Source organism: Desulfosporosinus metallidurans (assembly GCF_001936615.1).
Classification (GTDB): domain Bacteria; phylum Bacillota; class Desulfitobacteriia; order Desulfitobacteriales; family Desulfitobacteriaceae; genus Desulfosporosinus; species Desulfosporosinus metallidurans.
In genome coordinates, this window is the sequence record NZ_MLBF01000031.1 from 1 (window position 1) to 54,813 (window position 54,813).

Annotated in this window: 43 protein-coding genes; 41 read left to right on the forward strand and 2 right to left on the reverse strand. The window is 42.8% G+C overall.

Features of this window, described 5'->3' with window-relative positions; genetic code table 11:
* The 3 genes from DSOL_RS16490 to DSOL_RS16500 all read left to right on the forward strand — a co-directional run.
* Positions 1-1,048, forward strand: a 1,048-nt coding sequence (locus tag DSOL_RS16490) for a methyltransferase MtaB domain-containing protein (RefSeq protein ID WP_075365925.1), incomplete at its 5' end; no start/stop codon positions are given.
* 304 nt (positions 1,049-1,352) lie between these two features.
* Positions 1,353-2,672 (forward strand): PocR ligand-binding domain-containing protein, encoded by a 1,320-nt coding sequence (locus tag DSOL_RS16495; RefSeq protein WP_075365926.1) that lies wholly within the window; start codon positions 1,353-1,355, stop codon positions 2,670-2,672.
* Positions 2,673-2,701: 29 nt separating this feature from the next.
* Complete coding sequence (locus DSOL_RS16500) at positions 2,702-3,346, forward strand: cobalamin B12-binding domain-containing protein (protein WP_075365927.1); 645 nt, start codon at positions 2,702-2,704, stop codon at positions 3,344-3,346.
* A gap of 345 nt (positions 3,347-3,691) precedes the next feature.
* On the opposite strand, the gene DSOL_RS16505 is transcribed toward DSOL_RS16500, so the two are convergent.
* Positions 3,692-5,785 carry a glutamine synthetase III family protein gene (locus DSOL_RS16505; protein WP_075365928.1) on the reverse strand — a complete coding sequence of 698 codons (2,094 nt, stop codon included), beginning with the start codon at positions 5,783-5,785 and terminating at the stop codon, positions 3,692-3,694.
* 314 nt (positions 5,786-6,099) lie between these two features.
* Here DSOL_RS16505 and DSOL_RS16510 point away from each other — a divergent pair, with 314 nt between their 5' ends.
* The 30 genes from DSOL_RS16510 (at position 6,100) to cls (ending at position 43,117) form a co-directional block, all read left to right on the forward strand.
* On the forward strand, positions 6,100-7,797 hold the full coding sequence (locus tag DSOL_RS16510) for a sigma 54-interacting transcriptional regulator (protein ID WP_075365929.1): 1,698 nt from the start codon (positions 6,100-6,102) through the stop codon (positions 7,795-7,797).
* A 296-nt stretch (positions 7,798-8,093) separates the two neighbouring features.
* Positions 8,094-8,702 carry a succinate dehydrogenase/fumarate reductase transmembrane subunit gene (locus DSOL_RS16515; RefSeq protein WP_075365930.1) on the forward strand — a complete coding sequence of 203 codons (609 nt, stop codon included), beginning with the start codon at positions 8,094-8,096 and terminating at the stop codon, positions 8,700-8,702.
* A 21-nt stretch (positions 8,703-8,723) separates the two neighbouring features.
* Positions 8,724-10,460 (forward strand): succinate dehydrogenase flavoprotein subunit, encoded by a 1,737-nt coding sequence (sdhA, locus tag DSOL_RS16520; protein ID WP_075365931.1) that lies wholly within the window; start codon positions 8,724-8,726, stop codon positions 10,458-10,460.
* Between the two features lie 14 nt (positions 10,461-10,474).
* Positions 10,475-11,227, forward strand: coding sequence for a succinate dehydrogenase iron-sulfur subunit (sdhB, locus tag DSOL_RS16525; protein ID WP_075365932.1), 753 nt, complete (start codon positions 10,475-10,477; stop codon positions 11,225-11,227).
* A gap of 135 nt (positions 11,228-11,362) precedes the next feature.
* Positions 11,363-12,592 (forward strand): NADP-dependent malic enzyme, encoded by a 1,230-nt coding sequence (gene ystJ, locus DSOL_RS16530; RefSeq protein ID WP_075365933.1) that lies wholly within the window; start codon positions 11,363-11,365, stop codon positions 12,590-12,592.
* A 218-nt stretch (positions 12,593-12,810) separates the two neighbouring features.
* The gene (locus DSOL_RS16535) at positions 12,811-15,381 is read left to right on the forward strand and encodes a molybdopterin-dependent oxidoreductase (protein WP_075365934.1); all 2,571 of its coding nucleotides are present in this window, start codon (positions 12,811-12,813) and stop codon (positions 15,379-15,381) included.
* Positions 15,378-16,064, forward strand: coding sequence for a 4Fe-4S dicluster domain-containing protein (locus tag DSOL_RS16540; protein ID WP_075365935.1), 687 nt, complete (start codon positions 15,378-15,380; stop codon positions 16,062-16,064). Before DSOL_RS16535 ends, DSOL_RS16540 begins: the two co-directional genes overlap by 4 nt.
* Positions 16,065-16,077: 13 nt before the next feature.
* Positions 16,078-17,409 (forward strand): NrfD/PsrC family molybdoenzyme membrane anchor subunit, encoded by a 1,332-nt coding sequence (gene nrfD / locus DSOL_RS16545; protein WP_083642667.1) that lies wholly within the window; start codon positions 16,078-16,080, stop codon positions 17,407-17,409.
* 186 nt (positions 17,410-17,595) lie between these two features.
* Positions 17,596-18,459: a response regulator gene (locus DSOL_RS16550; RefSeq protein WP_170871540.1), complete on the forward strand. Its 864-nt coding sequence runs from the start codon at positions 17,596-17,598 to the stop codon at positions 18,457-18,459.
* Positions 18,460-18,620: 161 nt separating this feature from the next.
* Complete coding sequence (locus tag DSOL_RS16555; RefSeq protein WP_075365937.1) at positions 18,621-19,943, forward strand: dicarboxylate/amino acid:cation symporter; 1,323 nt, start codon at positions 18,621-18,623, stop codon at positions 19,941-19,943.
* 123 nt (positions 19,944-20,066) lie between these two features.
* Positions 20,067-21,377: a sensor histidine kinase gene (locus DSOL_RS16560; protein ID WP_075365938.1), complete on the forward strand. Its 1,311-nt coding sequence runs from the start codon at positions 20,067-20,069 to the stop codon at positions 21,375-21,377.
* 105 nt (positions 21,378-21,482) lie between these two features.
* Positions 21,483-22,337, forward strand: a complete 855-nt coding sequence (locus DSOL_RS16565; protein WP_075365939.1) for a CvfB family protein — start codon at positions 21,483-21,485, stop codon at positions 22,335-22,337.
* Positions 22,337-22,771, forward strand: a complete 435-nt coding sequence (locus DSOL_RS16570; protein ID WP_075365940.1) for a YaiI/YqxD family protein — start codon at positions 22,337-22,339, stop codon at positions 22,769-22,771. The genes DSOL_RS16565 and DSOL_RS16570 overlap by 1 nt, the downstream gene beginning before the upstream one ends.
* Positions 22,772-23,060: 289 nt before the next feature.
* Positions 23,061-24,908 carry a molecular chaperone HtpG gene (htpG, locus tag DSOL_RS16575; protein WP_075365941.1) on the forward strand — a complete coding sequence of 616 codons (1,848 nt, stop codon included), beginning with the start codon at positions 23,061-23,063 and terminating at the stop codon, positions 24,906-24,908.
* Between the two features lie 331 nt (positions 24,909-25,239).
* Complete coding sequence (locus DSOL_RS16580) at positions 25,240-25,794, forward strand: RsbRD N-terminal domain-containing protein (RefSeq protein ID WP_075365942.1); 555 nt, start codon at positions 25,240-25,242, stop codon at positions 25,792-25,794.
* A gap of 16 nt (positions 25,795-25,810) precedes the next feature.
* Positions 25,811-26,812, forward strand: a complete 1,002-nt coding sequence (gene dsrM / locus DSOL_RS16585; protein WP_075365943.1) for a sulfate reduction electron transfer complex DsrMKJOP subunit DsrM — start codon at positions 25,811-25,813, stop codon at positions 26,810-26,812.
* A gap of 6 nt (positions 26,813-26,818) precedes the next feature.
* Positions 26,819-28,444 carry a sulfate reduction electron transfer complex DsrMKJOP subunit DsrK gene (dsrK, locus tag DSOL_RS16590; RefSeq protein ID WP_075365944.1) on the forward strand — a complete coding sequence of 542 codons (1,626 nt, stop codon included), beginning with the start codon at positions 26,819-26,821 and terminating at the stop codon, positions 28,442-28,444.
* A complete protein-coding gene (dsrJ, locus tag DSOL_RS16595; RefSeq protein ID WP_075365945.1) occupies positions 28,444-28,905 on the forward strand; it encodes a sulfate reduction electron transfer complex DsrMKJOP subunit DsrJ in 462 nt (153 codons plus the stop codon). Before dsrK ends, dsrJ begins: the two co-directional genes overlap by 1 nt.
* Positions 28,902-29,702, forward strand: coding sequence for a sulfate reduction electron transfer complex DsrMKJOP subunit DsrO (gene dsrO, locus DSOL_RS16600; RefSeq protein ID WP_075365946.1), 801 nt, complete (start codon positions 28,902-28,904; stop codon positions 29,700-29,702). Before dsrJ ends, dsrO begins: the two co-directional genes overlap by 4 nt.
* Positions 29,695-30,855 (forward strand): sulfate reduction electron transfer complex DsrMKJOP subunit DsrP, encoded by a 1,161-nt coding sequence (dsrP, locus tag DSOL_RS16605; RefSeq protein WP_075365947.1) that lies wholly within the window; start codon positions 29,695-29,697, stop codon positions 30,853-30,855. Before dsrO ends, dsrP begins: the two co-directional genes overlap by 8 nt.
* A 91-nt stretch (positions 30,856-30,946) precedes the next feature.
* The gene (locus DSOL_RS16610; RefSeq protein WP_075365948.1) at positions 30,947-31,264 is read left to right on the forward strand and encodes a TusE/DsrC/DsvC family sulfur relay protein; all 318 of its coding nucleotides are present in this window, start codon (positions 30,947-30,949) and stop codon (positions 31,262-31,264) included.
* A gap of 518 nt (positions 31,265-31,782) precedes the next feature.
* Positions 31,783-32,376, forward strand: coding sequence for an HD domain-containing protein (locus DSOL_RS16615; RefSeq protein WP_075365949.1), 594 nt, complete (start codon positions 31,783-31,785; stop codon positions 32,374-32,376).
* A 79-nt stretch (positions 32,377-32,455) separates the two neighbouring features.
* The gene (locus DSOL_RS16620) at positions 32,456-33,109 is read left to right on the forward strand and encodes a class II aldolase/adducin family protein (protein WP_075365950.1); all 654 of its coding nucleotides are present in this window, start codon (positions 32,456-32,458) and stop codon (positions 33,107-33,109) included.
* A 181-nt stretch (positions 33,110-33,290) separates the two neighbouring features.
* Positions 33,291-34,550: an adenosylhomocysteinase gene (locus tag DSOL_RS16625; RefSeq protein WP_075365951.1), complete on the forward strand. Its 1,260-nt coding sequence runs from the start codon at positions 33,291-33,293 to the stop codon at positions 34,548-34,550.
* A gap of 221 nt (positions 34,551-34,771) precedes the next feature.
* Positions 34,772-37,120, forward strand: a complete 2,349-nt coding sequence (locus DSOL_RS16630) for a type IA DNA topoisomerase (protein ID WP_075365952.1) — start codon at positions 34,772-34,774, stop codon at positions 37,118-37,120.
* Positions 37,121-37,255: 135 nt separating this feature from the next.
* Positions 37,256-38,404: a DEAD/DEAH box helicase gene (locus tag DSOL_RS16635; RefSeq protein WP_075365953.1), complete on the forward strand. Its 1,149-nt coding sequence runs from the start codon at positions 37,256-37,258 to the stop codon at positions 38,402-38,404.
* A 102-nt stretch (positions 38,405-38,506) separates the two neighbouring features.
* Positions 38,507-39,331, forward strand: a complete 825-nt coding sequence (locus DSOL_RS16640) for an MBL fold metallo-hydrolase (protein ID WP_075365966.1) — start codon at positions 38,507-38,509, stop codon at positions 39,329-39,331.
* Between the two features lie 20 nt (positions 39,332-39,351).
* Positions 39,352-40,227 carry an AAA family ATPase gene (locus tag DSOL_RS16645; RefSeq protein WP_075365954.1) on the forward strand — a complete coding sequence of 292 codons (876 nt, stop codon included), beginning with the start codon at positions 39,352-39,354 and terminating at the stop codon, positions 40,225-40,227.
* A 79-nt stretch (positions 40,228-40,306) separates the two neighbouring features.
* Complete coding sequence (locus DSOL_RS16650) at positions 40,307-41,665, forward strand: VWA domain-containing protein (RefSeq protein ID WP_075365955.1); 1,359 nt, start codon at positions 40,307-40,309, stop codon at positions 41,663-41,665.
* Positions 41,666-41,692: 27 nt separating this feature from the next.
* Positions 41,693-43,117 carry a cardiolipin synthase gene (cls, locus tag DSOL_RS16655; RefSeq protein WP_139314502.1) on the forward strand — a complete coding sequence of 475 codons (1,425 nt, stop codon included), beginning with the start codon at positions 41,693-41,695 and terminating at the stop codon, positions 43,115-43,117.
* Positions 43,118-43,152: 35 nt separating this feature from the next.
* Here the strand turns inward: cls and DSOL_RS16660 are convergent, their stop codons facing one another.
* Entirely contained in the window at positions 43,153-43,530 is a 378-nt protein-coding gene (locus tag DSOL_RS16660; RefSeq protein WP_075365957.1) for a hypothetical protein, read from the reverse strand.
* A gap of 370 nt (positions 43,531-43,900) precedes the next feature.
* On the opposite strand from DSOL_RS16660, the gene DSOL_RS16665 reads away from it, so the two are divergent.
* The 8 genes from DSOL_RS16665 (at position 43,901) to DSOL_RS16700 (ending at position 54,485) form a co-directional block, all read left to right on the forward strand.
* Positions 43,901-44,284, forward strand: coding sequence for a desulfoferrodoxin (locus DSOL_RS16665; protein WP_075365958.1), 384 nt, complete (start codon positions 43,901-43,903; stop codon positions 44,282-44,284).
* A 158-nt stretch (positions 44,285-44,442) separates the two neighbouring features.
* On the forward strand, positions 44,443-45,321 hold the full coding sequence (locus tag DSOL_RS16670) for an NAD(P)-dependent oxidoreductase (RefSeq protein WP_075365959.1): 879 nt from the start codon (positions 44,443-44,445) through the stop codon (positions 45,319-45,321).
* 469 nt (positions 45,322-45,790) lie between these two features.
* Positions 45,791-47,038 (forward strand): CoB--CoM heterodisulfide reductase iron-sulfur subunit A family protein, encoded by a 1,248-nt coding sequence (locus DSOL_RS16675; protein ID WP_075365960.1) that lies wholly within the window; start codon positions 45,791-45,793, stop codon positions 47,036-47,038.
* 4 nt (positions 47,039-47,042) lie between these two features.
* Positions 47,043-49,265: an FAD-dependent oxidoreductase gene (locus DSOL_RS16680; RefSeq protein WP_075365961.1), complete on the forward strand. Its 2,223-nt coding sequence runs from the start codon at positions 47,043-47,045 to the stop codon at positions 49,263-49,265.
* Between the two features lie 27 nt (positions 49,266-49,292).
* Positions 49,293-50,456 carry a (Fe-S)-binding protein gene (locus DSOL_RS16685; protein ID WP_075365962.1) on the forward strand — a complete coding sequence of 388 codons (1,164 nt, stop codon included), beginning with the start codon at positions 49,293-49,295 and terminating at the stop codon, positions 50,454-50,456.
* Between the two features lie 158 nt (positions 50,457-50,614).
* Positions 50,615-51,388, forward strand: coding sequence for an electron transfer flavoprotein subunit beta/FixA family protein (locus DSOL_RS16690; RefSeq protein WP_075365963.1), 774 nt, complete (start codon positions 50,615-50,617; stop codon positions 51,386-51,388).
* Between the two features lie 13 nt (positions 51,389-51,401).
* Positions 51,402-52,388 (forward strand): electron transfer flavoprotein subunit alpha/FixB family protein, encoded by a 987-nt coding sequence (locus DSOL_RS16695; RefSeq protein WP_075365964.1) that lies wholly within the window; start codon positions 51,402-51,404, stop codon positions 52,386-52,388.
* Between the two features lie 63 nt (positions 52,389-52,451).
* The gene (locus tag DSOL_RS16700) at positions 52,452-54,485 is read left to right on the forward strand and encodes a heterodisulfide reductase-related iron-sulfur binding cluster (protein ID WP_075365965.1); all 2,034 of its coding nucleotides are present in this window, start codon (positions 52,452-52,454) and stop codon (positions 54,483-54,485) included.
* The last annotated feature ends 328 nt before the right edge of the window (positions 54,486-54,813 follow it).

The window sequence follows — 54,813 nt, forward strand, 5'->3', positions numbered from 1 at the left end:
GTATGAAACTAAGTTCGGTCTAAAAAGCCTCCTTAGAATGACAGTTGTCGATATCCGGGAAGGTAAAACCCTTACACATATGTATCATGGTGAACATTGGGATAATGTAGTAAAAACATTCAGAGGGTGCGCACAATCAGGGGCAGACTTTTTAGCCATTGAATCGATAGGTGGAAAACATTTGCACGATGAGGCTGTTATGAACTGCGATCTGCCAAAAGCTTTATTTTCTTTAGGAGTAGTTGGCTGTCGTGATATGAGCAAACTTTGGGATGAAATTGTAAAAATTGCTGACGAAAATAACTGCATTCCTTCAGGTGACACTGCCTGTGGCTTTGCAAATACTTCTATGGTAATGGCACACAAGAACTTTATACCAAAGGTTTTTGCTGCCATTGACAGGGTCATGTGTGCTGTCCGGACGTTAGTTGCCGTCGAACGGGGTGCTATTGGACCTGATAAAGATTGCGGATATGAGGGAGTTTATCTTAAAGCCATTACGGGAACCCCGATTTCTATGGAAGGAAGAACAGCAGTCTGTGCCCATTCCAGCTCAGTTGGAAACATTGCCGGCTGCGTAGCTGATTGTTGGAGTAATGAATCTGTGGAAAATGTAAGATTGCTGGGTGGGATGGCACCTACTGTCTTCACGGAGGAACTTATTTATGATTGTCGGCTCATGAATGTAGCCGCTTCTCGCGGATCTGCGATTGAGATGAGAGATATTCTTGCGGAATCAGATCGCATGTATGATCCTCAAGCCTATGTTTTAGACCCAAGAGTAGTTCTGAAATTGAGCAAAGAAATTGTCAAGGGGAAAACACATTTTGAGCGGACGAAAATCGCCGCAGCCGCTACAATTGAAGAATTACGAACAGGTTTCAAAGATGGTTTGTTACAACTAGATGCTAAAGAATTAAAATATCTAGACATTTTTGAGAAGCAACTTAAAACGATTCCAAATGACGAAGCAAAGTTTACGCAAGATATGATTAACAGTACGACTAAGGATAAATTCGATCCTGAAAAATACGATTTAAATATCTGATCATCCAAACATCTAAACATCTAAAAATTCATGTAACAGGAAATCTCTATGCTATATTCTCATTTCTCTCATTTCTCTCATTTGCGCTTTTGTCTATCTGGGCTTAATCTATTGAGCAGAGCCTAGACAGCAAGAGCGCTTTTCCTATAGTTTGAAATGACAAATAAATAAATAACGAAAAACGTTGTTTGATTTGTTATAATAGATTTAATATTGAATAAAACTCATTTGCATCAGTCGTGTTCCAGAGGCTTAACATTATTGCGTATTGGTTTAGTGTGTAGGTTGTTTCGGAGGTGGCAATGTGAATCAAGAAAATATTAGTCAAGAAAAGGAATCACAATGGCTTGAGAAACTTGTCGGACGGGATTTCCTAAATAAAATGCTATGTTCTTTTTCGAAGTCTACGGGATTAAAGGCAATACTCGTTGACAAGATGGGAAAAACACTTATTGCCACTGATCATGCTATAAAGGACTGCCGCTTTTGTGAAATGATAAAGGCGGATGACACCGGTAAAAAAAAATGTCAGCGCTCATACGCACGAGCATGTACGGATGCGGCTAAATATGGTGAACCTTATATTTTTAGATGTCATGCTGGCTTAATTATGTGGGCAGCACCAATTGCAATAGATAAACATGTAGGATCCATTATTTGCGGACAGGTACTTATGTGGGAGCCGGAAGATTACTTTCTGGAAGAAATTGAAGAAATGGTGAAAGGACTTAATGTTGATGTTGCGGCGGTTAAGTGGTCAGCTGCGCAATTAGAAGTTATGTCAGGTGATAAAGTTCAGGCTGCTGCCGATCTGTTATTTGTGGTTGCTAATCAAATTGTGCAAAGCGGCATGACCGTTTTAGAACAAAGAAGGCAAATAGATTCCCAACAGGCTCGACTTGCCGAAGAGATACAGGCTCGTAAACGTGCGGAAATAGCCATTAATACCATTGAGTCTCGAGCGAATAGTATAAATTCCTTGGATAAGGAACATGAACTACGGACGATGGTGCGCAACGGTGACAAGCTCGTAGCTCAACAATTTCTCAAAAATTTGTTAGTAGATATTATTGGAGAGAATTTGGAAGATATCGATACAGTCAAATCAAGAATAGTGGAGCTTGTGGTCATAATTTCGAGGGCCGCTGTGGATGGTGGCGCGGCATTAAACGTTATTCTTCAAGAGAACGCTCAATTTTATCAGGATTTGCATGCAATAACCTCCACAGACGAACTTTGTAGTTGGTCTGAGAATATGTTAGATACATTTATGAACCATGTTGCAGATAACAAAAATCAGAAAAATCTTCAAGCCATTCAGAAAGCGGCTGAGTATATTCGTAAGAATTACCGCAATAAGCTCACAATAGACGATATCGCTCAGGAAGTTTACCTCAGTTCATGTTATGTTAGCAGAATCTTTAAACAAGGACTAGGCTGTACTTTAATGGAATATCTCACTCAAATAAGGGTGGAAGAGGCCAAAACATTATTGAAAAATCCAAAATATAATGTCATGCAAGTTGCTGAAGATAGCGGGTTTGAAGATCCAGGCTACTTTACTAGGGTGTTTAAGAAGCTTGAAGGAATTACTCCTAGTCGATATAAACAAAATGCTTTGTAAACTTTGCAGTTGCCAAGGAGTGAACTCATTTGATAACTTCAGAATTAGAATTAATAACTAAAGCGTTATTAAAGGGGCAGGCTAACCGGGTGAAGAGTCTTACAACACTTGCAATTGAGAACGGTATTGATCCGCGGGTGATCTTTGAAAGGGCATTATTACCCGGTATGCAAGTCATTGGTGGACAATTTCGCGATAATATTATTTTTATTTCTGATGTCTTAATTGCATCGAGGGCTATGCATGCCGGATTGCATGTCTTGAAACCCCTCTTGTCGAATCCACAGCAAACTTCGGTCGGTAAAGTAGTGATTGGTACAGTTGCAGGGGATTTACATGACATTGGAAAGAACTTAATCGTGATGATGTTTCGCGGCGCCGGGTTAGAGGTCATCGATCTTGGGATTGATGTCCAACCTGAGGACTTTGCGGAAGCAATTATAGAACAAAAGCCAGATCTCCTTGCCATGTCTGCTATGCTTACGACCACTATGGGTATGATCTCTGAGACAATACGCGAACTCGAACGACGAAAGCTTCGTCATGAAGTAAAAATAATTATTGGTGGAAATCCGACGACTCAAGTTTTTGCGCAAGCTATTAACGCAGATGGGTACGCTGATGACGTATTTAAAGCGGTTGACTTGGCACTTAAACTTATAAATAAAGCTTAAGACTAATATATAATTGCTCTCCTTTTCTGTAAATATTTTACCAAAAACATAGTCTTCATATTACCATACTTTTTGAAGTATGGTATTTTTGAATTCTACCCAATCTCTAAGATGGCAGAGAATAGAGGAAAGTCGCGGTTATTTAAGTTAAGATAAACCCACATAAAACAAGAAAAACAGCAATGATAACTCTATCTCTCTTAAAAAGAGCGTTATGATACGTTAAAAGAGACCCATTGACGTTCCTCGGATCGCCAATGGGTCTTATTGTTTACTTTTTGCAAAAGAGAATTTCCATTTAGATTATGCTTCAAAGAAAATTAGTCGGAAAAGGTTGCAAGAGAGTTAAAGCATAAATAACATTTGAGCATAGGTCGGAAGCGGCCATAGTTCGGCATCAATAATTGTTTCCAGTTGATCTCCATCGAGACGAAGGGCTTGCATATCCTTGAAGACGACATCACGATAAAATACGCCTAGAGCATAAGCATTATCGGTCACGGTAATCGCTTTTTGAGTGTCTTTTTCAAGAGTGCTTAATTTTGCTTTAAAGGAAACTAGGAGTGTGCATAGTTCTTGGAGCAGGCCTTCTTGAACGGAGACATCGACTGCGCTAGAGGCAGTTTTGATGGCATTGATGGACTGGGCTAACTGGGTGGAATACTTGACAGCTGAGGGTATGATCTGATGTTTGGCCATGTCGATCATCGTTAAGGCCTCAATGTTAATCTGCTTGCTATACTGTTCTAAGTTAATTTCGTAGCGAGATTCCAGTTCGGTACGGTTCAACACTTTATGCTTTTCATACAATTCGACAGTGGATTCCCGAGTGAGAACAAGAGCGGCATCAACCGTTGAGGTTACATTTGGAAGTCCGCGTTTCGTTGCTTCTTCAACCCATTCCCCCGAGTATCCGTTGCCATCGAAGAGGATCCGCTTATGGTTTGTGGCGGTCTCCTTGAGTAGCTCTTTAAGGGCTTGATCAAAGTCTGTTGCTTGTTCCAGACGGTCGGCAAATTGCGAGAGGACTTCAGCAATAATTAAATTGAGCACTACGTTGGGACCTGAGATGGATTGGGAGGAAGCAACCATTCGAAATTCAAATTTATTTCCAGTAAAGGCGAAGGGAGATGTGCGATTGCGATCGGTTGAGTCTTTGCGGAAGGCGGGTAAAGTCTCTACTCCGCTGGCCATTTTTTCTCCTTGGAGAGAACGTTTGAGCCCTCCATTTTGAAGTTGGCCAAAAATATCCGTGAGTTGGTCGCCTAAGAAAATGGAAATAATGGCCGGAGGTGCTTCGTTCGCACCGAGACGGTGGTCATTGCCAGGGGTTGCTGCTGAAACTCGGAGTAACTCAGCATAATCATCGACAGCTTTTACTATAGAACATATTATTGTGAGAAACTGAAAGTTTTCGTGAGGGGTTGGGCCTGGGTCTAGTAGATTCTGCCCATCGTCTGTAGACATCGACCAATTGTTATGTTTGCCTGAACCGTTGACTCCTGCAAAAGGTTTTTCATGAAGCAAGCAAACCATGTCATGACGAAGGGCTACTTTTTTCATGCTGTCCATAACCAGTTGGTTGTGGTCAGTTGCGATGTTTGTAGTTCCGAATATGGGCGCAAGCTCAAACTGACCAGGAGCTACCTCATTATGCTGGGTCTTGGCCAGAACGCCCAATTTCCATAATTCCACATTCAAGTCATGCATAAAAGCAGCCACACGCGTTTTGAGACTTCCGAAATAATGATCTTCCATTTCCTGGCCTTTAGGGGCCATGGATCCAAATAAGGTTCGACCAGTGAGCATGAGGTCCATCCGTTGATCGAAAAATTTCTTGTCTACTAGGAAATACTCTTGTTCCGCACCAACAGTGCTCGTGACATGAGTGGCTGAGGTGTTGCCAAAGAGTCGTAACACGCGCAAGGCTTGTTTGGAGAGCGCCTGCATGGAGCGTAAAAGTGGGGTCTTTTTATCGAGGGCTTCTCCAGTATAAGAGCAGAAGGCTGTTGGAATGCAGAGAGTTAAGGAGCCAGCATCCTCTTTAAGAAAAGCAGGGGAGGTGCAGTCCCATGCAGTGTAGCCTCTTGCTTCAAATGTGGCACGAATTCCACCACTGGGGAAGGAGGATGCATCTGGTTCTCCTTGAATCAGCTCTTTACCGGAGAATTCCATAACCACACGCCCATCCGCAGTAGGGGAGATGAAGGAATCGTGTTTTTCAGCAGTGATTCCTGTCAACGGCTGGAACCAGTGTGTAAAATGTGTCGCGCCTTTTTCAATTGCCCAGTCTTTCATGGCATTGGCCACGATCTCTGCGACACCGGGGTCGAGAGAAAGTCCTTGCTCGATTGTTTTACGTAGGGATTTGTAGGTTGCTTTCGGTAAACGTTCTTTCATTATAGCGTCATTAAAGACATTTTCACCAAAGATATCCATTTTTTATAACCCCTTCCATGCCTGATTATTAATAGTTCATAAAAAAAACAAAAAGACTCCCCTTAAAGATTGTTTAAAAATCTTTAAGAAGCGCCATTGCTTCATTTAATATAGTCTTAAGTTATCACGTTATTAGTCACCTGACAAGAGGTATTTTATAGGTATACAGTATTAATCATAGAGAAGTAAGGAGAGATTACTCTCAATTATAATTTTAATATAAATATCAAAAAAAGGGTAGGAGATCAGGGGGCAAGGCGCGAATATTCTAATAATTAAAATAGGATGAATCATTCTGCTAGGGGGTTGAACATATGACTCGAAAAATAAGATTGGGTATTGTCGGCATGGGACAAGGGGGTTCGACAGTCTATAAAACTCTGCGCAGCGTTGAATATATTGAGATTAGCATGGTTTGCGATCGTTTAGAATGGACACCAGGGATGGAATTGGCGCGGTTGGATGGTGTGCCAACCTGCAAATCGTTAGAGGAATTTCTACAGGTACCCAATCTCGATGTGATTCTCGAAGCGACAGGTGTACCAGAAGTACAACAACAAATTGAACAGAACAAAGAAAAAACCAGTGCTGTGATTGAAGCCCAAGGGGCTAATCTAATGATGCATATTATTGAAGAAAAAGAAAAGCTGGCAGATATTAAACGCTTAAAAGGAGAACTCGACGCCATCCTGAACTCAGTCCAAGAAGCTATTGAAGTAGCGGGGATTGACGGATGTATTAAGTACGTTAACCCTTCGTTTAGTCGTGTTACCTCAATTCCTGAGGGTCAGCGAATTGGACAAAATATTTTCGAGGTTTCTCCGAATAGTGCGCTGGCACGGTCGTTAAGGACGCATGAAGCAGTGTTCGCCCACCGATCTGTAGTTGGAGGATCGAGTGCGGATGTCATCTCTAATGCATCTCCCATTGTGGTTGAAGGAAAAATGGAAGGTGCTGTAGTGGTTTTTCAACCACTGACGGACATCTACAGGCTGATGGAACAATTGAAAGCTTCAAATAAAGTGATTGATGATTTGCAAACCCGAATCAATCAAATCTCTACTAGTCACTACTCATTTGATGATCTGATTGGGAGCCATCCTGAATTTGAACGTGCCTTGGATTTGGCCCGCAAAGCGGCAAAGAGTGACTCGACCATTCTAATTACCGGAGAATCAGGTACCGGAAAGGAACTATTTGCCCATGCGATTCATGGCTCTAGTTTGCGTTGGGATAAGCCATTCATCAAGGTGAACTGTGCAGCAATTCCTGAGACGTTACTAGAAAGCGAATTTTTTGGACATGAAAAAGGGGCCTTCACGGGTGCTTTGAAAACGAAGCTTGGCAAGATGGAGTTGGCTAACGGTGGAACAATTTTCTTAGATGAGATTGGAGATATGAATCCATATTTACAAGCTAAACTTCTACGAGTTATTCAGGAAATGGAGTTCGAACGAGTTGGAGGGGCGCAAACTATCAAAGTGGATGTGCGCGTAATTTCAGCGACCAATCGAAACTTAATGGAGATGACAAGACGGGGGGATTTTAGAGAAGATTTATATTACCGACTTAATGTTTTGGAATTGCGCTTACCGTCACTGCGTAAACATAAAGAAGATATTCCTGCTTATCTGCATTCTCTCATTGTCAAGTTTAACCGAAAGTTCGGTAAACATGTCGTTGGATTAACAGCCCAAGCGGAAGAACTATTAATGCAATACGATTGGCCGGGTAATATCCGGGAACTTCAAAATGTCGTTGAACGCGCTATGGTGACGGTGGAGGAAGATATTATTACCCATAAACATATTCTAAATCTCGTGGATTCCCAGGCATCAATGCAGGAGAAACAGGTAATCGAAGTTATTATGCCCATTGAAGAAATGGAAAAGAAAATGATTCAATTTGCTTTAAAACGTTATGGAAATTCAATGGAGGGAAAGAAGCAAGCGGCAAATGCCTTAAAGATATCGCTGGCTACGCTCTATAATAAACTTAAGACTATGCCCTAGACGGATCGGAAGTTAGTTATAACAGTTGTATTCTAATTATTAGAATACAATCACGACTAAATTCTAGAATATATTATAGAAGGCGTGATCATATGGGTCAACTAGCTAGGGAAGTTACCTAAACTATTCCCATATTCTAAATAAATGATTTGTCTAAACAAGGAGTTCATGGGACGAACAGGCTTACTGATCTCTATTATCTGAAGATTCTTCTAATTGAAGGTCTTTTTGGCATGTAGATTGCTTATTATTTTTATATACGCCAATAAGAGGTTGAGAGGAGAGGATTGAGATTTATGAGTACAGCAACACAAACACCTTATCATTTTTTGATCCGAAGGGTTCATTCCTTGCTAGGATTATTGCCCATCGGAATTTTTTTAGCCTTTCACATGACTCTTAATTTAAGCGCACGTCTAGGTGCAGCACAGTATGACCAAATCATTAATACTATGCGCAGTTTCCCCGGGATTTTTATCGTTGAACTTGTTATCATTTTTATACCCATTGCCATTCATGCTATTTACGGAACATGGGTGGTTTATACAGGGCAGGGCAATGGTTGGCGCTATAAGTACGCTAGGAATTGGTTCTATATTATCCAACGGATTTCCGGCCTTTATACCGTGGTCTTCGTTATTATTCACGTCTATCTTCTGCGTCTAGGCGAAGCTAATTTCGCGGCACTCCAGCATTTTGTGAGTCAACCGTTGGGCTTGATTTTCTACTCGTTAGGGGTGTTGTTTGCGATTTTCCATTTTACAAACGGCTTATGGGCTTTTGCCATCACTTGGGGTTTCACGGTTGGACCGCATTCTCAGAAAATATGGATTTATATTCTCTCTGTTGTTTTCGTTATCATGTCTGCGATGGGATTATTTGCTTTAACAGCTTTTTTAAAGTAAGAAGGAATGGGGGGTCTGGGGATGAGTAATGTCATCGTAGTGGGAGGCGGCCTAGCCGGGTTGATGGCAACGATCAAGATGGCTGAGGCCGGAACACACGTCGATTTGTTTTCTTTAGTACCGGTCAAACGTTCACACTCCGTTTGTGCTCAGGGAGGGATTAACGGAGCTGTTAATACCAAAGGGGAAGGGGATTCCACTTGGCTGCACTTTGATGATTCCGTTTATGGGGGGGACTTTTTGGCCAATCAACCACCGGTAAAGGCAATGTGTGACGAAGCACCGGGAATTATTCACCTGATGGACAGGATGGGTGTGATGTTTAGTCGTACGTCGGAAGGTCTCCTTGATTTCCGCCGTTTTGGAGGGACAAAATTTCACCGGACGGCCTTTGCAGGGGCGACAACGGGTCAGCAACTACTCTATGCGCTCGATGAGCAGGTTCGGCGCTATGAGGTTGAAGGCCTAGTGCAAAAATACGAACAATGGGAACTGCTCTCGGCAGTGCTTGATGAGGGAGTTTGCCAGGGGATTGTCGCTCAAAATCTGCGAGATATGAGCATTAAGTCATTTGCCGCGGACGCCGTGATTATCGCTACCGGAGGACCCGGTGCGGTTTTTGGCAAAAGTACAAACTCCACGATATGTACGGGAAGTGCGGCCTCCGCATTATATCAACAAGGTGTAAAATACGCCAATGGTGAGTTTATTCAGATTCATCCCACCGCAATACCGGGTGATGACAAGCTCAGACTAATGTCGGAATCAGCCCGTGGAGAAGGTGGGCGTGTTTGGACATATAAAGATGGGAAACCTTGGTATTTCCTCGAGGAAATGTTTCCGGCTTACGGAAACCTAGTTCCACGGGATATCGCGACACGTGCTATCTATCAAGTTGTCTTTGACATGGGTCTTGGCCTTAACGGGGAAAACATGGTTTACCTCGATCTGTCGCACATTGATCCGCATGTACTGCAACTTAAGCTCGGGGGAATCTTGGAAATTTACGAAAAGTTCGTCGGCGATGACCCAAAGAAAGTTCCGATGCGTATTTTCCCAGCTGTTCACTATTCTATGGGTGGACTCTGGGTCGATTACGACCAGATGACAAATATTCCAGGGCTTTTTGCGGCTGGAGAATGTGAATACCAATATCATGGGGCAAATCGTCTCGGGGCGAATTCTTTACTTTCTGCAATCTACGGAGGAATGGTCGCTGGGCCGAAAGCGATGGATTACATTAAACGTAATAAAAGGCAAACCCCAAGTGGTAATGAGGCGGTCTTTATGAAAGAAAAGAAACGGCAAGAGGACCTTTGGGCGAAGATGCTGACTATGAACGGATCAGAAAACCCTTACCTTATTCACAAAGAACTTGGAGAAATCATGACCTTGAATGTGACCGTTGTACGCTACAATGATAAACTGGCAGAAACTGATAAGATGCTTCAGGAACTCATGAAACGCTGGCATAATATCGGAAGAAGAGACAACGTGGAATGGGGGACCCAAGAAGGAACGTTTATCCGTCATCTCTGGAACATGCTTGAGCTAGCAAGAGTGATTACCCAGGGAGCCTTAAGTCGTAATGAGAGCAGAGGAGCCCACTATAAACCGGAGTACCCAGAGCGTGATGATGAAAACTGGCTAAAAACAACGATTGCTACTTGGACACCCAGCGGACCTGAACTTAGTTATGAACCGGTTGACGTGTCGCTCATTCCACTACGGGCCCGTCGTTATGATATAGAGAAGTAGGAGGGGGTTTAAAGATGACTGAGCAAAACGTAATACGCCTAAAAATCCGTCGTCAAGAAGGTCCCAATAAACCCTTTCGTTGGGAAGAGTTTGAAATTCCTTATCGTGAGAAATCCAACGTCATTTCTTGTTTGATGGAGATTCAAAAGAATCCAGTAACAGTTGAAGGGAAGAAGACAACGCCGGTGGTTTGGGAATGCAACTGTCTGGAGGAGGTTTGTGGGGCCTGTACCATGAATATTAATGGACAGGGGAAGCAAGCTTGTTCTGCTCTCGTAGACCAACTATCCCAGCCAATTGTGCTCGAACCGCTGACGAAATTTCCGTTGGTTCGCGATCTGATGGTTGATCGACAAGTTATGTTCTACAATTTAAAAAAAGTTCATGCCTGGATTCCGATCGACGGGACCTATAATTTGGGACCCGGGCCGCGCATGGCGGAAGTTAAACGCCAGTGGGCCTATGAACTGTCTAAATGTATGACCTGTGGATGCTGCATGGAAGCTTGCCCGCAAGTGAATTCACGCTCAAAATTTATTGGACCGCCGGCCATATCTCAGGTCCGTCTCTTTAATGCTCATCCGACCGGGGAAATGAATAAACACGAACGATTGGCGGCTTTGCTTGACGAGGGTGGGATTGCCGACTGCGGGAACGCCCAAAACTGCGTTCGAGCTTGTCCAAAGGATATACCATTGACGTCGAGTTTAGCAGATTTAAACCGGGAAACCAACAAATTTGCTCTTGATCGTTGGCTCCGGAAATAAGAGAAAGTGAAAATATACAATATACAAATGATATTTGTATATTGTATACAGGATACTGTTGTAGATTTGTTAACTCCTATGTATACTTAATGAAAAGAAGTTAAAAGAATAATCTAAAAAGGAGAATTGAAATTTATGGGAACACTACGAGAAGATTCTTTAGCACTTCATCGCGACAATGTCGGAAAACTGGAAGTTCACGGCAAAGTTCAGGTGCGTAATAGCCGAGACTTGTCCTTGGCTTACTCTCCAGGAGTAGCAGAACCCTGTTTGGACATCCAGAAGGATCATGACTTAGCGTACGAGTATACTAATAAAGGTAACTTTGTGGCCATTGTTTCTAACGGGACCGCTGTTCTTGGTCTGGGAAACATCGGAGCGCTCGCTTCCATGCCCGTTATGGAAGGGAAGTCCGTGCTCTTCAAAACGTTTGCTGGAGTGGATGCTTTTCCGATCTGCCTGGATACGACCGATGTTGAACAAGTCATTCAGACGGTCAAGTTTCTCGAACCCACTTTTGGCGGAATCAACTTAGAAGATATTAGTGCACCTGCGTGCTTCGAGATTGAAGAACGCTTGAAAAAAGAAATGAACATTCCAGTGTTTCATGACGATCAACATGGAACAGCCATTGTCGTCATGGCTGGGATGATTAATGCTCTTAAGATTGTAGGAAAATCTATAGAGAGCATTCGTGTCATCACCAACGGCGCTGGGGCAGCTGGTGTGGCGATTATTAAATTACTTATGAGCATGGGTGTTAAAGACGTCATTATGTGTGATACTAAAGGAACGATCTACGCTGGGCGTCCAGTCGGTATGAACAAAACAAAAGATGAAATCGCCAAGGTCACCAATCCTCAGATGCTGGTGGGATCTCTTGCCGATGCTATGGCTGGAGCGGATGTCTTCATTGGTGTTTCTGTAGCCAATACTGTAACACCAGAGATGGTTAAGTCCATGGCCCAAGACCCGATTATCTTTGCTATGGCGAATCCTACTCCAGAGATCATGCCCGAACTCGCCAAAGAAGCCGGAGCAAAGGTTGTGGGAACCGGACGTTCGGATATGCCTAACCAAATCAATAACGTCTCTGCTTTTCCTGGGATTTTCAGAGGTTCTCTAGACGTTCGAGCCTCCCAAATTAATGAAGAAATGAAAGTCGCCGCAGCTTATGCAATTGCAAGTTTGGTTCGTGACGATGAGCGTACAGCGGACTATGTCATTCCGAAAGCGTTTGACCCTCGCGTGGCTCCGGCTGTTGCTGCTGCTGTTGCTCAAGCTGCTATGGACAGTGGGGTAGCTAGGATAAAGGCTGATCCAGAAGAGATCGCTAAGAAAGTATGGGCGATTCGTCCAGAATAGATTATCAGAAATTAGGCCTAATATAGGCGTCAGGGATTAGCCGAACATGCGCTAATCCCTTTTTGCTGTCTTTATTTCATTTTCCCTGTCTAGATGTATCTTCAAAGGCAGATTTCGCTTAAAAAATGTGACACAGTTCACAACTCTACCTGTCAGATTCAGTTATGATTAAATATATTATTAGCTGAGAATGGAACAATCAAGTGGAGGTGTCCGAAGTGGAAAGAAAGAACGTGAAGCTTTCACGTCGACAATTTCTTAAAGTGTCTGCAGCTGCCGGAGTTTTAGTGGGGACAACGGGTACGGCTTCTTTTATTAGTCAAGCGATGGCCGAGCCCAAACAGGTTGATCCGAAGATAAACTATGTGCGTACGACGTGTTCGCCGAACTGCACCGGGGCATGCGGGATGAAAGCTCTCGTAGAGGACGGCCAGATCAAGTCAATTATCCAAGCCGCAGATTATCCGGAACCGGAGTACAATCCCCGCGGTTGCCTGAAAGGGCTTTCCATGACAAACCTGATCTATGGCCCGGATCGCGTGAAGAAACCCCTCATCTTAAAAGGAAAGCCAGGCTCCGGCGATTTTAAAGAAGCTTCCTGGAATGAATCTTTGGATTACACAGCAGGACGATTAAAAGAAATTGCCGATAAATACGGCCCGGAATCCATCGGGGTACTTTTTCAGGTGGGCGGAACAGGATATGTTCAAAAAGGGGCAGTGAGCAGGTTAGCTACCTTAGCGGGCTGGACTATGCATCATGCCTATGATCAAAATGGAGATTTGCCGATGTTTTGGCCGATGACCTTTGGGGTTCAGAGCGAAGAGCTTGAGCCGAGGGAATGGACGAATTCTCGCTATGTCATGGTCTTTGGTTCCAATATCTTGGCAACTAGAATTCCAGATGCCCATTTTCTGCTCGAGGCTAGAAACCGCGGTGCGAAGATTATGGTTTTCGACCCTAACTTTAGCCCTACCGCGTCCAAAGCGGATGAATGGATTCCGATTAAAGCAAGCAGCGACGCAGCGGTTGGTTTAGGATTGGCGCGGGTCCTAATTGAAGAGAAGCTTTACGATGCCGACTTTATCAAAACCTTTACCGACCTACCGCTCCTCGTTCGCGTCGATAACGGCAAACGCTTAAAAGCGGATGAGGTCAAAGATCTTGTCAAACCTTCTGATGTTCCAACTTATCGAGAAGCCTATGTCGCCTATAATGGACGTTTTATCGGGGTGCACCCAGAAAAACTCGATCTTTCCTTAGATATCCTGATCGAGGGTGAGGTGGATGTGCCACTAAAAACGGGCGAAATCGTAAAAGCCAAACCTGCGTTTCAACTCCTGAAAGAAAGCCTTGCCTCATACACCCCGGAAGACGTTGAGAAACTAGCGGGCATACCCAAAGACGATCTGGTGCGTATAGCCCGCGAAATGGCGGGCATCAAACCGCTTCACGTGATCTATGGGGCTGGTAATTATCAATGGTATCACGGCGACCTGAAGGGACGAGCTTTAGCTTTACTTCCTGTTCTCACTGGAAATATCGGAAAAGCCGGTGCAGGAATTTCAACTTATGCAGGTCAGTACCGGATTCGTTTCAAAGTCGCAGAATGGTGGGTTCCGGAAGGCAAGAAGCAAAACTGGCTACCCTTTCTTTATGTCCTTCATGGTCCAACTAAAACCATGAAAGCCAAGTGGCCAAAAAATGGGATTAAAGCCCTCATTGTGGGTTGGGGAAATCCGTTTGACCAGCACAACATGGCCAATAAACTCCGTGAAATGGTGGAAAAAGAGGAGTTGGAATTTGTTGTGACCACTGATTTCCAAATGACAACAACCTGTCAGTATAGTCATGCCGTATTACCAGCCGTGTCTTGGTATGAAAAAACAGAACTCGTGGCCACCCCGGTTCATCCTTATCTTCAGTTGCAACAACCGGCTGTGAAACCGCTTTATGAGGGTAAACCGGAATTTTGGATTATTCGGGAACTTGCTAAACGGTTGAATCCCGATTTTGAGAAGTACTTTTACCCAGACCTTGAGTCAGATGAAGCAGCTCAGAAAGTCATCGAGCTCCTGCTCAAAACCGGAGGACCTGCAGTAGCCGGTATTACGCTGGAACAACTAAAAAAAGGCCCTGTACGTTTAAAATCCGAAGTTCCAGGGGGGCGACAAATTCCTTTCTATGAACAAGTCCAACATAAGCAGCCATTTCCGCCGGTCAGTCTACCTGCCAAAATCGAACAAACCGCTCAGTTTGTGAAAAGCGGACGGATAGAGTTTTACAAAGACGAAGATATCATGCTTCAAGTGGGTGAGGCTCTCCCAGTGCATAAACCTCCCTTTGAGGAAAGTGAGTATGTCTTAAATCCTCTAACCAAAGAAAAGTATAAATTTAGCTATGTCACTCGGAATGCCATTTACCGGGTACACTCCACACATTCTAACAACGTTTGGATGAACGAACTTCAAGAGGGGAAACCGAGAGTGTGGCTCAATCCCGAGGATGGTAAAGAAAAGGGGATCAAAGAAGGGGATGCCGTCGAAATTTTTAATGATCGCGGCAAACTTACGGTTTACGCAATTCTTGATCCGGGCGTGGGTCTAAAACAGGCAGTCTTTGAAGAAGGTTGGTGGAGCCGCTATTTAAAAGGAGCATCCTACAATGCCTTGACTTATCCCTTTATCAAACCGACACATGAACTTTACTTTGTCCCCGGAATGTGGTCCCCAAACACGGCCTGGAACGAATGCCTCTGTGATGTGAGAAAGGTGGATGATATTTTATGAGACTCGGGATGGTGATTGACCTTGATCGTTGCATCGGTTGCCGTTCTTGTGCGGTAGCCTGTAAATCCCATAATGCGCAGCCACCTGGAACATGGTGGAATAGGGTATTTACTCCAGGGAGTTCATTTCATCAAGCCTCCGTCGGTAAAGATGGAGAACTGCAAATGGATTTCCTGCCCGTGTCCTGTCAAATGTGCGATAATCCTCCTTGCCAAAAGGTTTGTCCTACCGGTGCCACTTATACCGATGAACGGGGCGTCGTATTGATAGACTACGAACGCTGTATCGGCTGTCGGTACTGTATTGCAGCCTGTCCTTACGGGGTTCGTCAATTTAACTGGGAAGACCCGAAAAAGGCTAAGGAGCGGGTTGGCTATGAGAAGGGGTATGAGTATGGATACCCTGTTGACTTCCGGGATAAGGATGGAAGGTTAGTTTTCACTCCTGATCGGCCAGTTGGTGTGGCAGAAAAATGTACATTCTGTGTGCAATACACCTCTAAAGGGGAGCAACCAGCTTGTGTTCGGGGTTGTCCGGGGAAGGTTCGAATTTTCGGAGACCTCGATGATCCATATTCTGAGGTTAGTAAACTTGTACGGAAACGGCCAACGTATCGTCTGAAAGAAGAACTGGGCACATCACCCAAAGTATTCTATCTGGCGCCAACGAAGCCGATACGCTAGGAGGTGGGTAGACGTGAAAAAAAGTAATGCCCTGTTGGGCCTGGCAGTTGCTTTAATCCTTATCAGTTTAGTCGCGTGGGGATACCAATTATACAACGGCTTAATCGTGACAGATATGCGAAATCCGTTTAGCTGGGGCTTATATATTGCGACCTTTGCCTTTTTTGTGGGGGTTGCAGCCGGAGGGTTGATCGTTTCTTCTTCAGTTTATCTCTTCAATATTGAAAAACTAAAGCCCTTTACCCGCATTGCTTCCCTCTCAGCTTTCGCCAGTATTTTAGGTGCCGGAGCCATGATTTTCCCAGATATGGGCCGGGTGGAGCGGGTCTGGAAGATCTTTGTTCATCCGAATTTCAGATCTCCGCTGGTTTGGGACGTTATCGTCATCACCGCTTACCTTATCATCACGTTCTTAAGCGTCTATGTCCAGCTTTTGCCGGATTGGAAAAAGGAAGGGCGCGGTTTCTTCAATGGGTGGACAAAAACACGCTCCCAGGAAAACGTAGATGCCTTATCTAAAAAATGGTCTAAACGCGTCGCACTCGTGGGATTACCAGTGGCCATCTTGATTCACACGGTGACGGCTTTGATCTTTGCAACCCAAGCTTCCCGAGGGTGGTGGAACACGGCGGCGTTGCCTCCGGACTTCGTTTCTGTTGCGGTCGCTTCCGGAACTGCCCTAGTTCTCGTGATTTCTCTATTCGCTGTGGGGAAAGAACAGTTTAAGCAGTCTTCTGAAGCGTTCCAAACAATGGCTCTGATTGTTGCCGGCGCCTTAGTTGTACACTTTTTCTTCGTTTCGGTCGATCTTATTGTTCATGGGTGGTGGGGGAAACCAGAAGCCACAGAAACCCTTTCTCTTGTTTTCGGCCGCTATGGATTCGTCTATGCGACAGAAATCCTACTCCCAGCCTTCACGATGATTTTCTTCTTCACAGAGAAGGGAAGAAGCAGTTACAAGGCACTGATGATCGGAAGTGTGCTCCTTTTTATCGGAGTGTTTGCCCACCGCTTGATGCTGATGTTCCCGGCCTTTAATGCGATACCGCTGACCTTAGCAGTTCCGGGGGCAGGGATAGAAAGCTGGGTCTACCCTGTAGCCTTGGGCCAGTTTCGAGAAGGCCTGTCAGTCTTTGTTAATTCATGGGCTTACACGCCGACGTTGGTGGAGTATGCCGTTGCTCTGTTACCATTCGGTCTGGTGCTCTTTGTTGTGACTTGGGCATTGAGAATGTATAATTTTCTCCCGCAAAAGAGCGTGAAGAATCAACACCCATCAAGCAAAATCAAGCCGCTCCCAGCATTTGTAGCTTCTGCGAAAGGCCAAAATTTGGATAACTCATAATCTCGTCTAATTAAAATTAGAAGCGCCCCATACTGTAAGTTACAGTATAGGGGCACTTTTTTGAACGTTAAAAAAAATCTATATCACATTATTTTGCACGATGTATTCTTCTTCGCTATAATGAATGGATACAAAGTGCATTTTTTTTGCCTAAGTAGCATGGTTTTTGGGAAGGGAGTTGGGCGTTTGGTAGCAACATTTGCTGTCGTGGATGATGATCGCGCATCGCAACGTATGCTTGCGGATATTTTGAATGCTAAAGGAGATGTTATTGCCGAGTTTTCTTCAGGACAGGAAGCGTTAAAATTTTTCGAGAGCGGTCGCCGAGTTGATGTTTGTTTTATTGACCTTTTAATGCCGGATATTTCGGGCATTGAGGTAGTCGAAAAGGCGCTCCCCCTTCATCCGACGACGTTGTTCGTTATGGTTTCCCAAGTTGAAGCCAAAACGCTGTTGGCTAACGCTTATGCTGTAGGAATTGAATTCTTTATCCATAAACCCATCAATCGCAATGAGATTATGGCAGTTACCGACCGGGTTTTGGAAAAACATCGCTTGAGATCAACCCTTGAACAAATTGAGAAATCCCTGGCGGAAGTCCGTTTTCCCGGGGTAGCTAGGACAGCGGAGACAAATGAACAAACGCTGAAAAAGAGGTTTCAACTGATCTTTGCAGACTTGGGCATTTTGGGGGAAACTGGAGTCAGGGAATTGCAGGCGATTATTTTACACTTCAAAGACAGGGAAGACGAGTTATCTAATCTTCCCCTGCGTTTGATTTATGATGCGATTGCGGCTACTGAAGAGGAAATTCAAAGTATAGAACAACGGATCCGCCGGATTATTAAGCAGGCTTTAGGTAACATTGCGTTGCGTGGTTTGGAAGATTTTTATGACGAGTACTTTGAACGCTATGCTTCAAAGTACTTTGATTTTTCGGAAGTTCGTGAACGGGTATTAGAGTTGAGGCAGAAGCGGACCAGCACAGCGCGAATTAACATTCGCAAGTTCCTCATTGCTCTATATACGGATGTCTTTCATATAAATTAACCTAACTGAATGGAAGTAAATAATTTGGGCAGAATGGATTTTTCTAAAGAAGTCCTATGGAAAGAAGTTTCTCTGCTTGTTTGTCATTTACTGTCGGATTCTGTAGTGCTTAAGATATATTGTTATCAGAAACTTTCGCAAATTATAAAGGAGGGGTTCTGATGGCAGGGCGCAGAAAAATCGGACTGGCCACAAAAATCATTATTGGCCTGACACTAGGGATTCTGTACGGGTATTTTTTTCGCCAATACTCTGGCTGGCTAAAACCACTTGGGGACATGTTCATTCGTTCCATTAAAATGATTGTGGTTCCCATTGTATTCTCCACGATCGTTATCGGTATCGCGGGTGTCGGCGACTTGAAAAAGGTCGGCAAACTGGGTGGAAAAACTCTAATTTATTTTGAAATTATCACGACAATTGCCATTTTGCTCGGTGTAACCGTTGCCAATCTAACGAAACCAGGTATAGGGGTTAATTTGAGCTCAATTCAAAAAGTGGACATTAGTGCCTATACGGGTACTGCGACCCACCATAGTACAACGGACTTATTCGTCAATCTCATTCCTACTAATATTGTCGATGCCTTGGCTCGCGCGGATTTGTTGCAGGTTATCTTCTTCGCAGTACTCTTTGGTGTTTCCTTAGCTGCAATCGGTGAAGTTGGGAAGCCAGTTCTCCACTTTTTCCAAGGGGTCGCGGAAACCATGTTTAAGCTAACGAACATTATTATGGCTGCTGCTCCTTATGGAGTCTTTGCTTTGATGGGCTTTACCGTCTCCCAATTCGGGTTGGCTGTCTTGCTTCCTTTAGGAAAACTAGTAGGGATCCTCTACTTGACAATGGCGTTTTTCATAGTTGTCGTGTTTGGCTCCGTTGCAAAGTTTGCGGGAATAAACCTGTTCACTATGCTTAGAAACCTAAGTGCAGAAATGTTGATCGCTTTTTCAACGGATAGTTCCGAGTCGGTATTTCCTCGGATTCTCAAAAAGATGGAACAATTTGGAGTGCCAAAATCAATTGTGTCTTTCGTTATTCCAACGGGGTACACGTTTAACCTAGATGGAAGTGCGCTTTATCAGGGACTTGCAGTTCCTTTTATTGCCCAAATGTATGGGATTCATTTGACTTTAGCCCATACTTTAACGATTATAGCTGTACTCATGATTACCTCTAAAGGAATGGCTGGCGTACCAGGAGTTTCCTTTGTCGTACTTGCCTCTACATTATCAACGACCGGATTACCAGTTGAAGGGTTGGCCCTGATTGCAGGCGTAGACAGGATTATGGATATGGGAAGAACGGTTGTCAACGTAATCGGTGTTTCGCTGGCCTCTGTTGTTATGGCAAAAATCGAAGGGGTGTTTGACAGTTCTAGGGCAACTTATCCGCTCCAACCTTTGCCAGAAGATCTTGAGGCAAATATTGAAGATCTTGATCACTTAGGTAAAGCTTCAACTATGACGGAGTCATTTGCAAAATGATCCCAAGCGTGGTATCGTTATTGTCTGTAGTATAAGAATAATTCGAAATAACGTTGTTAAAGGATGTAGACATGGGATTTTTCCCGGCTACATCCTTTTGTTGACCATAGAGGGGGGTATCTTTTGAATCTGGAGAAATGCGCGGGCTGGGTAACACATCTTCAAAAGAAGATGCCGTTTGATACTTTGCGTGTCTTTTTGATCTTGGGCACCTATATCTTGGGGGAAGTCGGTTTTTTCCCGTTTGGCTCCTCATTTCGGTTAGGTTTGGGTAGCGTTTTTTACGTGTTGTGTCTCGACAGATTTCCAAGGTTAGCGACTTTTTACAATGGGTGGTTAACAGGAGCCGTAGTCGTTCTCTTGCGAATTTTAGAGGGTCGCTTAGCTTATGTGCAACCGTGGTCAACTCTCTTTCTGGAAAATTCCCCCGCTATTCTTTATTATGTGGCTTTGACTGTCGGTATGGTTATACCAAAGGTTAAAAAAGAAAAAGAAAACCCTGTTAGCACGAGTCTGTATTTTGTGTCTTTTGATTTTTTGGCAAATGTATTAGAGCTCGTTTTTTCTGCTAACTTTCAAGTGGACAGACATAGTTTAAGTATATTAGCACTGGGAGCAGGGATTAAAGGGCTTTTCTTTCTAGCCTTTATTGCGACCGTGGAATTCTTTCGGCAACGGATTTTACGGGAGAAAGATAAGGAAAAGTTTCAAGGACAACTTTTGCTGGGGGCAACCCTTTACGCTGAGGGGTATTTTCTTAAAAAGATCATGAGAGATATAGAAGAAACAATGGAATGTAGTTTTCAACTTTATCTGCAAGCAGGACATGATTCCACGGAAAATAGGCACCAGCCTTCACTGTTAAATCTCGCTGAAAGGATTCATGAAATCAAGAAGGATACGCAACGGGTTTTCAGTAGTCTCAATGCTATAATTGAACCTAATGACTATTCTCGTGTTGATCTGAACGAACTGCTGACTATCGTAATCGAAAGTCAGCAGCGCTACGCCAAGGCTCATCAGAAAATGATTGAATGGATTACGTCTTCTAACTCTCGGATTTGTCTAATGGATAATTTTTTTCCTATCCTTGTCGTTGTTAACAATATTTTGGCGAATGGGATTGATGCAATTGAAGAGCAAGGACAAATTGCTGTAATTTGGCATTTGGACCGTGCAATACTTAACCTGCATCTCGGGAATACGGGCAAGCCCATTTCTCACGATGATCGAGAACTCATTTTTTTACCTGGGTTTACAACGAAATATTCAGAAGTAGGTACCGCCTCAACAGGAATCGGGCTTACGCATGTGCAACATGTTCTCAAAGAGTCTGGTGGGAAAATAAGAATCACACAAACTAGCCGGATACACGCATGGACATGGTTTCATGTTCAAATTCCAATATCCAGCATGAGCGAGATAGTCATCTAGTTTGCCTTTGTCTGACATGCGTATATAATAGTACAACAAGACTAGCCAAAATTTCTCAGGCACGGCAACTTTACGACAATTGTAAATAAGGAAGGAGACAAAAACATGATTGAAATCGGGAAATTTCAAACCCTTACTATTGCTAATTTTACTCCCTTTGGCGCCTATTTAGATGCAGGCACGGGTGTTCGGCACGATAATGTCCTGTTACCCATAAAGCAATTACCGGAGGGTGCTAAAGTAGGAGACGAATTAGAGGTATTTATCTATCGAGATTCCGAGGAACGGTTAATTGCTACGACGAGAAAGCCGCTGGCTCAATTAGGGGACCTGGCTTATTTGAAAGTTAATGCCAAGACGAAGATCGGCGCTTTTTTAGATTGGGGTTTAGAAAGAGGATTATTTTTACCTTTTAAAGAACAGAAATATCCAATCCAAGTGGGTAAGGAATATTTGGTTAAGGTCTATTTGGATAAGAGTCAGAGGCTAAGCGCCACGACAGAGATTTATGAGTATCTTACGGCAGAAACTCCTTATAAAAAGAACGACAAAGTCGTAGGAACGGTTTATACTGTAAATCCTGGCATTGGGGCTTTTGTCGCAGTAGATAATAAGTATATGGGACTCATACCGGTCAATGAGTATTTCACAGATTTAAGAGAAGGCGATCAAGTTGAGGCTCGAGTCATAAGAGTTAGGGAAGATGGTAAGCTTGATTTATCTCCTAGAGAACTTTCTTATGCCCAAATGGAAAACGATACAGTGAAAATCCTCCAAGGGATCAAGGATCATGAAGGATTCCTATCCCTCAATGATAAAAGCAGTCCCGTTGAAATTCAAAGCCGCCTACATATGAGCAAAGCAGCCTTTAAAAGAGCTGTAGGGAAACTGTTAAAAGAGAATAAGGTCAGACAGACGGAAGGCGGTTTGAAGGAAACAACTTCTGAAGAGGGATACTAATGAAAATAATTGTAGATGCGGACGCTTGTCCGAGGGTGGTTTTGCAAATTTGCATAAGGGTGGCTCGCGATTTTGCTCTGCCTGTTTGGACAGTAGCCAGCTTTAACCATAATATTGAGTCTGACCATCACGTAGTCGTTGGAAATGCTTCCCAAGAAGCAGATATTCGGGTCATGAATCTTGCTCAAGCGGGAGATGTCGCAGTGACCCAAGATTGGGGTTTAGCCGCAATGTTATTAGGGAAAGGGTTAAAGTGTCTAAGTCCGAATGGACAAGAATTTAGTGAGACGACGATTGAATTTTTACTTGAAGAGCGGGAGGAGAAAGCTAAGTTTCGACGAGGTGGTGGCAGGACCAAAGGACCGAAAAAAAGAATGCCAGAAAATGATCGGCAGTTCGAGGTCAGTCTTCTGAAAATCCTTAAATTGCTATAAAACAAGAGCTTATTCTTCTGGAAACGCAGCAAACGAGGTTTGCAGGATGGAGTTGCCAAAGGAAAAATAAGCAAGTCGCAGGGTTTAACAGAGATATCACTCCCTCTCCCGCTCCATGAGCGGCATCTAGGGCAAGCGAGATGAGCATTTTTAATTAACGCGCTAGCATGCTTAGATTTGGAAGTCAAAGGGGAGGAGGGGAGTAGATAAAAGTGCGAAAGACTTTGCACTTTTAGTAAAAGTTGATTAAAATAAAGAATGATATTAGATCAAACGATGGAGGGAAATCATGAGTACTGTAGTAGAAACAAAGGAATTTCAAACGGAAATTCGGCAATTGCTGGACATAGTAATCCACTCTCTCTACACTGAGCGCGAGATATTCTTAAGAGAACTTATTTCCAATGCAGCCGATGCTATGGAGAAACTTCGCTACACACAGCTTACAGGCCCAGAGGTTAAAGACAAAGATTTAGCATTAGAAATTTTAATTGATACGGATGATAACGCCCATACATTAACCATTACGGATACCGGGATTGGGATGTCGAAAGAAGAATTGGTCGAGAACTTAGGAACTATTGCTCATTCTGGATCCAAGGAATTTATTAAACACCTTACTGCAAAAGGAGATCAAAAGGATCTCAACCTTATCGGGCAATTCGGGGTAGGTTTTTACTCGGCCTTCATGGTCGCAGATCAGGTGACGATATATACCCGTTCCTATCAACAAGAGGGGCAAAGCTTTGTCTGGGAATCAGACGGTGTGGGAAGTTACACAATTACCGAAGGAGAAGATCATAATCGGGGAACGAAGATGGTCCTCCACTTAAAAGAAGATGCCTATGATTTTGCCAAGGAAGAAACCATCCAACGAGTCATTAAGCAATATTCTAGTTTTGTACCCTACCCAATCACTGTTAATGGGCAGAAAGTGAATACCGTTGATGCCCTTTGGACCAAGAACAAAAATGAAATTACAGATGACGAGTATAACGAGTTTTATAAGTTCATCGCCAATGCTCATGATGAGCCGCTCTTTCGTCTCCATTTCTCCTCAGATGCTCCTTTAAATATTAATACACTCTTATTTGTTCCAAAGGAAAATCTGGAGCTGTTTGGTTTCGGACGAACGGAACCGGGCGTAAACCTGTATTGCAAAAAAGTCCTCATTCAAGAAAAATCCTCGGTTATTCTCCCCGAGTGGCTGCGCTTCTTAAGAGGGGTTATGGACAGTGAAGAGCTTCCGCTTAACATCTCTAGGGAAACCATGCAGGATAGTGCCTTGATCAGTAAGCTCAACAAAGTGGTCACTGGTCGTTTCCTGAAATTCCTTGAAGGTCAAGCGACCTCTGAACCAGAAAAGTACAAAGAGTTCTGGGAGAAGTTCAACCTCTTTATTAAAGAAGGGGCTGCGAATGACTTTACGCATCAAAAAGAACTCGTTAAGCTTCTGCAGTTTGAATCCTCAATAACCCAGTCGGGAGAACTAATTTCTTTAGCTGATTACGTGGGTCGAATGAAAGAAGATCAATCCACTATCTATTATGTTAATGGTCCTTCGCGAGAGGCGATCGAGTCTGGTCCGTATCTAGAAATATTCCGAGACAAAGGACTAGAAGTGATCTATACGTATGCAGCAATTGACGACTATATCTTTGGCGCGATCGGAGAATATGAAGGCAAGAAACTCGTTTCTGCTGACCAGGCTGATTTGGATTTAAGCAATAGTGTGCCAAAGGATCGAAGCGAACAAGCCTTGTCTGAAGAGGAAGTTCAAGTTTTGACGGGTTGGCTTAAAGAGATTTTGGGCAGTAAGGTGACCGAGGTGCGAGAATCTAAGCGCTTGGTAGACAGTCCTGCGCTTGTTCTTAGTCCGTATGGAACGAACAGTATGCAGCGGATGATGCAACTCATGAACAAAGATTTGAATAATCTGGGTCCAAGCGTGTTAGAAATTAACACAGAGCATCCAATGATAAAACGTTTGGATGCAGCGCGAAAAAATGAAGATTCCTTTGCTAAAATCGCAGCTGAACAGTTATTTGAAAACGCTCAAATTGCGGCAGGGCTTATACTTGATCCTAGAGGAATGGTAAACCGACTCAACGAAATTCTCGAGCGTGCGTTAGGCTGAGGAACAAGAAGTTACTATTAAAAAATGAGAAAGGGGCTGCAATTTTTTGCAGGCCCTTTTCATTTAAGGCACACTCAGAACTATAGAAAGTGTTAGTTCTTACACAAAAGAAGCATTCTATAAATAAAAGTTGATAATACAATACGATTATCTAATTGATCAATAGTAAATATGAATTTTACAAGCTGCTGAAAATTCCTTAGACTGATAGTGATAATAAGAACAAACACAAAGAAAGGTCGGTGTTGGATGGGGGTAGGGGATTAAAGCCATTCAGCATCGACTGAGTTGTCTTGGATGAAGAACTTCAAACTACAAGGAGTGGTCAAGAATGAACATGACACTGAAGGACCTCCTGGAAAAAAGGAGATCCGCGATTTCAACAAAGTGGTTTGATGCGATTATTGACACGTATCCAGCCGATGACTCAGGCTTTCTGAAAAAACAAAAAGACAGGTTTACTAATCCGGTAGGTCATACGTTCACTCGAGGAGTTGAAAGTATCTTAGAAGCCCTCATCGGAGGAGAAGACATGAATGACAGTATACCCTTCCTTAACGATATTATCAAAGTTAGAGCAATTCAAAATTTTGCCCCCTCAAAGGCTATAGAATTTATTTTTCTTCTTAAAAAAGTTGTTCGCGAAGAACTGGAAAAAGAAATCAGGCAGAACCAGATCAATGATGAATTGTTAGGGTTTGAATCAAAAATAGATGATCTGGCGCTTATTGCCTTTGATATATATGCAAAATGCCGAGACCAGTTAAGTGAACTCAAGACAGATGAACTTAAACGGATGACATTTTCGTTATTGAAGAAAGCAAATTTGATGTCCGAGATCCCTGCTCAAGAATTTGAGCACAAAGACCTAAATTTCAATATTTAAGGAAGGAGGTCGTAGAGTGAAAGCCTTGTTTTCTTTCCTCGCTGTAATGATACTCATTCTGGTCGCCACCGTAGGAGTAAGCGTGGCAAATTTACACTATCTTTTTGGTATTATCATACCTTATTTGGCATTCGTTATGTTTGTAGGTGGATTTGTTTATCGCGTCATCAAATGGGGTAGGTCGCCAGTTCCCTTTCGTATTCCCACAACCTGTGGACAACAAAAATCCCTCCCGTGGATTAAGCAGAATAAGATTGAAAACCCAACGAGTGTATGGGGCGTTATAGTAAGAATGGCTTTAGAAATACTCCTGTTCCGTTCCCTGTTTCGGAACACGAAGACTGAATTAAGGGAAGGTGCTAATGGTCCGGAATTAGCCTACGGTTCAGCAAAATGGCTTTGGGTAGGAAGTTTGGTTTTTCATTGGTCGTTCCTCATTATTGTCATCAGACATCTTAGATTTTTCCTAGAGCCAATACCGTATTTTGTTCAACTATTAGATGGAATAGATGGTATTTTGCAAATTGGATTACCACCGATTTACTTGACAGATATGTTCTTTGTCATTGCGGTGACCTTCCTGTTTCTCAGAAGAATTGTTATTCCGCAGGTTAAATACATCTCGCTTCCTGCCGATTATTTTCCTCTCTTTATGATTTTTAGTATTGCTACATCAGGTATACTTATGCGGTATTTTTATAAAGTTGACATTGTCGCTGTAAAAGAATTGGCGATTGGATTGGCGCAATTTCATCCCGTACTCCCTGCAGGAATTGGTGTTATTTTCTACATCCATATATTCCTTATCAGCATTCTGTTTGCCTATTTCCCACTTAGTAAACTGATGCATATGGGTGGTATTTTCCTCAGCCCAACCCGAAACATGATTAGCAACAATCGTATGGTTAGACACATCAATCCATGGAATCATGAAGTCGAGGTTCATACCTACGAGCAGTATGAAGATGAATTCAGAGAGAAAATGAAAAAAGCTGGTATACCGGTAGTAAAGGAGTGATCGCGGATGGCGAAAGTAGAGAAGGTTAAACTTCCAAAGCCACAAGAACTATCTAAGATAGATTTCAAACCACCCACAACGGACTGGATGGATACACCAACTGTGTTTAAACCTGGTACGTATTGCTGGGGTGCAAAGGAAAAAGATCTTCTAACTCTTGGGTTGCCTAACCCGAGGCAGTGGTCGCCAGCCGACGAAGACTGGAAATTGCCAGAGGGCTGGGAAACAACAATCTTAGAGGGAATGGCAGAAAGGCTTTCTAAATATCGCTCTTTTAAAATATTTATGGATATTTGTGTTAGATGCGGTGCTTGTGCCGATAAATGCCACTTTTATATTTCCACTGGCGATCCAAAAAATATGCCCGTTCTAAGAGCTGAATTGATAAGATCAGTCTACAAAAAGTATTTCACGAAGTCTGGCAAATTTCTAGGGCGCTTAGCCGGGGCGAGAGAACTTAATGAAGATGTGTTAAAGGAATGGTGGTCATACTTCTTTCAGTGTACTGAATGCCGTCGATGTTCAGTTTTCTGTCCTTATGGTATTGACCAAGCTGAGGTTACTATAATTGGTAGAGAACTTCTTAATTTAGTGGGTCTGAACATCGATTGGATTGCAGGACCTGCCGCAGCCTGTTATATGAAAGGCAATCACCTTGGTTTGGAGCCCCATGCAATTACGGGTAACATCGAAACTATGTGCGATGATATTGAGGATATTACGGGTATTAGAGTAAATCCAACCTTCAACAGAAAAGGTGCCGAGATAATGTTTGTCACTCCCTCTGGTGACCTCTTAGGTGAACCGGGGATTTACACATGTATGGGTTATCTCATGCTTTTCCATGAACTCGGTCTAGACTACACTTGGAGTACCTATGCTTCTGAGGGTGGAAACTTTGGCTTTTTCACCTCAAATGACATGGCAAAGAGGCTCAATTATAAGATATACGCGGAAGCGAAACGATTAGGGGTTAAATGGATCATCGGTGGAGAATGCGGCCACATGTGGAGAGTCCTGAATCAATACATGGATACATGGCACGGCCCGGCAGACTTCCTGGAAGTTCCGAAATCCCCGATTACCGGCACGGTCTTTGAAAATGCCAAATCTACTAAAATGATTCATATCTCCGAATTTACGGCTGATCTGATCAAACACAATAAACTTAAACTTGACCCCAGTCGTAACGACCAATTGAAGGTTACGTTCCATGACTCCTGTAATCCTTCCAGAGGTATGGGATTACTCGAGGAACCACGAGAAATCATTAAAGCTGTTTGCAATAATTTCTACGAAATGCCAGAAAACACGATCCGAGAGAAAACATTCTGCTGTGGAAGTGGATCTGGACTCAACGCCTCGGAAAATATGGAACAGCGGATGAGAGGCGGATTCCCTCGAGCCAATGCTGTTAAGTATGTTAAAGAAAAGCATGGAGTTAACATGTTGGCAAATATTTGTGCAGTTGACCGGGCAGCTTTACCTGCTCTAATGGACTACTGGAATCCTGGTGTAGGCGTTGCTGGTGTGACTGAGCTACTTGCCAATGCTTTAGTGATGAAAGGCGAGAAAGAGAGAACTACCAACCTACGCTTTGAAGATTTGCCAGGAAAAGGGGGTAATGAGTAATGTATAAAGGCGGAAGAATAATTGCTTCACTCATTATCTTTGTTGCTATTCTAGCCTTTCCCTTCGTCTATAATTTGGGGAAAGTAAACGCAGGACCAGATATACCTGTGGTTCAACAATCAGCAACTACACAATGTGTAGAACCAGCAGAATATATGAGAGCTAATCACATGCAACTGCTCAATCAATGGAGAGACGCTGCTGTACGTGACGGAAAGACTGAATATGTCAATAGTCAAGGAAAGACTTTCGAAATTAGTCTTCAATCCTGTCTGAAATGTCATTCGACTGGGACGGTACCGAACACAGGAGGAGTAAGTAATCCAGCTTTGAACACAGGTGGAGTAAGAAACCCAGCAATAAATAGCTCGGACCAATTCTGTGTTTCATGCCATAATTATGCAGCAGTAAAGCCTACCTGTTGGAGTTGCCATTCTGGTCCAAAGGGGGCAACGAAATGAGTATCAATAGAAGACAATTTTTGAGAAGAGCTAGTATTGTTACGGCATTAGGACTTGGGGGCTCATTTGTTATTACTGGGTTCCGCGGGAAAAAGGTAGAGGCGGCATCTGAATACGAGGCGAGTCAAAAAGGTCTGGTGGCAAAACATTGGGCTATGGTAGTTGATATGAGTAAGTTTAAAACCGAAGATGACTTTACACGAGTTATTCAATCTTGCGATACTATTCACAACATTCCTGACATTGGTAATACGAAGGATGAAATTAAGTGGATATGGAAAGATGATTACGAGCATACGTTTACTGAGTCAAAAAATGAATATCTGTCTGAGAATTTTAAAAACTTACCTTTTATGGTAATGTGTAATCACTGTGAAAATCCTCCTTGTGTCAAGGCTTGTCCTACTGGGGCAACGTTCAAAAGGCCAGACGGAATTGTTGCGATGGATTTTCATCGTTGTATTGGTTGTCGATTTTGTATGGGTGCCTGTCCATTTGGAGCAAGAAGCTTTAATTTTAGGGATCCAAGGCCTTTTATCAAGGAGATAAACCCGGATTTTCCCACAAGGACAATAGGAGTCGTGGAAAAATGTACCTTCTGTGTTGAACGATTGGCTGATGGAATAATGCCAGCATGCGTGGAGGCCTCTAAGGGCGGGTTAATTTTTGGCGATTTGGATGATCCTAATTCAGAGGTTCGGAAAATTATTAGTACGAAATACACGATTCGACGAAAATCTGAGTTGGGAACTCAGCCGAGCGTTTACTACCTTGTAGGAGGTGGAGATCATGCTTGAAAAAGCTCTGACAGGTAGTAAGCGGTATTGGGCATGGATTATAGTGTTACTCGCTGTGATTGCAGTGGGCTTTATGGCCTACCTTAGACAGTATAATTATGGCCTAGGACTAACAGGGATGAGTAGAGATGTTTCGTGGGGATTGTATATTGCTCAGTTTACATTTCTAGTGGGTGTAGCTGCTTCGGCCGTTATGCTTGTCACACCTTATTATCTTCATGACTTTAAACGATTTGGTAAAATGGTCATCCTCGGTGAATTCCTAGCGATCGCCGCTGTGATCATGTGTATCTTGTTTATTTTTGTGGACGTTGGACAGCCAATGCGGATTTTGAATGTTCTTCTCTATCCTCAGTTACACTCAGTCATGTTTTATGATATGTGTGTTTTAGCCGGATATCTCGTTATTAATCTTGTCGTAGGATGGACTACTCTTGGTGCTGAGCGAAAAGGAACTCCTCCACCAAAATGGGTTAAACCTATAATTTATCTCTCGATTCCCTGGGCCTTTAGTATTCATACAGTAACAGCTTTCTTATATGCTGGTCTCCCGGGTCGACATTTTTGGTTGACAGCTATCATGGCTGCACGCTTTCTGGCCTCTGCTTTTGCTGCAGGTCCTTCACTCCTTATTTTACTGGCTTTATTGGTAAGAAAGCTCAGTAAATTTGATCCGGATCCTGGCCTTGGTGCGATTCAATCTCTGGTCAAAATCATTCGCTATGCTATGATTGCCAATGTTTTTTTCTACCTATGCGAGGTGTTCACAGCTTTCTATAGCAATTTACCAGATGAAATGGCCGCTTTTAAGTATGTGTTCGTTGGACTTGACGGACATACTAGCCTAGTACCCTTTATGTGGACAGCCGCTGTTCTTGCCTTTGTTGGGATTGGGTTATTAATCTTTCCAACGCGTAAGAATAAAATACTTTTGCCTATTGCTCTATTATCTATATTCCTTGCAAATTGGATTGATAAAGGAATAGTGCTCATTATTGCTGGATTTGTTCCAAATTCCTTTGAGCGAGTAACGGAATATTTCCCAACTAGTAATGAGATTTCCATTGTGCTTGCGATTTATGCTATTGGGGCACTGATAATTACGGTTCTCTATAAGATCGCAATTTCAGTAAGGGAACAAAATCAAAATTAGTTACGTTTTTGGTAATTGTTTGGGGGAGGCTTTCGTACTTTTTTACTCAAACAATATCAAATTTTATAAACTCACAAAGGAGGAAATTTAAATGGCTCAACTAGTAGTGGGGGATTTAACTGTAGAATTGGATGAAGATGGTTTTCTTGAGGATCATTTAGTATGGACTGAAGATGTGGCTAGGGCTCTCGCTACCACTGAGGAAGTGGAAGAGCTCACCGAAGATCATTGGAAAATGATCAACTACCTAAGAGACTATTATGAGCAGTTTGGTGTTGCTCCGATGGTTCGCAAAATGGTAAAAGATACAGGTTATGATCAAAAGAAAATTTACGAACTATTCCCAGCTGGCCCAGGGAAAGGCGCTTGTAAAATTGCAGGTCTGCCTAAACCAACGGGTTGCGTGTAATTGACTCACTGAGATTCGGTTTTGCGCGTAAGAGTAAGATTAAGATTATTGGTATGTCCTATAAAAACCGTATGATTAGAGCCGATCACTTTAGTGATCGGCTCTAATCGTGTTTTCTTAGGGACGAAAGCGGGACAAACATCCTTTCTGTTTTTAATTAGGCCAGGATAACTTAGATTTTAGATAGCGAACTAATAAATATACCGTTTGAATTGAGATTACAAAATGGTGTATGATGAAGTCGCCAACTGAAAAGAAGGAATTCACGGAAAATGCTAGAAGTTATTTCAAGATAGGCTTAAGGAGAGCAATACTATGGCGCAGCTTGAGTATCGGCTATTTGACAAGGTAAATAGTTGTCCCGCTCTTTATTACTATTACCCTATTCCAACTGGCTGAAACTAAACCTCCTATAAAGCGTTACGAGGTTTTCAAGAGTTCATCATAATCGTTGGTAATCATTAAAGGGAAGAGTTTTTTCTAAAAAAACCGCCCTACGTATAGAAGGAGCGACAGAATTGGATAGTGAGAGATTAATTAAACAAATTGAGTTTATTGTAGAAGTTGATAAGCTAAAAAGAATCTTTAGACAAAATGCTATTATTGGGACTATAGAATCGGAAAATGATGCCGAACATTCATGGCACTTGGCTGTTATGGCAATTTTACTATCCGAATACTCATCGACTAAGGAATTGGACATGTTACGGGTCTTAAAAATGCTTCTCATCCACGATCTTGTAGAAATTCACGCGGGAGATACCTTTTGCTATGACGAAAAGGGCAATCTTGACAAGCTAGAGCGTGAGCAAAGGTCTGCCGATAAATTGTTTAATATACTGCCATCAGATCAAGCTCAGGAAATTATGAACTTATGGCTTGAATTCGAAACGATGGAAACTCCCGAAGCGTGTTTCGCGGCAAGTCTTGATCGCTTACAACCCTTGCTCTTGAATTATCATACAAGTGGACATACTTGGAAAAGGCCGGGAATCAACAGTGAGAAAGTTCTGAAAAGAAATAGAGTATTAGAGAAACCTGTCCCCCTCCTTTGGGAATATGCACAAGAGATTATTGAAGATTCTATTCAGAAGGGTTACCTTAGGAAATGATTCGTACCAACCTTGGGAACTGGGCCTAGGTGTCTGAGCGGGAAAGGTCCTTGTAATCAGAAGATATGAGGAGAATAATATGGATCATCTTATGAATACTCGTACAAAGGTTCTAGAGAAAGGAATAGAAATACTCGCGACAAACCTCACGGTAGGAACTTGGGGAAATATCAGTTGTCGAGTCCCAGGGGAAGACTGTATCGCTATTACCCCGTCGGGAATGAACTACAACTTATTAGAGCCTGAAGATATCGTTATTTTAGATTTGGACGGGTATATTATAACAGGAACACGCAAACCTTCTATTGAGGTACCACTGCATTTAGCGATTTATAAGGCCCGCGAGGATGTGCAGGCTATTATACATACCCATAGTCCTTACGCGACCACGATGGCTACGGCTCGTAAGGACATCCCAGGTGTAGTCGAAGATTTGGTGCAAATTGTGGGTGGAAATGTTAGGGTCAATAAATACGCGCTTCCAGGAACGGAGCAACTAGGTATCAACACCGTCAAAGCATTGGAAGGGCGAAATGCAGTATTGCTTGCAAACCATGGCATGCTGGGAGTAGGTCGTGATTTAGAAGAAGCCCTTAAAGTTTGTCAAGTGGTAGAAAAGTCAGCACAAATCACGCTCCTAGCGCAACTAATGGGTGGGGTTGTGGAATTATCTCAAGACGATATTTGCGGAATGCGAAATTTCTACCTTGATACCTATGGACAGAGATATTGAGTAAGATATTTTTGAAACAGCTCAGGCCGTCGACGACGTTTATACATGAACGATTTAGGTAAGTTCAGGAGCGTATCCTACATGCAAGAGAATTTTGCAGAAAAAATACCCGTTTTAGAGTATAATCAGTAAATACACCTACATGCATAAATACATTTGATAGAGAGAAGGAATATAGAATATGAAATCTACCATTCGAGATTTAACCCTAGCACCCCTTGGCCAGAGTAAAATTGATTGGGTGGCCCCACGGATGCAAGTGCTTAATATGATACGTAAGGAATTTGAGGAACAACAACCCTTTGCAGGTAAGAAGGTTGTTATCTGTCTTCATTTAGAAGCCAAAACTGCTTACCTTGCTCATGTAGTTCGAGCGGGAGGAGCGGAAGTGACCGTGGTTGCTAGCAACCCACTTTCTACTCAGGACGATGTAGTCGCTGCTCTTGTACAACAAGGAATCGAAGCACATGCTTGGCACAATGCGACGGAAGAAGAATTCAAACAGCATCTGCAATTAGCCCTTGATACTGAGCCAGATTTTATTATTGATGACGGAGGAGATCTTGTCTCGACAATCCATACAACACGTCCTGAACTCCTTAATAAAGTTAAGGGAGGAGCGGAAGAGACGACGACAGGTGTACTGCGCTTACATTCGATGGCCCGCGACGGTGTTCTCAAGTTTCCGATGATTGCGGTCAATGACGCACAATGCAAGTACTTGTTTGATAATCGTTATGGTACAGGCCAATCCGTTTGGGATGGAATTATGCGGACGACAAACTTGGTAGTGGCTGGTAAAACGGCTGTTGTTGCTGGGTACGGCTGGTGTGGTAAAGGAGTTGCTCTTCGTGCTAAGGGATTAGGCGCACGTGTTATCATTTGCGAAATTAACCCCATCAAAGCAAACGAGGCTTTGATGGATGGTTTTGAAGTTATGCCCATGTCTGACGCGGCTAAGTCTGGAGATTTCTTCATTACGGTTACGGGTAATACGGATATTATCAATAAAGAACACTTTGTCCTAATGAAATCTGGTGCTATCTTGTGTAATGCTGGGCATTTTGATGTGGAGGTCAACGTTGCCCAACTGAAAGAACTAGCTATCTCGGTAAGACAGGCTAGGACTAACATTACAGAATATACTCTTCCAGATGGCCAACTATTGTACCTTCTGGCCGAGGGACGGCTGGTCAATCTAGCTGCTGGAGATGGGCATCCTGCGGAAGTAATGGATATGACGTTTGCGCTTCAAGCACTCTCTCTACAGTATGTTGCTTTGAACTATGACAAACTGTCTACCGAGGTTTATCAAGTCAACACTGAGATTGATGAGAAAGTGGCTATGTTAAAACTTCAGTCTCTTGGATTGTCGATTGATACTTTAACCAAGGAACAAGTGGGGTATCTGGCGTCATGGAGCTCTGAAGAGAAGTCTTGAAAGCCGATGCGTTGATCCGAAGAGCAGGGATGAGGTAATAAAGTTAGGGCATGACTGAACTTGTGGAATGACAGGCAAAAAAACACCGTTTAACGGTGTTTTTTGGAGTTAAGAAGCTCAACACTATATAACCTGGGAGTTAAGCAATTCTCACTTAATGCTAATTTATAAAGCACATCTAGTAAGTGCGGTCTTATAGTGGAGAAAGGGAGGCCTTGAGCATGGGAAAGACATTGATCGTAGCTGAGAAACCGTCTCAAGCACGCGAATATGCCACGGCCTTAGGTGTTAGGGGTAAAGGGGACGGGTACCTTGAAAATGAGCATTATGTTATTACGTGGTGCTATGGTCACCTGTTAGAGTTGGAGCGCCCGGAAGCGTATATGGATCTTAATCGAGTTGGTAAACGCTGGAGTTTAAGCCGTTTGCCCGTTCTACCCAGTTTGAATCAGTTTCGACGGGTGGTCAAATCTGGGGCGGTCAAACAATATCAGGTGATTCAGAGATGGTTAAAGTCATTGGACATCGAAACTGTTATATGTGGAACGGACGCTGATCGGGAAGGGCAGTTACTCTTTCAGGAAGTGTGGGATGCTTCTTTGTGCACCAAACCCTTATCTAGGCTGTGGATTTCCTCGTTAACGACAGCCGCGATTCGTGAAGGCATGGAGCGCCTTCGTTCAGCAGATTCTGTGGCTGGATTGGCGGCAGCGGGGAATGGCAGAGCATATGCAGATTGGGACTTTGGAATGAATCTTACCGAAGGATTTACCTCTTTGTTTGGGAGCTTTGATGCTGTGCGGAAAAAACCTAATGTCATTTCGATTGGGAGGGTGCAGACTCCGACACTTGCTTTGATCGTCGAGCGAGAATGGGAGATTGAACGCTTCATTTCCCAGCCCTATTATGAAGTTCGGGCTGAGTTTGCGACAACACAAGGGGACTATCCCGGCAAGTGGTTTGATCCCAGTGAAGAATCGAAACGGATTACAAGTAGCCAAGACGCCGAAGATATCGTGGGGAAAACGCAGGGTAAACAAGGAAAAATTTCAAAAATGGAGCAAAAGGATGTGCAGGAACCTGCCCCGCTTCTATTTGATCTGACCTCCCTGACGATAGCTGCTTCTAAAAAATATGGTTTAAGCGCAGAAAAGGTTCTTCAATTGGCCCAGTCACTCTATGAGAAAAAGGCGATTACCTACCCTCGAACGGATTGTGCTTACTTATCAGAGGATCTTGTGCCGAAGTTGCCAGAGCACCTGAAGGCAGTGCGTCATGAGCCTTACACGAATTTGGTGGATGAAGCAGGTCATTTAGGGGTGCCAAAGGGAAAACGCGTGATCAATACAATCACAGCACACCATGCCATCATTCCAACGACCGAGAAAGTTGCCGTTGAGAGACTTAACTTTGAAGAAAAAAAATTGTATGATTTGATCGTACGCCGTTTTCTAGCCGTGTGGTTTCCCCCTGCTCGGTATCACCAGACTGACGTGGTCACCGAGGTTGAGGGTGAATCCTTTCGCACTAAAGGAAAGGTCCTGCTGAGTCTAGGATGGAAAAAGGTGTACGGTTCGGATGAATTGGATGAGGGGGCTGTACGCAAAAGCAAGAAGAAGGATGACAGTGAGCAAGCAGACGATGAAAATGCGACACTACCTCCACTGAGCAAGGGTGAGGATGTACGGACGAAACATGTTTATAGTGTTGAAAAAACCACCAAACCGCCCAAGCGCTATACCCAGGGGGACCTTCTCAAAGCCATGGAAGGCGCAGGCAAACAGATTGATGATGAGGTGTTGCGCCAGCAAATAAAAGGGAAAGGGTTGGGCACTGTGGCGACCCGACCAGCTATCATAGAAAGCCTAATCGATAGAGGATACATCCTCCAGGAACAGAAGGCTTTGAAACCCACGGAAAAAGGCGCCGAACTCATTCGTATCATCAAGGAACGGCTTCCTCAGGCTCAGCTTCTGATCAGTGCAGAAATGACAGGGCAAATGGAGTTCAACCTTTCTAAAGTGGAAAAAGGAGAACTAACGATAGGACGGTATATGGCAGACGTTGAAGAAGCCATTGGTCTAATAATTGAGGAACTTCGTTCCTTCGAACAAAAGCATGGTAAACTCCCTTTGGCCCTTGCTCCTACTATACAGGTTAAGGGAGTTGGAAAAGGGAAAGAGAAAGAGGCGAAAACTGCCCAGAAAAAGCCTAAGAAGGTCCAACATTCGGCGCAGGCAGATGGAGTAGAAAAAGATACGATAAAGGGAGTTGCGAGCAAAGGCCATGCTGAAGGGTTGGGTACATGTCCTAAGTGTGGTGGAGATGTGATCGAAGGGCAAAAGGGGTTTGGGTGCGCCCGTTGGAGAGAAGGATGTCGCTTCGTACTATGGAAAACTCCAATCTGTGGGAAAGAACTTACTCCGAATCAGATTAAAAGCCTATTGAAGAAAGGAAAAACCCCATTGATTAAGGGGTTTAAATCCAAATCCGGTAAATCATTCGCGGCCTATTTGATTTGGGATAATCAAATCGAAGCGAAATTAAAATTTGAGTTTGAAAAGAAATGAAATAAATTAACAACTCATTTCTGTGATGAATATATAGTTCTATTGAAATTTCTGTAAAAAGGAGAAACAGGATATAATAAAACATGGACTTGCGAAATTACTGGATATATTATTTTAGATAGGATGTAGATTACAATGTTAACATCATTTAATCAGCTAGGACTCGACGAATCTTTAGTGGCTGCTCTGAAACAGGAAAGAATCGTTGAACCAACAGCGATCCAAGAGCAGACAATTCCTTTAATATTGGAAAATCGAGATATCGTAGGTCAGTCGGAAACGGGTACAGGTAAAACTTTGGCGTATCTACTTCCTATTTTTCAGAAGATTGATACACAAAAAAGAGAAAATCAGGCGATGATTCTCACTCCAACTCATGAACTGGCCATCCAAATTCAAAGAGAAATTGAAATTTTGACTAAAAATTCAGGTCTTGCTGTCACGTCAACGGCAATCATTGGTAATGTGAATATTACACGACAAATCGAAAAGCTAAAGGAAAAACAACATATTATCGTTGGCTCGAGCGGTCGAATTCTTGAACTGATCCAGAAGAAAAAAATCTCGTCGCAAACAATAAAGACGATCGTACTAGATGAGGCTGATCGCTTACTTGATGAAAATAATTCCCAAGTTGTTAAGGCAGTGATTAAGACAACCTTAAGTAGAACACAACTTTTGTTGTTTTCAGCCACTTTACCTCCGGTAACCATGCAACGGGCTTCAGAATTTTTAAAAAATCCTGAAATCGTCCGTGTTACTGGTAAAATCATGGTTGCCCCCACAATCACACATATGTACTTTCTAGCGGAACAAAGAGATAAAATCGAAGTTTTAAGAAAGCTTATTCGGATGATTCTCCCAACACGAGCCTTAATCTTTATCAACAGAAGTGAAGAAATTGAAAAGATGGTTGAAAGGCTTAGATTTCATGGTTTGGAAGCTACAGGACTATACGGAGGTGCGAACAAGGTCGACCGTAGAAAAGCAATGAATGATTTCAAAACAGGAAAGATCAGTTTGCTCGTGGCTTCAGACTTGGCCGCCAGAGGACTGGACATCAAAGGGATTACGCATATCTTTAATCTCGATCTACCCGAAGATCCTCAACTTTATCTTCATCGGGTGGGAAGAACGGGCAGGGCCGGGGAGAGTGGGCGAGCTATATCCATTGTGACCTTTAAAGAGGTTTCCTATATTAAAAGGTTAGAAAATACATTCGAAATTCGAATTAGCCCAAAGGAGATGTTCCAAGGTAGAATAGTGGATCTTAAAAAAAAGTAACCTTAAAGAGATAAAACATAGACTATTTTGATTACCGTATTGTCATATGTAGTATAATTATTTTAAAACTGGAGGAAATCCAAGGAAATGGGGTTTTCTTTGATGACAACTAACCATTTTACTGCAAGATATTGTAGTAAGAGTAAAGCGCAAGAAGTGAAGATGTTTAACAGCAAAATGAAAATGATGGGAACCACCATCAACGTCTATTCTTACCTTGTCGATGGCATGCTTATTGATAGCGGTCCACATCGGATGAAGAAAGCAATCACAGATTTCTGCACTCAAAATAGACCGGATAAGATTGTACATACCCATTTTCACGAAGACCATACCGGTAATACAGCTTATTTGATGAAGAAATTCCAGGTCTCAGCTTATGTACACCCTCAATCCTTAGACATCTGCCATAAGAAGGGAAGCATTCCGCTCTACCGTCTGGCTTTTTGGGGGAATAGAGAGAGTTTCCAAGCGAAGGCTTTGCCCGATTATATTGAAAATACTCATACCCGCTTCGAAGTTATTCATACTCCTGGACATACTTCGGATCATGTCGTATTTCTTGATCGGACCGAAGGGCGGCTATTTAGCGGAGACTTGTTTGTCCATCATAAGACACGAGTTGTTCGGCGTAAAGAAAATATTCCACGCCTGATGCAATCCCTCCGCGCGCTGTTAACGGAAAGCTTTGACAATGTTTATTGTGCTCATGCAGGGAAGATTGAACATGGATACCGTTTAGTAGAGCAAAAACTTTCTTACCTTGAAGAATTACAGGGTCAGATTCTGACACTTTCTCATCAAGGATATGAAACTAAAGTAATCACGCAAAAACTTTTCCCCCAAACCCCCATTATTACATATTTTAGCTTAGGTCAGTTTTCAGCTTATCACTTGGTACGTTCACTTATTGAGGATAAGATTTAGATCAGTTACAGGAGGAAATTATGCAGACATCTCCTTTGAATTTAGCACAGGAGCTTAAAGAAGAAGGATACCTTATCGATGAAGAAGCAGCGACCACGTTGTTTCTTGCGTTGGCCTTGGATAAACCCTGTCTTATTGAAGGCCCGGCCGGGGTTGGAAAAACACAGTTGGCTTTGGCCTTGGCGCGTGTGGAGAAACGTAAATTGATAAGATTGCAATGTTACGAAGGACTAGACATAAATAAGGCCTTGTATGATTGGAATTATGCGAAACAGTTATTGCGCTTACAAGTGGCCAAGACGGACGATTGGGATGAACTTAAAGTTAATTTGTATTCAGAAGAGTTTTTGCTCTCTCGGCCTCTCCTTGAATCAATCCTTTCTCCCGAACCAGTTCTTTTGCTAATTGATGAATTGGATAAAAGTGATGAAGAGTTCGAGAGCTTTCTTTTAGAATTATTGGCTGAGCGGCAGGTTACCATTCCGGAACTGGGAACGATTTCTTCTAAAACAAGGCCAGTTGTAATCTTAACCAGTAATAATTCACGTGACTTTAGCGATGCCTTAAGACGACGTTGCATACACATCTATTTGACATATCCTTCATTAGAGCGGGAAATTTCCATCCTAGGCTCGCAAGCTCCCGAGCTTTCCGAGCGTTTAACAAAGGATGTTTGTGGCTTCGTTGCTAGGGTCAGGAAGCTGCCCTTACAAAAGCTCCCAAGTGTCTCTGAAACGATCGATTTTGCGCGTGCCCTAAACGCACTTCAGAAAGTGGAAGTAAATTATGGTGAGCTTCTTGGGACACTCAGTGTGTTACTGAAATATCCAAAGGACATTGCTAAATTAGAGGAGCGTCTTAAAAAGTGGGAGTTGGAAGCATCTCAGCTCCGTTAACGACAAGTGTTATCCAATTATTAAACCTTGATTTTGTGGCGGTTAGTACGGATAAAAATAATGACAAGGGATGGACATAATGGATGGGTGGAATTTCATTAGGTTAGTTCACGCATTGAGACAGGCCTCGTTATCAATTTCCTCCCAAGATATTCTGGATGCTCAAACTTGTTTGCAGCGCTTCCCGGATTTATCGGAAAAGTTGGTAGCGAAAGCTATGTTCATTCATCGTCCGAAAGATTCTTCGATCTTTGAAACGGTCTGGAGAATCCTAGTAGAAGATTCACCATTGAATGAACGAGGTCCTAAGGAAGAAAAAACAAAAATTGCAGCTTCAGAAGAAAATCAAGACAACGTGGGAATAGGCGGACAAGGAGTAGGGCGTGGACTAGGAGGAATTAGTCTAACTCATATGGGGACGGATGTTAATACTGTAGACATTTCAAATCAAATTCCAGTTTTACGACTTGAAGAATTAATGTGTAGTGGAGTAGAATTTGAAGACGTTGTTAAAACGGTTTTGGCAGAAATGGACTATTACACGTGGATCAATTCCCATGATTTGGCCTATCGACGTGGTGCTCTTTCAGAAGAAGAATGGTACATCCATCAGGACAGTAATGCTTCGCTTGTTCATGAAATACGACAGAGGCTCTTGACAGTTCAAGTAAGCTGCGAAAATTGTTGGCAACCCCTTGTGCGGCAGCATTGGCTTTTCAAACCCTTAAGCACCTTATCAGAAGAAGAAAAGGACTTAGTAAAGTCGAGTATTCGGAAATGGGCGCGTAAATTGGCGGTGCGGCCGGGGCCACGTTGGAAATGTAGTCAGAGAGGGACTATTGACATTGCTCGTATAGTTCAGAAAAGCGTTCAATGGAATGGATTGCTTTTTCGTTTAAGTTATCGTCAAAGAATTCCTCGCGTCTCGGAACTAGTGGTACTTTGTGATGTTTCGAATTCTATGGCCGCTTATGTTGAATTTTTTATTCATTTAGTGACCTGTCTTAGAGACCGTTTTCGTAAGATACGGGTGTTCTTTTTTATCGATTCGGTCTGGGATGTTTCGGATTTTGTTTGGGATGAAGATCTTGACGGAGTTAAACAAGAGATCAGAAGCTGGGGGCATAAAATAAGTTTGGGGTTTTCAGATTATGGGGCGGTCTTTAAGGAACTGGTTGAGAACAAACTTAGAGTGGTGTCTTCACGTGCGACTCTTGTTCTATTGGGAGATGGTAAAAATAACTATCGTTCTGCTCAAACGGAATACATAGCCCAGATTTCTGAAAGAGTACGTAATGTATTTTGGCTAAATCCATTAGACGTTAAGGAGTGGAATGAACCGGATAATATATTGAAAGAGTATCAACCTTATTGCACAAAAGTGTATCGGTGCCGGTCTGCCAGTGACTTACAGAGAGTTGTAAAGGATGTTTTTTAGAGGAGGGTAAATCTTATTTCCATTTTGTTGCTGACTATAGCCCTGATTACCTTTGCACAACTTGTAATTTTGGGATCCGTCATTTTCTTAGAGAACAGGGATCCGACCAAGACGATAATTTGGCTTTTAATTCTGGGGGTTCTACCGATTTTGGGTGCACTTCTTTATGTGTTGTTAGGACGCGTTGTCCGGAAGCATCAACTCTCTCGGCATAAACAAGTGAGAGAGGGGCAGATTGAGGAAATTCTAAAGGATCTGCAGGTTAAACCGAGTGAAGTGAATGTCGATCAAACTGGAAATATTCTTATGAACAAGAAGCTGGCCCGGCTATTGCTCAATGATGCCTCCGCACCACTCACGTTCAATAATCGTGCAGAAGTGCTCACGAATGGTAACGAAACCTTTGAATCCTTATTTGCTGCGCTTCAGGACGCTAAGCACTATATTCATCTTGAATTTTTTATTTTTCATAATGATGCCATTGGTCAGGATTTACTTAATCTTTTAATCCGTAAGGTATCTGAGGGAGTTAAAGTGCGCGTGCTTGTAGATGGATTGGTCAATCGATCATTGAAGAATCGATTTGGAGAGTTAAGGCGAGCAGGGGTAGAGGCCGAAGAGTTTTATCCTGTCCGATTTCCGTTCTTATCGAAGCGTCTTAATCTGCGCAATCATCGAAAGATTGTTATCGTCGATGGTCGGGTGGGCTTTCTAGGAGGATTAAACGTCGGTGATGAATATTTGTCGCGCAATCAAAAAATTGGGTTTTGGCGGGATACTTTTCTCAAACTGGAAGGAGATTCAGTTAATTTTCTCCAATCCGTCTTTTTAAATGATTGGAATGGTGCGACTCGTCAGGATATTTCTGATCCAATCTACTACCCACAACCTTGGAAATATGAAACGCAAATGACTCAAATTGCGGCTACCGGTCCTGATTCGGATTGGGGATCTATGCTAGAAATATTCTTTGTAGCTTTGACCAGTGCAGAAAAGACGATTTTTATAGAGACTCCCTATTTCATTCCGGATGAAGGGTCTATCATGGCCTTGAAGACTGCAGCTCTCAGTGGTTTAGACGTCAGGGTTATTCTCCAAGGTGTCCCGGATCATAAGATTACTTATTGGGCGTCCCATTCCTATGTTGAGGAATTACTTGAATCTGGCGTTCGAATCTATCGTTACCAAAAGGGGATACTCCATGCCAAAATTCTGATTCTCGATGGGGAAATAGGGGTGGTGGGATCGACTAATTTTGATATTCGTAGTTTTAGCTTAAATTTTGAAATTAGTGCATTTATATATGATTGTCCCTTGGCACAACGTCTCGAACGAGATTTTTATCAGGATCTTACGGATAGTGAGGAATTAGTGCTGGAGGAATACAAGAAGCGTCCGTTGTTAAACCGCATTAAAGAATCGAGCGCTCGCTTGTTTTCTCCACTCTTATAGCCATAGAATCCATCCTTAAAGAAAATTCCTAGCCTTTACTCTAAAAAGTCCTCCATACTCTCACGCGAAAGTGTCCACCGCAATTTAATTGCTTGCAAAGCTACGCTGTAACTGGGTTGATCCCAGCTTTCCAAAGCGCGATCCAAGTCAAAGTTAGTATTGGCCATGAACAAATGCTGAGCAAGCAAAATAAGCGATTTGTGATTACTAGAAAAACCCTGTTCTAAGATTTTCCCAAAATTGATTTCTTCTAAAGTGGTATGTCTTTTTGTTGCAGACCAAATTTCCTTGGTTGAAGTAAGTATGTAATAGGCTGAATAATAGCCAGACTCGTTTGATTTTTTTTGTGTTAAAAGAGCTAAGAAATGCTCCTTGTGTTGACTGTTGGCGTAGTAAATTTGTTCGAAATTCATTTGATAATCAGTCTCCCTTTAATTTGATTATAACTCTCTGAGGTGTTGTTCCGCCTCATCAGCAATTGAGTCAAGTATATACTTATTGGCTAGAGACTAACAATTCATTTATAAGATAAAAGTGATCCTCATGACCACTAGATAAGACTATATCAACTTAGTAGGGGAGGTGTCAGTGGCCTACCCTGAGGCAACGCGGTTTCTAAGCCAATCGTCAAATGTATGGAAATAATAAATACTCAAACTATATCTTCGTTTAAAAGAATAGTTAATGATAATTATAAGAAAGTAATATTTCCAAGGAGGAAATCCTCTTTTTTTGGAGAATACTAACCTCAAAGTTAAGATATAAGAAAAGGGGGCTAATTAAATGACAAACCTAAGAGAACTTTACGTATGTAGTATTTGTGGTAATGTAGTTGAGGTTGTAAATCCGGGTGCACCTGCCTTAGTCTGCTGTAACAAACCGATGAATAAGCTTGAGGCTGGTTCTGTAGATGCAAGTCTTGAAAAACATGTTCCTGTCTTTGAGGTTGTCGACGGGGGCATCAAAGTTAATGTGGGTAGTGTTGCACACCCGATGGAGGAAAAGCATTTTATCAGATTTATTGAAGTCTTGACGAAGGATCAAGTACTCAGGGCGGAGTTATCACCAAACCAAGCACCTTCGGCTTCCTTCATGGTCAAGGCTGACGACGTCGTAGAGGTTAGAGAATATTGTACAATTCACGGTCTCTGGAAAGCTAGTAAGTAGTCACTTTGTTTAAGGAGCTATTGAGATAGGCAGGCTGAAAATCTTGCCTATCTTTATTAATAGAAAAAACTAAACTCCAATTTGCATATAAGCTGAACTCTATCTAAGGACTTAGGGACACTAAGAAATGGGTTTTGTGAAGGGAGATTTTTATATCTATGACACTTGTTCAAGAAAACTTGATCATTGGCTTTGTAGGTACAGGAGTCATGGGCAAAAGTATGGCCGGTCATTTATTAAAGGCCGGTTATCAAGTGCTTGTTTTTAACCGCACAAAGGCTAGTGCAGAAGAGTTAATTCGTTTGGGAGCGATTTGGCAAGATACAGTAGCAGAGTTAGCTGCTCGAAGTAACGTGATTATCTCCATGGTTGGTTATCCTAAAGATGTAGAAGAAGTTTACTTAGGAGCAGGCGGAATTATAAATCATGCAAAGAGCGGAAGTTACTTAGTGGATATGACAACTTCATCTCCAGCCTTAGCTAAGAAAATATATGAAGAAGCGCGCGCTAAGGGGATGTACGCTTTAGATGCTCCAGTATCTGGTGGGGATGTTGGTGCCAAAGAAGCTCGTCTAGCAATCATGGTGGGCGGAGACGAGGATGTCTTTACGGCATTGGTTCCAATCTTAAGTTATGTAGGAGAAAACATTATTCTTCAGGGGAGAGCTGGAGCAGGTCAACATACGAAAATGTGCAATCAAATTGCTATTGCGTCTAATATGATGGGGGTATGTGAGGCAATGGCTTATGCTCACAAATCAGGCTTGAATCCTGAAACGGTTCTTAAAAGTATCGAATCTGGGGCTGCTGGGAGTTGGTCATTGAGTAACTTGGCTCCACGCATGCTTGCAAATAATTTTGAACCGGGTTTTTATGTTAAACATTTTATTAAGGATATGACGATTGCATTGCATTCTGCTCAAGAGATGGGTCTACTTACCCCTGGTTTGGAATTAGCAAAGTCACTATATGATAGGTTAGCTGAGCAAGGCGAAGAAAACAGTGGCACGCAGGTCTTATACAAACTGTATGGATAAAGTGCTTTAGTTTCTGGCCTACCTTGGAAAGATTTCTCTTTATTCATAATTGTTATGGTTGATACCGATGTTGCTTATGACAGTGCTAAAGTACCTAGCCAGGAAAATGACCTATACGATAAAACAACTCCTACCTGAGCAACGGTAGTCATTGGAGTATATACGCCATCGATCATCATTGTCGATCCCTCTGATTATCGATCTTTTTCGGTATCGAGAAGGGGTATAGACAAGCGTAAAAATACATAATCAGAGTAATTTTGACATAAAATTTCCAGATAAAAATAACTCATTATACGATATATTAATTATTGGCATTATTGACTAATTATGACCTCAGTGCTAGTCTTAATGGTGTGAAGGTTACATTAGATTATTTTTTGTGCATTTAGTAACAAAGTTGGTCTAGGGTAACCCTTGTCCGACTGTCTCGGCGGATGTCGAGAGCCTATTGAGGGGAGGTAGAAGGATGGCCTATCAGAGTATTTTAGTGGTTGGAGGGGGAATAAGCGGACTTACTGCCGCAGTGGAAGCTGCTGAAGCAGGAAGCGAGGTCTATCTGGTCGAAAAGAAACCTTATCTTGGTGGAAGAGTAGCCCAGATGAACCGATATTTCCCAAAGTTGTGCCCCCCAAACTGCGGTTTGGAGATCAATTACAAACGAATTAAGCAAAATCCGAGGATCAAGTTTTTCACTTTAGCCGAAATTGAGAAGATTGAGGGTAAAGAAGGAGATTTTACTGTTACGGTAAAATCAAATCCCCGTTTTGTGAACCAAAACTGCACTGCTTGTGGGAAGTGCACTGAAGTTTGTCCTGTGGAGAGGTCTAACGAATATAATTACGGGTTGGATAAAACCAAGGCCATTTACAAAGCCCATGAGTTTGCATTTCCTATGAAGTATGTGGTGGACAATGAAGTTTGTCTGGGTGCAGAATGTGGAAAATGTGTCTCAGCTTGCCAATACGATGCAATAGAACTAGATATGGCGGCTAAAAGCTTCAACTTGAATGTTGGCTCCATCGTATGGGCAACGGGGTGGGAGGCTTATGATGCTGCAAAAATCGACTATTACGGATTTGGACGGCATCAGAATGTTGTTACGAATGTAATGATGGAAAGATTGGCTGCTCCCAATGGCCCTACTGGAGGTAAAATAGTTCGCCCGTCTGACGGCAAAAAGGTTGAAAGTGTTGCCTTTGTCCAATGTGCAGGTTCCCGTGATGTTAACAATCTAACCTACTGCTCTGGTGTGTGTTGTATGGCTTCGCTAAAACAAGCTACTTATCTCAAGGAAAAGAATCCAGACGCCAAGGTATTTATGTTTTATATAGATGTCCGGGCGATGGGAAAATATGAAGAGTTTTATACTAAGGTACAAGATGGCATCTCTATGATCAAAGGCAAAGTAGGGGAGATAACCGAGGACCCTTTGACAAAAGATTTATTTGTTCAAGTAGAGAACCAGTTGACCGGAGAAATAATGAAAGAAAAGGTTGATATGGTGGTTCTGGCAACCGGAATGGTGCCTGCGACTGTCGATTCAAAATTACCTATTGTTATAAATTATGATGAGGATGGTTTTATTGCTTCCGATTCACAACAACCCGGGATTTATGGCGCTGGATGCGTTAAAAAACCATTGGATGTTGCCTCATCGGTTAAAGATGCTACTGCTGCAGCTCTAAAGGCCATTCAATCTACGGTGAGGAGGTAGCTCAATGGATAAAAAAACAGGTGTTTATATCTGCACCGGTTGTGGTATCGGGGAATCTTTGGATATAGAAGGCCTGTCCAAGGTTGCCACCAAGGAAGGCAAGGTTCCAGTATGTAAAACGCACCCTTTTTTCTGTGGGCCGGAAGGCGTAGCGCTAATTAAGAGTGATATTGAAAATGAGGGCGTTAACACTTTACTAATAGCTGGTTGCTCGTCACGTGTTAATTACGATGTCTTTGACTTTGGGCCTTCTCTACTAATGGAGAGGGTTAATCTAAGGGAACAGATCACCTGGTGTCATCCTGCAAATGATGAAGATACCCAGATGATGGCAGAAGATAGTTTGCGTATGAGTCTTGCCAAAGCAAAACACATCGAGCTCCCTGAGGCTTTTAAAGGGGAAAATATGGTCAAGTCCATACTCGTGGTTGGCGGAGGCTTGTCAGGAATAACTGCTGCTTTAGAAGCGGCAAAGGCTGGATACAAAACAGTTGTGGTTGAGAAAAGCCCAGTTCTTGGTGGTTGGATGAACTCGTTATTTAAGCAAGCTCCTCTGAAAGCACCCTATGATAGTCCTGAAGAGGTTGATATAACAGAGCGAGTTAAAGAACTAGAAGCTCACTCGGATGTTACGATATACACGGGAGCTGAGATAAAAGAGATTGCAGGCGCTCCGGGTATGTTTGACGTAACTATTAGTCAGAATGGCAATACCATTATGGAGAGAATCGGATCGGTTATTCTGGCCACGGGTGCTGTTCCATATGATGCAACAAAGCTGGGGCACTTGGGATATGGTGAGTACGCGAATGTGATTACTGCGTCACAAATGGAACAATTAGCTTCTAAAGGAACCATAACGCGTCCTAGTGACGGAAAAGAAGTACAGAGTATAGCGTTCATTCAGTGTGCTGGTTCGCGTGATGCGAAACACCTGTCCTATTGCTCTGCGGAATGTTGCGTAGAGTCCTTGAAACAGGCGACTTATGTGAAGGATCAGAACCCTGAAGCAGCGGTTTATGTTTTTAACAAAGACGTACGAACCCCTGGTCAGTATGAGCGTCTCTACAAAAAAGTGCAGCAAGATGGCGGCATTTTCGTTAGAGGAGAAATTTCTAGTATCAGTGAGGATGATGACAAGAACTTAATCATCCAATCGACTGATGTTTTAACCGGATCTGTAATTGCTACAGAGGGAGTAGATATGGTAGTTCTTGCTACAGGAATGGTGCCTACTACTGCCTTTGGAGAAAATTTACTTGTTAAAGCTGATGATACTGAGGAATGCAAAGATAATGATCTTCAAACCGAAGCAATACTGAAGTCAAATCTCTTAAACTTGGCTTATCGGCAGGGCCCTGAGATGCCAACATTAAAATACGGCTTTGCAGATTCGCATTTCATATGTTTTCCGTATGAAACTCGCCGTACAGGTATATATGCGGCTGGTAGCGTAAGGGCTCCAATGGATGCCGCTTCTAGCATAGAAGATGCTACAGGAGCAGCCATGAAGGCCATTCAATGTAACGAATTGAGTGCAATAGGTAATGCTGTTCACCCGAGAGTAGGGGATATGTCGTTCCCAGACTTTGCAATGCAAAGATGTACACAGTGTAAGCGTTGTACAGTTGAATGTCCTTTCGGAGCTATTAATGAAGATGATAAATTTAATCCTTTGCCGAATCCAACGCGTTGTCGCAGATGCGGAATCTGTATGGGTGCCTGCCCAGAACGGATTATTTCCTTTAAAAACTATTCAGTTCCCATGATTGGTAACATGATTAAGGCCATTGATGTGCCTGAGGAAGATGAGGAGAAACCGCGGATTGTAATTTTCGCTTGTGAAAACGATGCCTATCCTGCCTTAGATATGGCAGGCATTAACCATCTCGGCTATAATGCCTGGGTCCGCGTTATTCCTGTAAGATGCTTGGGTTCGATGAACCTAGTATGGATCGCAGATACTTTATCTAAGGGTATTGATGGAATACTTCTGCTTGGGTGCAAACATGGCGATGATTATCAGTGTCACTTTGTAAAAGGTAGTGAATTAGCAGAAACACGGTTAGGAAAAGTGGCGGAAACCTTAAACAGGTTGGATCTTGAGTCTGACCGAGTTCGAATGGAACAAATCTCCATCATGGACTACGATCAGATACCGGCTATATTAGACGGCTTTGCCGAGAGACTAGAAGAACTGGGTCCCAACCCCTACAAAGGGTTCTAAGTCCTTGAATAGCAAAGGAGCATTATTATGGATGAAATAAAAGAAGTATCTCTGGAGATGAAAGATTATATTGTTTCTTCAGGGGCGGAGACGCTCAGCTGGTGTATGCAGTGCGGTCTCTGTACCAACCTTTGTCCTTGGCGGCTGGTTCCTGGTGAAGTAAGCGAGGCATTTAACATCCGTAAGATGCAACGCTTGGGACAGCTTGGTCTTGAGGGTTTTGAAGACGAAAATGTACTTTTTGCGTGTGCAACATGCGGTATGTGTTTGGTTAACTGTCCCAGAAAAGTTGAAATCATTGATAATGTTCGTTCCATGCGTAACACTACGGTTGCGGCAGGCTTTTTACCAGCCAATTTGCGTCCTATTGCAGGTAGTCTTCACGCTAACGGTAACCCATGGTCTGGACCGCAGGAGAAACGTGCTGAATGGCAGGAAGGTTTGAACATTCCGGCATTTTCTGACGATACCGAATACCTCCTTTACGTTTGCTGTACCTCTTGTTATGATACGCGAAGTCAGAAGATCGCTAAAAGTATTGTGAATCTCTTGCAGAAGGCGGGAGTGAGCTTTGGTGTATTAACCGCTGAAGAGAATTGTTGTGGTGAGACGATACGAAAGCTTGGAGATGAGGAACTTTTCCAAAAGCTTGCTGAATCAAACATCAAGCTGTTTAACGGAAAGGGCGTTAAAAAGATCATAACGACCTCCCCACATTGCTTGTATGCTTTCAAAAAAGATTATCCAGAACTTGGCGGCAATTACGAAGTAATTCATTATGCTGAGTTACTAGGGGAACTCTTAAAAGAGGGTAAGATCTCATTCAATAAGGAACTTGCAAAAAAAGTTACTTTTCATGATCCTTGTTACTTGGGGCGCCACAATCAGGTCTTTGATCCTCAAAGAGAACTTCTTCAGGCTGTACCAGGCGTAGAATTTGTAGAACTTGAACGGAATAAAAATAAGGGTCTTTGTTGTGCTGGTGGTGGTGGCCGTGTTTGGGCAGAAGTACCGATGGGAGAACGTTTTGGCGAACTTCGGATTACTGATGCCGTTGATAAAAAAGCAGACATCTTGGTCACAGCTTGCCCCTACTGTATTGCAATGTTAGATGACGCCTGTGCTGGTCTGGAAAAGGGAGACGTATTACAAGTCATGGAAATGGCGGAACTTCTAAACGCTTCGTTATAATTTCATTAGAACTTCCCAATAAGCTACTATATCGATTGTGAAAGTTATTTCTTTAATTATCGACATATTTCGTTGAATTCTGAATAGATATACCTTATTATTTATTCAGATGTTTCATTTATTTTTTTGGGAGAATAAGAAAGTTGGGAGGATTAAGCATGAACATCGTCGTTTACATCAAACAAACATTTGACACCGAAGCTAAAATTGTACTCGATGCTAACGGTAAAATCGATGCCAATGGAGTTAATTTGATTATCAATCCTTACGATGAGTTTGCGATTGAAGAGGGCATCCGGCTCAAAGAAAAATTAGGTGGAGAGGTGACTGTTGTCACACTGGGTGGTGCACGTGCACAAGAAGCTGTTCGAACCGCATTAGCCATGGGTGTTGATAAAGGTGTGGTTGTCACTGATCCAGTCTTAGAAACTTCAGATGAATGGGCTAATGCAGAGATCCTAGCTAAGGCAGTTGCCCAAATACCTTATGACATTATCATAGCTGGACGTATTGCTATCGATGATGGTGCTAGCCAAATTGCTGTTCGCTTAGCTGAAGCTTTAAATATCCCTTCTGTGAGTAGTGTTCTTAAACTTGATGCTTCAGGGACTCAAGTAGTTGCAACCCGTGAAATTGACGGCGGAACAGAGTTAATTGAAGTTGCATTGCCTGCCGTTGTTACTGCCCAAAAAGGGTTAAATGAACCCCGCTATCCATCTGTCGCAGGAATTATGAAAGCTAAGAAAAAACCATTAAAAACCTTAACTCTTGCTGATCTGGGGTTAACAGCTGGAGATTTAGCACCAAAAATGACTGTTGAGAAATATACTTTGCCAAACGCACGCCAAGGTGGAAGAAAAATTCCTGGTGACGCTGCTCAAGCTGCTCAAGAATTAGCAAAACTCTTGCATGAAGAAGCTAAAGTTCTGTAAAGGAGGAATAAACATGGCTAAAGGGATATGGGTTATTGTTGAACAACGCGATTTACAGATTCGTAAAGTTTCATTAGAACTTCTCAGCCAAGGACGTAAAATCGCTGATGAGACCGGCGAGACCTTGGTAGCTGTTATACTCGGCAAAGGCATTGAAGGACTCGCTCAGACTGTCAGTTCAAATGGAGCGGACAAGGTCATTCTCGTCGAAGACGAAAAACTGGCAGAATATACAACTGGTGCATATACTTCAGTTCTTAACAAACTCATTCGCAAAGAAGAACCACAGGCCGTTCTGATGGGAAACACTGCTGTTGGAAAAGATCTTGCACCTCGTTTGGCACAACGCCTTGGCGTCGGTCTTGCGTCGGATTGCACGGGAATTGAAATTGATGCCAATTCTTTCATGGTCTTTAAACGCCCAATTTATGCTGGTAAAGCTTTTGAATATGTAGCGTCGACTGTGCGGCCTATTTTGGCTACAATTCGACCTAATACATTTGCATTAGGCACTCCTGACACAGCACGAACTGCTGAAATTGTCAAGGAAACTGCTGACATTGATTCTGCTGATTTACGAGCTATTTTAAAAGAGGTTGCTATTGCAGCTTCGAAACGTCCTGAACTGACTGAGGCCAATATAATTGTCTCAGGAGGACGCGGGATGAAGGGACCTGAAAATTATGTTATCTTAGAAGCACTTGCCGATGTCATAGGGGCAGCCGTAGGCGCTTCGCGTGCTGCTGTAGATTCTGGTTGGAGAGAACAGAAGTTCCAAGTTGGACAAACTGGAAAAACCGTTGCACCAACCCTTTATATCGCTTGTGGAATTTCGGGAGCGATTCAGCACCTTGCTGGAATGGGATCGTCTAAGTTCATTGTTGCTATTAATAAAGATCCGGAAGCTAACATCTTTAATGTAGCTGATTATGGTATTGTTGGTGACCTCTTCGAAGTAGTCCCCATATTAACCGAAGAGTTCAAGAAATTAGTTAGTTAATAATAGTATTTTTAGTGAAGCGCCTCAATGGCGCTTCACTAAATAGAGCGAGGAGAGGAAAGAATGGCCACACGACAAGTGTACTGGAACATTGAAGGAGAGCATTGGCTTTATTTGCTCTTTATAATTGCGCTTGTTTCCTTTGGTTACGGTGTATATAAACGAGTAACGCTATGGAAATTAGGTCAACCTGAAAATCGTTGGAAAGATGTGTGGCAAGGAATCAAAGACGTCCTTGTTTACGGATTTGCTCATAAACGAATCCTGAAAGATTCATATCCTGGATTAATGCACTTCGGAATTTTCTGGGGATTTGTGTTTTTAGCCTTTGCTACTGCAATAATTACTCTTCAAGCAGATTTTGGCTTACAAATTTTTCATGGCTGGCTTTATCTTTTTATTAAGTTAACCTCAAATCTATTTGGACTTTTAGCAGTTATTGGGATTCTTGTTGCTGCCTTTCGAAGATATATCCAAAGACCGGATCGTCTAGACAACAAAGCGGACGATGCCATCACCTTGGGACTGTTGTTTACTATCTTGATGACTGGTTTCGTTATCCAAGGAGTACGAATTGCTGTATTACCTGATCCTTGGTCTGCATGGGCCTTTGTAGGTCAGTGGATGTCAATCCCTCTTAAGGCTGGGTTTAATGAAGCACAACTCTTGTCCTTGCACCGATTTCTTTGGTGGTTCCATCTTCTCCTTGCTATGACCTTTATCGGATATTTTCCGTACTCCAAACTTTTCCACATTCTCCTGGGTCCTCTGAACCAATTTTTCCGTAAACGTGGCCCTATTGGCATTCCAGATCCAATAGACTTTGAAGATGAGAATATCGAGTCTTTTGGGAAAAGCCAGTTACGTGAGTTTTCCTGGAAAGCATTATTTAACACGGACGCTTGTCTGCGTTGTGGGCGATGTCAGGACAACTGTCCTGCATACCTGAGCGGAAAACATCTTAACCCTAAAAAGATTATCCAAGATATGCGTGTTCTTATGGAAGAAACGGGTGAGGCTGTTAAAGCTGCGAACACATTGGCCACACAAGTTGAAGGTCAAGAAGCTGCGGCTGCTAGCGAGACCGAAGAGTGGACTGGTCGTGCCCTCATTGGTGAAGTTATACCAGAAGAAGACCTCTGGGCTTGTACAACTTGTCGTTCTTGCGAACAACAATGCCCGGTATTCGTGGAACATGTCGACAAAACAATTGATATGCGCCGTAATCTCGTTCTTATGGAGACAAGATTCCCTGCGGAAGCTCAATTGGCCTTCCGAAACATGGAGAACAACGGAAACCCATGGGGTATCGGTTGGAGCACACGCGCTGATTACCTTACAGGTCTTGGGGTAAAAACCTTCGAGGAAGATCCAGATGCCGAATATTTATATTGGCCTGGTTGTTCTGGAGCATTTGATGCTCGTAATCAAAAGGTTTCTGCAGCTCTAGTCAAGCTACTCCAAGTTGCCGAAATTCGTTTCGCCATTCTAGGAAATGAAGAGAAATGCTGCGGTGATTCCGCACGTAAATTGGGCAACGAGTATTTATTCTATTCTTTGGCTACTGAGAATATCGAAGTTATGAAAGGGCATGGAGTCAAGAAGATTATTACTCAATGTCCGCACTGTTTTAATATTTTGAAAAACGAATATCCGCAGTTGGGCGGGAATTTTGAAGTTATTCACCATACAGAATTCCTTTTGGATTTGGTTAAATCGGGGAAACTGAAGCTCACAAATGGAAACCGGAAGACGGTCACTTATCACGATTCTTGTTATTTAGGTCGGTATAATCAAATTTACGAGCAACCTCGTGAATTGCTTAAAGCTGCTGGCCTAGAAATCAGAGAAATGGCTCATACTGGTGAGAAGAGTTTCTGCTGTGGTGCTGGTGGTGGCCGAATGTGGCTCGAAGAACATGAAGGGGAGCGCATTAACATCATGCGTACGGATGAAGCTATCGCGCTGAAAACGGATCTAGTTGGTACCGCTTGCCCATTCTGTCTCACTATGATCGATGATGGGATTGCGACTCGTGAAGTCGCTGATAAACTTAAGGCCTTAGATATAGCCGAAATTCTAGCACAAGCTATCTAGACTCTATTAGAATCATTTTAGATGAGGGTTTTCCTGAAACGGCGAGGAGTCTTCAATGGTGTGAGACGAATCGCCGTCACCAAGTAGTTTTTCAACTATTCATTCCATTAAGGTTACATCTCTCCAACACTAATAGTCTTGTACTTCGCGGGGGAGAGTGTAATGCAAATTTAGCAATTAGGAAGGAGTGGTACAAGCGTAGACGTTTATTTATTTTATAGCATATTTATGTTCCGGTTGTAGAAACACAATTGTGGACAACCATGAATTTTGATGGTTATCTGATCGTCTACAATCATTTCGGGTATCAAATTGTGAAAGAACTATC

Bases quoted from the DNA above. Each gene is read 5' to 3' on its own strand.
- DSOL_RS16505 (WP_075365928.1), bottom strand. From the start codon at position 5,785: ATGGATATCTTTGGTGAAAATGTCTTTAATGACGCTATAATGAAAGAA.
- DSOL_RS16510 (WP_075365929.1), top strand. From the start codon at position 6,100: ATGACTCGAAAAATAAGATTGGGTATTGTCGGCATGGGACAAGGGGGT.
- DSOL_RS16515 (WP_075365930.1), top strand. From the start codon at position 8,094: ATGAGTACAGCAACACAAACACCTTATCATTTTTTGATCCGAAGGGTT.
- sdhA (WP_075365931.1), top strand. From the start codon at position 8,724: ATGAGTAATGTCATCGTAGTGGGAGGCGGCCTAGCCGGGTTGATGGCA.
- sdhB (WP_075365932.1), top strand. From the start codon at position 10,475: ATGACTGAGCAAAACGTAATACGCCTAAAAATCCGTCGTCAAGAAGGT.
- ystJ (WP_075365933.1), top strand. From the start codon at position 11,363: ATGGGAACACTACGAGAAGATTCTTTAGCACTTCATCGCGACAATGTC.
- DSOL_RS16540 (WP_075365935.1), top strand. From the start codon at position 15,378: ATGAGACTCGGGATGGTGATTGACCTTGATCGTTGCATCGGTTGCCGT.
- DSOL_RS16555 (WP_075365937.1), top strand. From the start codon at position 18,621: ATGGCAGGGCGCAGAAAAATCGGACTGGCCACAAAAATCATTATTGGC.
- DSOL_RS16565 (WP_075365939.1), top strand. From the start codon at position 21,483: ATGATTGAAATCGGGAAATTTCAAACCCTTACTATTGCTAATTTTACT.
- DSOL_RS16570 (WP_075365940.1), top strand. From the start codon at position 22,337: ATGAAAATAATTGTAGATGCGGACGCTTGTCCGAGGGTGGTTTTGCAA.
- htpG (WP_075365941.1), top strand. From the start codon at position 23,061: ATGAGTACTGTAGTAGAAACAAAGGAATTTCAAACGGAAATTCGGCAA.
- DSOL_RS16580 (WP_075365942.1), top strand. From the start codon at position 25,240: ATGAACATGACACTGAAGGACCTCCTGGAAAAAAGGAGATCCGCGATT.
- dsrK (WP_075365944.1), top strand. From the start codon at position 26,819: ATGGCGAAAGTAGAGAAGGTTAAACTTCCAAAGCCACAAGAACTATCT.
- dsrJ (WP_075365945.1), top strand. From the start codon at position 28,444: ATGTATAAAGGCGGAAGAATAATTGCTTCACTCATTATCTTTGTTGCT.
- dsrO (WP_075365946.1), top strand. From the start codon at position 28,902: ATGAGTATCAATAGAAGACAATTTTTGAGAAGAGCTAGTATTGTTACG.
- dsrP (WP_075365947.1), top strand. From the start codon at position 29,695: ATGCTTGAAAAAGCTCTGACAGGTAGTAAGCGGTATTGGGCATGGATT.
- DSOL_RS16610 (WP_075365948.1), top strand. From the start codon at position 30,947: ATGGCTCAACTAGTAGTGGGGGATTTAACTGTAGAATTGGATGAAGAT.
- DSOL_RS16620 (WP_075365950.1), top strand. From the start codon at position 32,456: ATGGATCATCTTATGAATACTCGTACAAAGGTTCTAGAGAAAGGAATA.
- DSOL_RS16625 (WP_075365951.1), top strand. From the start codon at position 33,291: ATGAAATCTACCATTCGAGATTTAACCCTAGCACCCCTTGGCCAGAGT.
- DSOL_RS16630 (WP_075365952.1), top strand. From the start codon at position 34,772: ATGGGAAAGACATTGATCGTAGCTGAGAAACCGTCTCAAGCACGCGAA.
- DSOL_RS16635 (WP_075365953.1), top strand. From the start codon at position 37,256: ATGTTAACATCATTTAATCAGCTAGGACTCGACGAATCTTTAGTGGCT.
- DSOL_RS16640 (WP_075365966.1), top strand. From the start codon at position 38,507: ATGACAACTAACCATTTTACTGCAAGATATTGTAGTAAGAGTAAAGCG.
- DSOL_RS16645 (WP_075365954.1), top strand. From the start codon at position 39,352: ATGCAGACATCTCCTTTGAATTTAGCACAGGAGCTTAAAGAAGAAGGA.
- DSOL_RS16650 (WP_075365955.1), top strand. From the start codon at position 40,307: ATGGATGGGTGGAATTTCATTAGGTTAGTTCACGCATTGAGACAGGCC.
- DSOL_RS16660 (WP_075365957.1), bottom strand. From the start codon at position 43,530: ATGAATTTCGAACAAATTTACTACGCCAACAGTCAACACAAGGAGCAT.
- DSOL_RS16665 (WP_075365958.1), top strand. From the start codon at position 43,901: ATGACAAACCTAAGAGAACTTTACGTATGTAGTATTTGTGGTAATGTA.
- DSOL_RS16670 (WP_075365959.1), top strand. From the start codon at position 44,443: ATGACACTTGTTCAAGAAAACTTGATCATTGGCTTTGTAGGTACAGGA.
- DSOL_RS16675 (WP_075365960.1), top strand. From the start codon at position 45,791: ATGGCCTATCAGAGTATTTTAGTGGTTGGAGGGGGAATAAGCGGACTT.
- DSOL_RS16680 (WP_075365961.1), top strand. From the start codon at position 47,043: ATGGATAAAAAAACAGGTGTTTATATCTGCACCGGTTGTGGTATCGGG.
- DSOL_RS16685 (WP_075365962.1), top strand. From the start codon at position 49,293: ATGGATGAAATAAAAGAAGTATCTCTGGAGATGAAAGATTATATTGTT.
- DSOL_RS16690 (WP_075365963.1), top strand. From the start codon at position 50,615: ATGAACATCGTCGTTTACATCAAACAAACATTTGACACCGAAGCTAAA.
- DSOL_RS16695 (WP_075365964.1), top strand. From the start codon at position 51,402: ATGGCTAAAGGGATATGGGTTATTGTTGAACAACGCGATTTACAGATT.
- DSOL_RS16700 (WP_075365965.1), top strand. From the start codon at position 52,452: ATGGCCACACGACAAGTGTACTGGAACATTGAAGGAGAGCATTGGCTT.